This is a genomic window from Mycobacterium sp. NPDC051804 (genome assembly GCF_044452905.1).
Classification (GTDB): Bacteria; Actinomycetota; Actinomycetes; order Mycobacteriales; family Mycobacteriaceae; genus Mycobacterium.
In genome coordinates, this window is the sequence record NZ_JBITCD010000005.1 from 401338 (window position 1) to 456785 (window position 55448).

Genomic DNA, 55448 nt, shown 5'->3' on the forward strand with positions numbered 1-55448 from the left:
GAGCGCTACATCGCGTGCGCGCGCCAGCCCGGACTGCGCGATATCGAGCGCCGCATTTTGCAGCAGCGCACCGACGCCGTCGTCGAAGTCGTCGAACGGTCCGGGCGGGCGGTGCGGGTGGAACTGCTCACCGCGTTGGTGTGCGCGGTGGACGGTGCGGTGGTCGCGGCGCTGGTAGGCGACGGTGACGGCCCGCGGGCGACCGCCCGTGCAACGTTGGTCGACGTCATCGACGTATTGGCGCCGATCGACGAACAGGTCGCTCAGGTGTGACCGAAAGTTTGCAAGCTTCGCATCCTGGATAACTAGGTCTGGATGATGATCACCAGGGTTCTCGACAGCGCTCTGGACCGGTCGGTGGTGCTCGGCTACACCAAAATCGGTTCGCGACTGCGGCGGATGTGGTGGCCACCGGATCCGCCGCCAAAGGCTATGGCGGGGAAGCGGGTTGTCGTCACGGGTGCCACCGCGGGTATCGGGGAGGCGATCGCCCGCTCGTTCGCCGAACTCGATGCGACCGTCCATCTTCTCGGCCGCAATGCCGACAAGGTCAAGCAGTCCGCCGGTGCGATTCGGCGCGCCGTCTCCGGTGCGATGGTGGTAGAAGAGGTCTGCGACGTCTCCGACCTCGACGCGGTTCGCGCGTGGTGTGACGACCTCTCGGGTCGCATCGAAGAGCTCCATGGGCTGGTTCACAACGCGGGTGCGATACCTGATGATCGCGTGGAGACACCACAGGGGCATGAGACTCAACTGGCGTGTCACGTGCTCGGCCCGCACCTGATGACGGAACGATTGCTGCCGCTGCTTTGCGACGCAGACGGTGCTTCGGTGGTGTTCATGTCCTCAGGCGGCATGTACACGTCACCGTTGTCGGCCCACGACATGGAGTCGAAATCCGACGATTACGAAGGCATTCGGGTTTACGCGAGAACCAAACGAATGCAGGTGGTGCTCGCCAACGCGTGGGCGCACAGACTGGCGGGTGAGGACATCCGCGTCGAGAGCATGCACCCGGGATGGGTCGAGACGCCTGGTGTCGCCGGCGCGTTGCCAGTTTTCCGAGTGGTGACACGTCCATTGCTGCGCGATACTGCAGACGGCGCAGACACTGCGGTGTGGCTGGTCGCCACGCGACCCGAGTCCAGTGCGGGCCACTTCTGGCACGACAGGGCCCAGCGGCCAACGACGTTCGGGTGGCAGCGCTACGAGGATCCGGAACGGGTTGCGCGATTCCTCGACGCGGTTTCGTCGATGACCGGAACAATGCAGTTCACACAGAACTCGCAGGAGGCGCATCGTGACTAAGCCGGATACCGAGGAAAAACAGCCAGAACTGAAGCGGGTGATGGGCCCCGGACTGCTGCTGCTGTTCGTCGTGGGCGACATCCTCGGCACCGGGGTTTACGCGCTGACCGGGCAGGTCGCCGGTGAGGTCGGCGGCGCGGCATGGCTACCGTTCCTGCTCGCGTTCGTGATCGCGACCATCACCGCATTCTCGTACCTGGAACTGGTGACCAAGTATCCGCAGGCGGCGGGCGCAGCGCTCTACGCGCACAAAGCATTCGGCATCCACTTCTTCACCTTCATCGTTGCCTTCGTAGTGATGTGCTCTGGTATCACCTCAGCGTCCACCGCGTCGCAGGCCTTCGCGTCCAACCTGATCAAAGGATTCGGATTGGATTGGGGCAAGGTCGGAATCGCGGTCATCGCGTTGTCGTTCATGGCAGCCCTGGCCGCGATCAACTTCCGCGGTGTCAGCGAAAGTGTGAAGCTGAACGTCTTCCTGACGATCGTGGAGATCACGGGCCTGATGCTGGTAATCATGGTGGGGCTCTGGGCATTCACGCAGGGCGGTGACAACCTCGACTTCTCGCGGATCATCCTCTTCGAAAGTGAAAGTGATAGAAGTACTTTCGTAGCTGTCACAGCGGCAACCTCGTTGGCTTTCTTCGCGATGGTCGGCTTCGAGGACTCGGTCAACATGGCCGAGGAGACGAAGGATCCGGTGCGGATCTTCCCGAAGGTTCTGTTGAGCGGCTTGACCATTGCCGGCATCGTCTACGTGCTGGTGTCGATCATCGCGGTGGCGCTGGTGCCCATCGGTGACCTCAAGGAGAGCAAGACCCCGCTTGTCGACGTCGTCGAGGCTGCGGCCCCCGGGTTACCGATCGACGAGCTGTTCCCGTTCATCACGATGTTCGCGGTGTCCAATACGGCGCTGATCAACATGCTCATGGCCAGTCGGTTGATCTATGGCATGGCCCGTCAACACGTACTGCCTCCCGTGCTCGGTTCGGTGCACAAGACCCGGCGCACCCCGTGGGTCGCCATTCTGTTCACCACGACGATCGCCTTCGGGCTGATCTTCTACGTGTCCGCGTTCGCCAGCGACAAGGCGGTCTCGGTGCTCGGCGGCACGACTTCGCTACTGCTGCTTGCGGTCTTCGCGATGGTCAACGTCGCGGTGCTGGTGCTACGTCGCGACGTCAAGGAGGCAGGCGGGCATTTCAAGACGCCAACGGCACTGCCCGTGATCGGTTGTATTGCCTCGCTGTACCTTGTGACTCCGCTGTCCGGTCGGCCCTCGACGCAGTATCTACTGGCCGGGGCGTTGCTGCTGGTCGGAATCGTGCTGTTCTTGATCACCATGGCGATCAACAAGCAACTCGGAATCAAGCAGAAGGGCATCACCGATCCCACGCACTTGGCCGAGACGCCCGACTAACCCCCGAGCTGTCTGCGGATTGCGGTGAGCTCGCGCTGAGCCCGCTCGATCATCTGCTGCACCTGCTCCAGCCGAGCAACAATATCGTCCGAACCCGGTTGTCCCACAGACTTTTTCGGCGCTTTGATACGGTCACCGGGCAGCGTCGGGGTGACGATGTAGCCGGTTTCGGCGTCGCCGTAGATGGTGACGTCTTCAGGCCGGTCGTACCAGTAGAGGCATACGTAGGCGCAGATCACCGCGTCGACGGGATCCTCGTCGCGGTCCAGCTGTGACGGTCGGGTTGCCGCCTCGACCCGCTTGCGCAGCGCGACCCACGCGACGTTGCGATTGACGCGCAATCTCGGAGTGGCGGCGTCGAGACCCTCGATGTGGGTCATCAGGTTCAGCAACGCAGCCTTGCGCTCGTCGAACGGTCCCCGCTTGTACTTGAGGGTCTTGGCGAGATTGAACAGCACGATCGTCGCGGGATGGGGAAAGACCTCGATGGCCTGCCTGGCCGACTCTGACGACGGGTCCATATCGAGGGCCAGCGCTTCGGCGAGTCGGGCGCCGCGGGGATGCTTGAATTCGGGCTTGTCGGTGAACGCCGGGCGTGCGCCGGCCTCGAAACGCTGAAAGTCGCGGTTGTAGGCGGCCTCGGCCGGTCGGTGCCCCGTCGGATTCTTCACGATCAGGGGAGCGTCGATACCGACCAGGCACGCGTCGCCGGTATAGGGCTTGATCGCGGCGATGATGCTGTTGTCATCTCCGGCGGTGCCGACGTGCAGCAGCCTGCCGTCGGCGTCGATAGCGGCCACGCCGGTCTGGTTCTTCTCACCCCATGCGAGATCGAGCCCAACGAAGTACATACGGCAAGACTGCCTTACCCGGGCCGTAAGCTGTGTGTTTGTGTCGATCCCGAATGTGCTGGCCAATCGATACGCCAGCGATGAGATGGTGGCCATCTGGTCGCCGGAAGCCAAGGTCATGGCCGAGCGGCGGCTGTGGCTGGCGGTGCTGAGAGCGCAGGCCGAGTTGGGCGTCGGTGTACCTGCAGGCGTGGTCGAGGACTACGAGCGGGTGCTCGAGGACGTCGACTTGTCGTCGATCGCGGCGCGCGAACGGGTGACCCGCCACGATGTCAAGGCGCGCATCGAGGAATACAACGCGCTGGCGGGCCATGAGCACGTGCACAAGGGCATGACGTCTCGGGACCTCACGGAGAACGTCGAGCAGCTGCAGATTCGTCGCTCCCTGGAACTCGTTTTCTCACACGGAGTCGCGGTCGTGGCGCGGCTGGCAGAGCGCGCGGTGGTCTATCGCGACGTGGTGATGGCCGGACGTTCGCACAACGTGGCCGCACAGGCGACCACGCTGGGCAAGCGGTTCGCCTCGGCCGCCGAGGAACTTCTGGTCGCGTTGACGCGGCTGCGTGAGCTGATCGACCGGTATCCGCTGCGCGGTATCAAGGGCCCGATGGGCACAGCGCAGGACATGCTCGATCTGTTCTCCGGTGACACCTCGAAGCTGGCCGATCTGGAACGTCACGTCGCCGAATTCCTAGGTTTCACAGAGATTTTCACCAGCGTCGGCCAGGTGTATCCGCGGTCGCTGGACCACGACGTCGTCTCAGCTCTGGTGCAGGCGGGTGCGGGACCTTCGTCGATGGCGCACACGATCAGGCTGATGGCGGGCCACGAACTGGTGACCGAGGGGTTCGCGCCCGGCCAGGTCGGTTCGTCCGCGATGCCGCACAAGATGAACACCCGTTCGTGCGAGCGCGTCAACGGGCTGCAGGTGGTGCTGCGCGGCTATGCGTCGATGGCCGCCGAGCTCGCGGGCGCGCAGTGGAACGAAGGTGACGTGTTCTGCTCGGTGGTGCGGCGGGTGGCGTTGCCCGACGCGTTCTTCGCGATCGACGGGCAGACCGAGACGTTCCTGACCGTGCTCGACGAGTTCGGTGCCTATCCGGCGGTGATCCAGCGGGAATTGGACCGCTACCTGCCGTTCCTGGCGACGACCAGGATCCTGATTGCGGCCGTCCGAGCGGGCGTCGGTCGAGAGACCGCGCACGAGGTGATCAAGGAACATGCCGTCGCGGTGGCGTTGGCGATGCGGGAGAAGGGTCAGGAGCCCGACCTGCTGGACCGGTTGGCTGCCGATCCGCGGCTGCCGTTGGACCGGGTGGCGTTGGATGCGGCGCTGGCCGACAAGCAGGCGTTCACAGGTGCGGCGGGAGATCAGGTGGACCGGGTGGTCGAGGCCGTGGGCGAGCTGGTCAGCCGGTATCCGGAGGCGGCCAAGTACACGTCGGGCGCGATTCTGTGACGCTCGCGGGCGCGTTGGCCGGGATCGACTTCACCGATCTCGACAACTTCGCCGACGGTTTTCCGCATGCGCTGTTCGCGGTGCACCGTCGCGAGGCGCCCGTGTACTGGCATGAGCCGACCGCCAACACACCCGACAACGAAGGCTTCTGGTCCGTCGCGACACACGCGGAAACCCTTGCGGTCTTTCGTGATCCGGTGACGTACTCATCCGTTACCGGCGGTACACGGCCATTCGGCGGCACGCTTCTGCAGGATCTCGCGGTCGCCGGGCAGGTTCTCAACATGATGGACGATCCGCGACACTCGCACATCCGCCGGCTCGTCAGCTCGGGTTTGACGCCGCGGATGATCGCCCGCGTCGAGGACGATCTGCGGACCCGCACCCGTCGGCTACTCGATGAGGTGACGCCGGGGGAGCCGTTTGACTTCTTGGTTGACGTGGCCGCCGAACTGCCGATGCAGATGATCTGCATCCTTCTGGGAGTTCCTGAAACCGAACGGCATTGGCTGTTCGAGGCGATCGAGCCGCAGTTCGACTTCGGTGGTTCGCGTAAGGCGTCCGTCGGGCAGTTGACGGCTGAGGAGGCCGGCTCGCGGATGTTCACGTACGGCCAGGAGCTGATCGCGTCGAAGCGCGCCGCGCCGACCGACGACATGCTGTCCGTGGTGGCGAACGCGACCGTGGAGGACGAGAGCCTCTCGGACATGGAGCTGTACCTGTTCTTCAGCCTGCTGTTCAGCGCCGGGGCAGAGACGACGCGGAACTCCGTCGCGGGCGGCCTGTTGGCGCTCATCGAGAATCCCGGCCAATTCCAGGCGCTGCGTTCAGATCTGGAGCATCTGCCGACCGCGGTCGAGGAGATGGTGCGGTGGACGTCGCCGTCACCGTCGAAGCGGCGTACCGCGACGCGGGATGTGGAGCTGGCGGGCTGTGCGATCAAGGCCGGTGAGAAGGTGCAGATCTGGGAGGGCTCGGCGAATCGTGATCCGCTGGTGTTCGTCGACCCGGATACGTTCGACATCACGCGGAAACCGAATCCGCACTTGGGTTTCGGTCAGGGAGTGCACTACTGTCTCGGCGCGAATCTGGCGCGGCTCGAGCTGCGGGTGCTGTACGAGGAGTTGCTGACCCGGTTCGGGTCGGTGCGACTGGTCAAGCCGGTCGAGTGGACGCGAAGCAATCGGCATACCGGTATCCGTCACATGGTGGTCGAATTACGGCCGTGAGACCCGACGTATTCGCGGCGGTCATGGCGACCGGCATCGTGTCGATCGCTGCCGCGGATCACGGCTTCGGTGTCATCAGCGAGGTCTTGATTGTCATTGCGGCAGTGGCATTGCCGGTGCTGATGTACTTGGTGGCCAGGGCGTGGCGCGGGTTCGACATGCGCGACCACAACGTGACGCTGCCGCTGTTCACGTACGTCGCCGCGTGCGCGGTGGTGGGCGCGCGACTGGCCGAGCACCGGATCGTGCTGTGGGTTTTGGCGGGTATGGCATTACAGGGCTGGCTGTCGCTGGCGCCGCTGGCCGCGCGTTCGATGTGGCGGAACCGGTGGACCGGATTGCGCGACCGTGCCCGCGGAGGGTGGGAGCTGGCGGCGGTCGCGACGTCCGGATTGTCCATCGTCTTCTCCGAACTTCATGTTCTGTTCTGGGCGTTCATCTTCTGGGTGCTCGGCCTGCTGTTGTACCTGGTGATGACGTCGCTGGTGCTGTGGCGGGTGCGGCACGATGCGTCGTCGCCTGAGCTGGGGGAACCGGACGTCTGGATTTTGATGGGCGGCATAGCGATTGCCACACTGGCGGGCGATCATCTGCATCACATCATGTATCCCGGCCCGATCGCCGACGCTGTGCGAGCGGTGACGATCGGAACGTGGATCGTGGCGACGGCGTGGATCCCGGTGCTGTTCTACGTGGCCGTGCGGCGATCGGTGGGGCTTGGGTGGCCCGCGGTGTTCCCGCTCGGCATGTACTCGTCGGCGACGTATGCGATGGCGGTCGAGACAGGCTGGCGATGGTTCATCGGGATCTCGCTGGCGTTCTTCTGGGCTGCTTTCTCGGCGTGGCTCATCGTGGCTGTCGGAGAGCTGCTGCGATTTCAGCGATTACGCGCTGCGGGTACTCCGTCAGATCCAGCCACGTGAATCTGAGGATCTGCCAGCCACTGAGCGCTATGGCGTTCTGTCGCGTGCGGTCGCGCTGAAACGTTTTCTGGTCACTGTGGAATGCCCAGCCGTCGACCTCGATCGCGACTCGCTGACTCGGGAACGCGATGTCGACGACGTACCCGCCGACCGGATAGTTGGCTTTCCAGCCGGATATCTTGGCCCCTCGCAGCAGTCGGATGATGAGGCGTTCAGCTTCCGAGCGGGCGCCGTCGGATGCCGCTTGGAGTAGGCGGCGTGCTGATGGCGAACCGTGCCGACCCTTGTTGCGAAGATGAGCTCGCCACAGCTGGGTGAGGTCGAGGTCGCCCTGCAGTGCTCTGTCCATCAACTCGGCGCCGCCGCCTCTGCGGACGGACGCTTCGACGACGGTGAGTGCAGGTTCGGTGACGCGAAGTCCCCTCCGCTCAACGACATCCTTTGGCCCGAGGTCGCGCCTACGTAAGCGAGTCATTGTCCGGTGTTGCAAGCGCGCGTCGCGCCGAACGGTGACTTCGATGATGCCGGGAGCGAATCTAGTCATGCTGTGCCACCAAGCGGCTGCCAATCCACTCGCTGCTGCCCCATCGCCGTAGCTCCAAACTGCTGTCCGTATGCGTGCCGCGTCGGTGAAGGGCCGGTCGGCGGCGAAGTAGACGCTTCGGGAAGTCCGCTGCCAGCGGCCAGACTTAACGATCCGGTCGATTGCGTCTTGGCTCAGGCCGCATTGACGGGCTTGCGCGCGGGTGATTACGCCGTCGTGGCGACGGAGATAGTCATCGAGCACGTCCTATTGACGGCCGCCACCCCGTCGCCGGTTCCCTTCCCCGTGATTTGTGGAGCCGCAGCCGCGGTGAGCGCGGCTAAAACTCCACAAATCGCCTATTGGCGGACGCGTCGGACGCCGGCAGCCCGCAATTCCAATGCCGCGAGACCGCGGATCGCGACGGGATCGTAGTTGCGCCACGCCCCCACGGGATCGTCGTCGACCGCCAGCAGCTTGTTCAACGGCCGATTGGCCAGCGCCCGCATCGCCAACAGCTGCTCACCCGCCGGAGTTCGCGCCAGCGTGATCGCAATCCACTTGCGACGGAAGAACCGGATACGCAGGAACAGCCACGGCATCGCGACGAACAGAATCGGCGGCGCCGCCACGGCCAACGCCAGCACCCACGCCAGCCACGACGCCGTGGTGTCGAGGCTCTGGCCAGCGCCTGCGATGTCCAGGGCGGCCTCGCTGGCTGCTCGCAACGGTTTGGCCAGCGAGTCTCCGATGAGCGGAAAGTCGTCTGTGTTGTCGCCGGCCGAGCTGAGGTTGTCGGCGACACCGTTGGCGCCATCCTGCACCTGCCTGCCCACTTCGGCGATGGTCGATATGGCGGCATGGACGGCCATTCCGACCAGCACCCAGATCGTCGTCCAGGCGATCACGACGATGTCGCTGATCAATTGCGCCAGCAGCCGGGTCGGCGTGGTGGCATAGGGAAGAAACCGCGAACTCATGATCCAGATGCTGCCCGATAGGCTGACCCGATGCGCCCCGCTCTGTCCGACTACCAGCATCTGGCCAGCGGCAAGGTACGCGAGTTGTATCGGATCGACGACGGGCACCTGCTGTTTGTCGCCACCGATCGCATCTCGGCCTTCGACTACATCCTTGACAGCGCGATTCCCGACAAGGGCCGCATCCTGACCGCCATGAGCGTGTTCTTCTTCGACCTCGTCGAGGCACCCAACCATCTGGCAGGCCCGCCCGACGACGAGCGCATCCCTGAGGACGTCCTCGGCCGCGCACTCGTCGTCGAAGAACTCGAGATGCTGCCGGTCGAAGCGGTGGCCCGCGGCTATCTGACCGGCTCCGGGCTCATCGACTACGAGAAGACCGGCTCGGTCTGCGGCATCCCGCTGCCGTCGGGTCTCGTGGAGGCGAGCCGGTTCATCGAGCCGCTGTTCACCCCGGCGACCAAAGCCGAACTCGGCGCCCACGACGAGAACATCTCGTTCAACGATGTCATCGAGATGGTCGGCGCGGTACGGGCCAACCAATTGCGCGAGCGCACACTGCAGACCTACATCCAGGGTGCCGACCATGCATTGACCAAGGGCATCATCGTCGCCGACACCAAGTTCGAGTTCGGTGTCGACAAGGACGGCAACCTGCGGCTGGCCGACGAGATCTTCACGCCCGACTCATCACGCTACTGGCGCGCTGACGAGTACTCCGAAGGCGTCGTACAGAACAGCTTCGACAAGCAGTTCGTGCGCAATTGGTTGATCGGCCCGGACTCCGGCTGGGATCGCCACGGGGACAAACCGCCACCGCCCCTGCCCGCCGACATCGTCGATGCGACCCGTGCGCGTTATATCGAAGCCTACGAACGTATCTCGGGCCTGAAGTTCTCCTCCTGGATAGGGCCACAATCGTGAGGCCACCAATCGCGAAGCGCGTTGACCATCGGCGTGAATATCACGGCGACGTGTTCGTCGACCCCTACGAGTGGATGCGGGACAAGTCCAACGCTGAGGTGATCGACTACCTCAAGGCGGAGAACGACTTCACCGACAAGGCCACCGAGGGCCTCACGGACCTGCGGCAGAAGATCTTCGACGAAATCAAAGCCCGTACCAAGGAGACCGACCTCTCGGTACCGACTCGGCGCGGCGACTGGTGGTATTACGGCCGTAGCTTCGAGGGCAAGCAGTACAACGTGCACTGCCGTTGCCCCATCGGTGCTTTCGACGACTGGGTGCCCCCGGAACTCGACGAGCACACCGAGATTCCGGGCGAACAGGTGCTGATCGACGAGAACGTCCTAGCCGACGGGCACGAGTTCTTCGCGCTGGGCGCGGCCGGGGTAAGCCTTGACGGAAACGTCCTCGCGTTCTCGATCGACACCAAGGGCGACGAGCGATACACGTTGCGGTTCAAGGACTTGCGCACCGATTCGATGTACGACGACGAGATCGTCGGCATCGGCGCAGGCGTGACGTGGGCCGCCGACAACCGCACGGTGTACTACACGACGGTCGACGACGCCTGGCGTCCGGACACCGTATGGCGACACCGAATCGGATCCGGTCTGCCCGCCGAGCAGGTGTACCACGAACCCGACGAGAAATTCTGGCTCGGGGTCGGGCGTACGCGCAGCGACAAGTACGTGATGATCGCCGCGGGCAGCGCCGTCACGACCGAGGTCCGTTACGGTGACGCCGCCGACCCGCAGACGGAGTTCGCTCAGGTGTGGCCGCGCCGCGAACTCGTCGAGTATTCGGTGGAGCACGCCATCGTCGGCGGTGAGGACCGCTTCCTGATCCTGCACAACGACGGTGCGGAGAACTTCACGCTCGTCGAGGCGCCGGTGGCGGACCCGACGACGTTCCGCACGCTGATCGAGCACCGCGAGGACGTCCGCCTCGACTCGGTTGACGCGTTCGAGGGGCATCTGGTCGTCGGCTACCGTGCCGAGGCGCTGCCGAAAATCCAGCTCTGGCCGATCTACGCCAACGGCACCTACGGCCACCCCGAGGAACTCACCTTCGAATCGGAGCTGATGTCAGCGGGTCTGGGCGGAAACCCCAACTGGAGTTCACCCAAGCTGCGGATCGGCGCGACGTCGTTCGTCATCCCGGTGCGGATCTACGACATCGACCTGGCGTCGGGCGAGCGCACACTGCTGCGCGAGCAACCGGTGCTCGGCGACTACCGGCCCGAGGACTACGTGGAACGTCGCGACTGGGCTGTCGCTCCCGACGGCGCTCGGGTGCCCATCTCGATCGTCCACCGCATCGGGCTGCAGTACCCGGCGCCCACACTGCTGTACGGCTACGGGGCCTACGAGTCGTGCGAGGACCCGCGGTTCTCCATCGCCCGCCTTTCGTTGCTGGACCGCGGAATGGTGTTCGCGGTCGCCCACGTCCGCGGCGGCGGTGAGCTCGGCCGTCCCTGGTACGAACACGGCAAACTGCTCGAGAAGAAGAACACGTTCACCGACTTCATCACCGTCGGACAGCATCTCGTCGAAACCGACATCACCCGGGCCGACACCATGGTCGCCTACGGCGGAAGTGCGGGCGGTCTGCTGGTCGGGGCCGTCGCCAACATGGCCCCTGAGCTGTTCGCGGGAGTGCTCGCCCTGGTGCCGTTCGTCGACCCGCTGACGACGATCCTCGATCCGTCGCTTCCGCTGACTGTCACCGAGTGGGACGAATGGGGCAACCCGTTGCAGGACAACGACGTATACGACTACATGAAGTCCTACTCGCCATACGAGAACATCGAGGCCGCCAAGCGCTATCCACCCATTCTCGCCATGACGTCGTTGAACGACACCCGGGTGTTGTACGTCGAACCGGCGAAATGGGTGGCGGCCCTGCGGCATACCCAGCCCGAGGGTGCACCCGCGGTGCTGCTCAAGACCGAGATGAACGCGGGCCACGGTGGCATCAGCGGACGCTACGAGCGGTGGAAGGAAGCGGCGTTCCAGTACGCATGGCTGCTCGACGCGGCCAAGGCCAACCACGACGGTGGTGCGTACGAAGAAGAGCTGCTCGACCGCTAGCAGATATCTAGGCATTGTCAAGATCGGCGGTATGATCTCGGCATGCGCAGGGATTCCTATCACCATGGCGACCTGAAGGCCGTCATCCTCGCCGAGGCCGCCGACCTGGTGGCCGAGCGGGGAGCGGATGGGATCTCACTTCGGGAATTGGCCCGCGCCGCCGGAGTTTCCCACGCCGCACCGGCGCATCATTTCACCGATCGTCGCGGGCTGTTCACCGCGTTGGCCGCCGAAGGCTGGCGCAAGCTGGCAGCCGCTCTCGACGGCGCCCGGCCCGAGTTCATCGATGCTGCACGGGCATACGTCCGGTTCGCCCTTGACCACCCCGGGCATTACGCGGTGATGTTCGATCGTTCACTCGTCGACCCCGAGAACCAGGAGCTGATCGCGGCACAGGACGCAGCCGGCACCGAACTCGCCCGCGGTGTCGGCACTCTCGACGATGCGCGTGCTGACAAGGACCCGCAGGCGGCTGCGTTGGCGGCATGGTCTCTGGTGCATGGTTTTTCGTTGCTGTGGCTGAACAAAGCGATCGACTCCACCCTTGATGACAAAGCTGATCCGATGGAGACGGTGCACCGAGTCGCGGGGATGCTTTTCGGGAGCGAGTAGCGTTTCCAAGCATGACATCGCTCACCGACATCGCACTGACCACGATCGACGGCCAATCGACCACGCTGGGCCAACTCGCCGACGGCGCAGTGCTCGTGGTCAATGTCGCCTCGAAATGTGGCCTCACGCCGCAGTACACAGCCCTGGAGAGGCTGGCCAAGGACTATCGCGACCGTGGGCTCACCGTGATCGGTGTGCCGTGCAATCAGTTCATGGGTCAGGAGCCCGGAACGGCCGAGGAGATCTCGGAGTTCTGCTCGACCACCTACGGCGTGACGTTCCCGCTGCTGGAGAAGACCGACGTCAACGGCGACGGCCGGCACCCCCTGTTCGCCGAGCTGACCAAGACGCCCGACGATGCAGGTGAAGCGGGCGACATCCAGTGGAACTTCGAGAAGTTCCTGCTCGCGCCGGGCGGTGCCGTCGTCAAGAGGATCAGGCCCCGCACCGAGCCGGACGCGCCGGAGGTCATCGCGGCCATCGAAGAGGTGCTGCCCCGGTAGTCGCACCGGATGGACAACTTCACGCAGGGTGTCAGAAACCGTTGGGACACCTGAAGTTGCCACAATGAGCGCGTGGCTGGACAACTGATCGTCTCGGTTTCCGGGATCAGCGACCGCACAATGCCCGAGGTCGAAGCCTTCTGCGGTCAGCTCGATGCACGGAACGTACCGGTGTCGTTTCTGGTGGCCCCGCGAATCAAGGGTGGTTACCGGCTCGACGAGGACGCCCCCACCATCAGGTGGCTGAGCGCCAGGCGGGACGCGGGTGACGCCATCGTGCTGCACGGGTTCGACGAAGCGAGCACCAAGAAGCGACGTGGCGAGTTCGCAACCCTGCCCGCGCACGAGGCGAACCTGCGACTGATGGCCGCCGACCGGGTGATGGAACACGTCGGACTGCGCACGCGCCTGTTCGCCGCGCCCGGCTGGACGGTGTCGCCGGGAACGGTGACTGCGCTACCGCGCAACGGCTTTCGGATGCTTGCGGCACTCAACGAGATCACGGATCTGGTTCGTCACACGACGGTGCGCGCCCGGGTGCTCGGCATCGGTGAAGGCTTTCTCAGTGAACCGTGGTGGTGCCGCACGCTTGTGCTGTCCGCCGAGCGCACGGCCCGGCGCGACGGCATCGTGCGGGTTGCCGTCGCGGCCCGTCACCTGCGCAGGCCCGGACCACGCCAGGCGATGCTCGATGCCGTCGACCTCGCCCTCATGCACCAGTGCACGCCGGGCGTCTACGAGTGGACGCCGTACAGCGCATTGACAGACGCCGCATAGCCGTCTCCCGCTAACGTGGCGTCATGGCGGACGCTGATGTCATTGTCGTGGGTGCGGGTCTTGCTGGTCTGGTCGCCGCGTGTGAGCTCGTCGAGGCTGGCCGGCGGGTCGTGATCGTCGATCAGGAGAACGCCGACAACGTCGGTGGTCAGGCGTACTGGTCGTTCGGCGGGCTGTTCTTCGTCGACAGTCCCGAGCAGCGCAGGCTCGGCATCCGCGACAGCTTTGACCTGGCGCTACAGGACTGGCTCGGCGCGGCGGGATTCGACCGGCCCGAAGACCACTGGCCGCGGCAGTGGGCGCACGCCTATGTCGACTTCGCCGCCGGTGAGAAGCGCGGCTGGTTGCGCGAGCGCGGCTTGAAGACTTTCCCCGTGGTGGGATGGGCCGAGCGCGGTGGCTACGACGCTCGCGGACACGGCAATTCGGTGCCGAGATTCCACATCACGTGGGGGACCGGCCCGGCGATCGTGGAGGTATTCGCGCGCCGCCTGCAGGACAACCCGAATGTGACTTTCGCGCATCGCCGTCGAGTCGACGAACTCATCGTCGAGGACGGCGCCGTCGTCGGTGTGCGCGGCGCGGTGCTGGAGCCGTCGAACGCGGCCCGTGGTGAGGCGTCGTCCCGAAACACAGTCGGCGACTTCGAGTTGCGGGCACAGGCAGTCATCGTCGCCAGCGGCGGCATCGGCGGCAACCACGACCTCGTCCGCCAGAACTGGCCCAAGCGGATGGGGCGGGTGCCCGAACAGTTGTTGAGCGGTGTGCCCGCGCATGTCGACGGCAGGATGATCGGCATCAGCGAGACGGCTGGGGCGCGGGTGATCAACAGCGACAGGATGTGGCACTACACCGAAGGCATCACCAACTACGACCCGATCTGGCCGCTGCACGGTATCCGCATAATTCCCGGCCCGTCATCGCTGTGGCTCGATGCCACCGGCAAGCGTCTGCCGCCGCCGTTGTTCCCCGGCTTCGACACTCTCGGCACGCTGGAGTACATCGCCCAAACCGGCCACGACTACACGTGGTACGTGCTGAACGCCCGCATCATCGAGAAGGAGTTCGGGCTGTCGGGACAGGAACAGAACCCCGATCTGACCGGGCGTAGCGTGCGCCAGGTGCTGAGCCGCGTCAGGCCGGGCGCACCGCCGCCAGTGCAGGCGTTCGTCGACAAAGGTATCGACTTCGTGACAGCGGATTCGTTGCGGGAGTTGGTATCCAAGATGAACACCGTGCCCGACGTGGAGCCGCTCGACTACGACATCGTGGAGAAGGAAGTCACCGCCCGCGACCGCGAAACCGTCAACAAGTTCACCAAGGACAGCCAGATCACCGCGATCCACGGTGCGCGCGCGTTCATCTCCGACAAGATCAGTCGCGTCGTCGCCCCGCATCCGCTCACCGACCCCAAGGCCGGCCCGCTGATCGCGGTGAAGTTGCACATTCTGACGCGAAAGTCGTTGGGCGGCCTGGAAACCGACCTCGATTCCAGGGTATTGAAGTCGGACGGTTCCGCGTTCAGTGGCTTGTATGCGGCGGGCGAGGCAGCCGGATTCGGGGGCGGCGGCGTGCACGGTTACCGCTCGCTGGAGGGCACCTTCCTCGGCGGCTGCGTGTTCTCCGGGCGTGCGGCGGGCCGTGCGGCGGCGAGGGACGTCGGTTAGGGCAGGTCGATGGTGGTGGTCACCGAGACCCACTGGGGTGTCGACGGTGCGGACGAGAACCCGAACCGCACCGGCGGGTGCAGCGCCGCGAGGCCGCCGACGTCCTCACCATCGAATGTGCCGTCGACGGCTGTGATGAGCCTGGTGCGTTGGACCCCGTAATACTCGCGACGCCCGTTGCCGGCGCTACCCGCGGTACGCACACCCGGTACCAGCATCGTCGCGACGGGATTGATGAGGTGCAGCCAGGCCGGCGCCCTTGTCAGGGGCGGCGGGACCAACCGGAGTAGCCAGTCGAACGGCGCGGGACCTCCGAGGCTGGCGGAGACCGTGAGCCCGGGAGCGGTGACGCGGAAACCTGCGGCGGTGTACCGAACGTCGACGGCTCCCAGTTCAATCCGGTCGAAAGTATAAGTCTGCGAGACGAACTCGGCGACAGCAGATGTCGGCGCGAGCAAAACACGTTCGCCGTCCTGCGTTTCGATCATCACGTCGGCGAAACCGCCGAATGGAGATCTATCCCACGCGCCGACGACCATCCGGACACCGGCTTCGGTTCCGAATCCCGCGATATGGCCGCTGAATACCAGCCTGGTCAGAAGTCTGTGCCGTTCTCTTCATCGAGCACCTGGAAGTCGGTGTCGGTCATCTCTTCCAGCCGTCCGTAGAAGATGCCCCTGGCGCTGGGATCGACGATGCCCTGATGGATAGGGACGGCGTGCGTCGGCGCCACCGCGCGCAGGTAGTCGACCGCCTCGGAGATCTTCATCCACGGTGCGGCGGCCGGTGTCGCGAGCACATCCACCGGCTCACCGGGAACGTGCAACGCATCGCCGGGATGCATGAGTCGCGCAGCGTGACCGCCATCGCCGACGAGATACGAAATGTTGTCAATAACAGGGATTTCCGGGTGGATCACCGCGTGTCGCCCGCCCGTGCCGCGAACCGTGAGATGTCCGATGCTCAGTTCGTCGCCGACGTTCACCGCCTGCCACGAGCCACCGAGTTGTGCAGCCGTCTGCGGATCGGCGTACAGCGCGGCGTCCGGATTGGCGTCGATGAGTGCGGGCAACCGCGACGTGTCGGCATGGTCGGGATGCTGATGGGTGATCAGGATCGCAGACAGGCCGGTGATGCCCTCGAATCCGTGCGAGAACGTACCCGGATCGAACAGAATCGTGGTTTCGTTCGCCGAATCGTCGCGAAAGTTGGCGAGTAAGCACGAATGGCCGAAATGCGTCAATTGCATTCCTATATTGTGCGCGCAGGCATTCTCCAGGGGGTAGTGCAGACGTGCGATTGTTGTTGGCGCTGGCCGTCGCGACGTGCGGGTTGGCCATCGCCCCGGCCACCGCCTCGGCCGTGCCCGGCATCTGCCCGCCGATCTGCGACTCCATCCCGGATTCGGCGTGGATCGCGCCCACCGCCGTGCCGCTCGATGAGGTCTATCACTGGCCCGGCCTCGCGGGTCTCGCCGTCAGAGCGCCGGCGCCACGGTTCACGTTCGAGGAGATGTGCGCCTCGCCGCCGCTGATCGGTGATGCCAGGGACTATGCGGTGGCCGCGCAGGCGACGGTGACCAATCCGCCCGGCCAGTGGCAGCTGCGGGTGCAGGTCGTTCACTGGCGCGGCCCTACCGCGCAGTTCGGGCCGACGGCCACGCAAACCCTCGACCTGGCCAGGGCCCGGCTGCGGGACTGCCAGGTCACCGCCCCGCTGACGTCCCCGTCGTTCACCACGAGCGACCCGTTTCGGCTGGCCGCGATCATCAGCGTGCCCGGTCAGCGGGTCCTCCACCAGTACCTGTTCGCCCACGCGTCCAGCAGCACCGTCGTCGAACTGGCCATGTGGTCGACACTGCCGCCGCTCGTGCGCTGGCCAGCGGTGCCTGACGCGCAGGTTTTCGACGCGATGGCCGCCCCGCTGTGCGACGCGTACATCGGATCGTGCCGGTGAAGCGGCCCGGAAGAACCCGCAGGTAGAGTGAGCGCCGTGGCAAGGGTGGTAGTGCATGTGATGCCCAAGGCCGAGATCCTCGACCCCCAGGGGCAGGCGATCGTCGGCGCATTGGGACGTCTCGGTTTTGGTGCGGTCTCAGATGTCCGGCAAGGCAAGCGGTTTGAGCTCGAAGTCGACGACAGCATCGACGACGACACGCTCGCCGAGATCGCCGAGTCGCTGTTGGCGAACACTGTGATCGAGGACTGGTCGGTGAGTAGGGAACCGTCGTGACGGCCAGGGTGGGCGTGATCACCTTCCCCGGCACGCTGGACGACGTCGACGCCGCGCGGGCCGTCCGGTTGGCCGGTGCTGAGTCCGTCGACCTCTGGCACGCCGACGCCGACCTCAAGAAGGTGGACGCGGTAGTGGTGCCCGGCGGCTTCTCGTATGGCGATTATCTGCGGACCGGCGCGATCGCGAAGTTCGCTCCCGTCATGGGCGAGGTGGTGCGCGCGGCGGCGCAAGGTCTTCCAGTGTTGGGTATTTGCAACGGCTTTCAGATCCTGTGCGAGGCGGGGTTGCTTCCCGGTGCGCTGACGCGCAACGCCGGTCTGCACTTCGTCTGCCGCGACCTGTGGCTCGAGGTGGCATCGAACACGACGGCGTGGACCTCACGCTACGAATTGGGTGCCGACATACTCGTGCCACTGAAGTCAGGGGAGGGGCGGTACGTCGCCAGCGAGGACGTGCTCGACAAGCTCGAGGGTGAAGGTCGGGTCGTCTTCCGGTACCGCGAGAACCCGAACGGGTCGATGCGCAATATCGCCGGTATCGCGTCCGCCAACGGCCGGGTCGTCGGCCTGATGCCCCATCCAGAACACGCCACCGAGGCGCTGACCGGCCCGTCCGATGACGGGCTTGGCCTCTTCTACTCCGCCCTGGACCAGGTGCTCGCCGCCTAGGGCGGCGCTGAAACTGGTGCGCTGACGGCCCTGAGACCGGTGCTAATTTCGAGAATGTGTTAGTCGATCCAGAAGTCTTGCGCGCGTTTGCTGCACAGGTGGGTGCCGCCGCAGCGGCGATCGGCGCACTCGACGTCGGCAAGATGGCTACCAACGCAGGTGATGGGCTGGCTGGATCCTCCACTCAATGGGTGGCCAGCGAGGTTGGCCACCATCTGGGCCTGGCGGCCAACGACATCGTCAAAGACATTGGTGCCATGGGCTCGGCCGTGCGCGGTGCAGGCGATCGCTATGAAGTGGATGACGCCAGCCTGGCGGGCACGTTCAAGCAGTTGTTCTGACAGTGCTGCCATCACGTTCGCGGTTGCAGGGCTGGGACCCGGAGTCGCTGCTGTCGCGCGCGTCGACGATCAGGAACGCCAGCGAATCGATCTACAACGCTGTCGTCGGACTCGACGATCGCATTGATCGAATGCCCGAGGCGCGAGATTGGGCAGGCGAAGCCCAGACAGCGGCTCAGCAGATGTTCGGTCGGGCGACGGTCAGGTCATCTGCCTTCAAGGATTACGCCGATGCGTTCGCCACCGCTCTCGCCGACGGTTTCGCACGGATCGACAAGACCCGAGTCGAATTGCTCACCAAGGCAGACGAAATCGACAGCGGACCCCTCAACGTCACAGACCAGTGGGTCGTCATGATCGACCCAGCGGGCATGTCGGCCGAGAGAGCAGCCAAACTGCAAGGGGAAGCTGCCGCGGCACAAGCTGATGTCAACGAGCTTTTGTTGGCAGTCGGTGAAGCCGACGATTGGACCACGCAACAGCTGCTATTGGCGAGGATTGAAGGAGGCGTATTCGAGAATCTCGAATACGGGCCGCCCGGTCCCGTGCCGCCGCCCCCGGGTGACGATGTGTTTGATCCGTCGACCGAGGAAGGGAAGCAGTTTCAAGAGATCGCGAGAGCGCAGGATGTGGCGACTAGCGTTCGCGACGTCACCGAGACGTCAGACAAGGATGGGAACCGGGTCACGACTTACACCATGATCGATGGTAGTAAACACGTTGCGACCGAATATGTCGATCAAGGCTTGCCGAGTGAACAGGTCTATCCCGCTGGGACGATCTCGGTTCTGCACACCGACAAGAACGGCAATACCGTGTCGCTGACGTCGACGACCCCTCGCGAGGACGGAGGCAAGCTCACTGAGGTCTGGTGGGCCGACGGGACACAGATAATCATCTCGCAGAACGCCGACGGAACTCGATCCGGTAGTTGCATTACCGCCGACGGCGAACCTGCCGTTTTGCCCGATTCGTTTTTTCAGGACCCGATTCCGACGCTGGCCGGTGGTGCGCTGTCGGGACTTGAGGTGAAGGCAGGCAGAGGAATTCAAGGACTGAGTCCCGACGTGCTCGACGGACTGAAAGCCGGCGCGAAGTGGGGCGGCCCGGCGATGGGTGTTGCGCAAGCTGTTCTCGGTGTCTATACGGCGGACACGGTATATGAGCAGTGCGTTGCGACGTGGTCGGGGGGCGTCGGATTCGCCGGCGGCATCGCAACGTCTGTCGTCGTGGGGGCTATACCTGGAGTGGGCCCGATCGCTGCGATGGGCGGTAATGCGTTGGGCGGTTTCGTCTTCGGTTACGTGGGAAAATTGGTCGGCAATGTGATGTGTGGCCCGTGAGATTTCGAGTCGCCGCGGTCTATCTGTGCCTCTTGTTCGCACCATTCGGGATGTTCAGTCTGGTATGGGCTTTCATCTATTTCGCCCGCGCTGAGTACCTCTCCGGCCTCGTTGCACTCGGGTTCGGTTTATTCGCAGGGGGTTTCGTAGTCATGTTGTTGGTCGTCGCAGGAAAAAGAACGATCCCCAGGGCGACATCCGATGACGCCGGGACCACCTTCCGCCCCGACTTCAAGGTGGACGGCTTTCTGACGATCTCCAGCGTCGCAGTGTTTTTTGGGATGTTGGTCTATGCGATCTTCGCGCCTCAGGGCATGCTCGTTATCCCCGTGCCAAGTGGGAACCAGCGGCAGTACGTGTACGCATGCATCGCCGGGGTGCTCGTGGGTCTGCCGAGCATGTGGCAGATCGTCAAACAGCGTGGGATGAGTCGTCTCCGGATGACGACGAAAGGCATTGAGGTGGGTGGTGCGGTTTCGACGAAACGTCACACCTGGGATGAACTCACCGACATAGCGGACAGACCGCGAAATGGGCATCGATCCACTGGGACGACGTACATCATGACGGCTAACGGGCACACCCGAACGTTGCCATCCGACTGGTACACACCGGGCGGTCGAGTACTGCGGGAATTGGTGCAGTTCTATTGGGAACATCCCGAGGCTCGCGCCGAACTCGTCGACGGTCGAGCGGAGAGCCGTTTCAAAGCGGAATGCCGAGGTACGACATGAGGTTGAAGCGGCGTTCATTGTTGTTGGTCGTCGCGCTGCTCGTACTGGTCGGTTGTTCGGGCAACATCACCCAGGGAGGGCCGACGACCGACACGACGCGCGAGTCGCCCGAGTTGCCAGTTCAATCACTCTTGAGATCCTCGATGCGGCAGCAGCCGGTGCCGGGATGGACAGCCACCGTCGAGGACCTTGATCTGCCGCCCAGCACCGTCGTGCGCCCGATCGGAAACATCGACGAGCTAGGTGTCTTTCTCGGGATTACCGACGAGGGCTGGTGGCTGCTCGGAATTGATGTCACAAGCGGGGAGCGCGAATTCGGTCCGACGCGACTCGGAGCGGCAAATGATGCAACGGATTTCAACTGCTTCATCAACGGACCGCCCATGGTTCTCTGCGTTCGGCAAGGGCCTGACCTCAGCGTGCCTTCGACAGCGTGGGTGGTCGATACAGGCTCGGGCAAGGTGACCTACGACGGGCCAACGGATCTGCGCGTAGCCTTCGCGAAAGGTCAACCCCGTCTTGAACAGATCGGCGACTACGCAATTGCGGCGTCGCAAGGCACGGGCATGCACGGTGTCGGCCCTCGTGCCGACTTGACCTGGTTCGTGCCGGGCGACGGAATACTGCCATCGCAATTCGATCGGTTCCCTCGTGACACCGCGCCTTCGACGTTCGCAGCCCAAAATGGAGGTACTCAAGCCGACGTGGTGTTCTCTGTCGTCGATGGGAAGATCGTGAAACCTATGTTGCCGCAGGATGTTCAATTGGGGCGAGCATTCGTCTATCCCGGAGGCTTCGGATACGAGTACTCGCCCGCGGACGACTACACATCGGAGAGAGTGGCTCTTTTCGACAACACAGGTAAGAAGCTCGGTGAACCGAAACCAGATGGCAAACTTGAAACCCGTTCAGTCGATCTACCCATCGTCGGATCGAAGTCAAACGATCGAGTGTTCACCATCTATGGTCAGGAGCTTCTCGAGCTTCCGCGTTCGACTGCTCCGCCCAACGCTCGCCTGATCGGATCGCGCTTCTACATCGCCACCGACGCGGACCACCGTGTATGGAAGCAGTTCGATTTGAACACGGGCGAACAGGGCAAGACGTGTGAGGGTGACAGCCTGGGTGTGTACTACATCGCCTCTGACGGCGAAGTAGTTGTAGCGCATGCCGAGGACGGGCTGATGCATGGCGTCGACCTCGCGACATGCGACGTCCTATGGACCATTCCCGGTTCCGGGCCGAACGAAGCGAAAGAAGTGTGGAAGGTTCACACGACGCTGATCCAACGCACCAACGACCAACTGTTCTCTCTGGTGGCACCAGGCTAGGAGCGCTACTTCGTCAGCGCGACAGAGGCTTCCGCGGTGTAGCAGAGGAACGTCATGGTCTCCTGCAGATACAGCTCAACAGATTCGGCGTTGTGCGAAAGGTAGCCGATGCACACATCGGTGCCCAGCTGCAGATCGAAATCGCCGCCACGGGTGGACAATACGAACGCCCCATCGATCGCGGGCGCCCAGATGATATCGCCGTCCACGAGTCGGTTGAGGTGATCGCGGATTGGATAGCCGTGCTCGGTCGTCTCGCTCACCTCGGTGTAGACATCGGCCGACAGCAGCACCGAATACGGTCCGTCGACGCCGGCCAGCCGCAGCTCGGACAGCGCTTGGCTGATGACATCGGGAATTCCACGAACATCGCTCGGCAGGGCCAGCGCGGGATTGTTGCTGCAGGCCCGAATACCCTCGATCGACGCCGCCTCATAGCCCTCGAAGATCGCCCGGTCCTCGACGAACGCCAACTTCTTGGCCGCCTCCTTGACCGGATCCCAATCCGAGTCCTGCGAGCCCCGCTCTACATCGTCGATCGCGTCGCGGCTCACCGTGAACGGCACCCGCAGCCGCACCAGCGGCTTGCTCTCGCGCAGGTGAGCCACCACGCCCTCCCCGGGCGGGGGCACGTCACGCAGGTGACCGCTGCTGACCGCAGCTGTCACCGGCCCACTGGGATCGCTCACGTCGACGACGCGACGCCCGGCGATATGCCGTTTGAACGTCCGCGTCGCCTCCAGTTCGATCTCGTCCCAAGCGGCTTCGGTGATCGGAGCGAGCTCGCGATAGAGATTGTTCATCAACGAATTCCTTTCAGGCTGCCGATGCCCAACGAGCCGTCCCTGACGGGCGCAGGGGTAACTGCTGGCTGATCCTCTGTCTCTGAGTCCGGAAGTGGCGGTGGACTATTGAGGAAATCGACGAGTGGGGTGAAAAACTTTCCTCCGGTGATGGCGGTGGAGAACTCGAGGATGTGATCGGTGTTGCCCGGCGGGTCGCCGATGAACATGTTGGACAGCATCTGCTCGGTCACCGCGGCTGTCCGCGAGTAGCCGATGAAATACGTTCCGTACTCGTCTTTTCCGATCTCTCCGAACGGCATGTTGTGCCGCACGATCTTGAGCTCGTTGCCGTCCTCGTCCTCGATGACGTTCAGCGCGATGTGCGAATTCGCAGGCTTGACGTCATCGGCCATCTCGATGTCCTCGAGCTTGCTCCGTCCGATCACCATTTCCTGTTCGGTGACCGACAACGCATCCCACGACGACATGTCGTGCACGTACTTCTGCACATGCACATAGCAGCCACCGGCGAAATCGGGATCCTCGTCGCCGATCTCCGTGGCGGACACCGCGAGTGGGCCCTCGGGGTTCTCAGTGCCGTCGACGAAGCCGAGCAGGTCACGGTTGTCGAAGAAGCGGAATCCGTGCGTCTCGTCGACGACGGTGACGGCACCCAGCGCCTTGACGATCCGGCCCGCCAACTCGAAGCACATATCCAGCGACATCGCCTTGATGTGCAGCAGCAGGTCTCCCGGCGTCGACGGCGCATGGTGGCGCGGTCCGGACAACTCGAGGAAAGGCGTCAACTCCGCGGGCCGCGGACCCGAAAACAGTCGATCCCAGGCATGCGAGCCGATCGACGTCACCACCGACAGGAGCTTGTCGGGGTCGCGGAAACCTACCGCGCGCACCAGACCGGAAATATCGCCGAGCCCGTCGTGGACGGCCGCCTCGCCGCCCTCGTCGATGGTCACCACCAGGAAGATCGCTGCAGGTGTCAGCGGCGCCGTAACCGGCTGCGGCAGTGGTGCGGGCACCATGTGACCCTAATTCAAGATCGGCGGCGATGATCGGAGAAGATGTAGAACCATGTCGGCAAGTCCACAGGGGCTGTGTGAGTTCATCGACGCGTCGCCGTCGCCGTTCCATGTCTGCCAGACGGCGGCCGAGCGGCTTCGTGCCGCGGGCTACACCGAGCTGTCCGAGCGGGACGCGTGGCCTTCCGCGGCGAGCCGCGAATCCAGGTCGGAGGGCCGTTTCTTCACCGTGCGGGCCGGCTCCCTGGTCGCCTGGCACGCGGCCGACCCGTCAGCACCGTTTCGCATCGTCGGGGGCCACACCGACAGCCCGAATCTGCGCGTCAAACAGCATCCGGACCGCTTCGTATCCGGTTGGCAGGTCGTTGCGCTGCAGCCCTATGGCGGGGCGTGGCTCAACTCTTGGCTGGACCGCGACCTCGGCATCAGCGGGCGGCTGTCCACCCGGAACGGCGACGCGATCGAGCACCAGCTGATCCGCATCGATGAGCCGATCCTGCGGGTACCGCAGCTGGCAATCCATCTGGCCGAGGACCGCAAAGCGGTGACGCTGGACCCGCAGCGTCACGTCAACGCCGTGTGGGGCGTCGGTGGTGGGACCCGGTCCTTCCTCGCCTACGTCGCCGATCGCGCCGATGTCGACCTCGCCGACGTGCTCGGTGCGGACCTGATGACGCACGACCTCACCCCGTCGACGATCGCGGGTGCCGGAAACGAACTGCTCAGCGCCCCGAGGCTGGACAACCAGGCGACCTGTTACGCCGGCCTGGAGGGGTTTCTTGCGGCCGAGCCCCGCGGCCATGTGCCCGTCTTGGCGCTGTTCGACCACGAGGAGGTCGGCTCGCAGTCCGATCATGGCGCCCAGTCCGAACTGCTGCTCACGGTGCTCGAGCGCATCACGCTGGCCGCGGGCGGCGGTCGCGAGGAATTCCTGCGGCGGCTGCCGGGCTCGATGGTCGCGTCCGGCGACATGGCCCACGCGACGCACCCCAACTACCCCGAGCGCCATGAACCCGGCCACCTCATCGAGGTCAACGCCGGACCGGTGCTCAAGGTGCAGCCGAACCTGCGCTACGCCACCGACGGCCGCACCGCGGCGGCGTTCGCGTTGGCGTGCGCCCAGGCCGGTGTGCCGTTGCAGCGTTACGAGCATCGGGCCGATCTGCCATGCGGATCGACGATCGGACCGATGACGTCGGCGCGTACCGGCATCCCGACGGTCGACGTGGGTGCGGCCCAGTTGGCCATGCATTCCGCACGTGAAGTGATGGGTGCCGACGACGTCGCGGCGTACGCCGCTGCGCTCGGGGCGTTCCTGTCGCCGGCCTGAGCGGACCGATCGCAATGTCGCCCTGACAGTCGCTCCGTGCATATATATCCATGCCGGCGCCGTCAGACTGACATTGCGTTGCGCGAGCGGGCCTCAGGACGGGTCGACCTCGTCGTAGCGGATGACGTTCTCCACCACGACGCCGTCGCGGGCCCGGACCCGATCCAGACCACGGATCGCGATCGGCCCGGCGGGCCCGGTGCCGCCGCCGACGTAGTGCAGGTACACCAGCTGTTCGCCGTGGGCGTCCCCGTCGACAGTCGCGCTGTCGATGAGCTCCAGTCGTAAATCGGGCACTTGAGCGATGAGTTCGGCGATCTTGGCGGTGTACGCCTCGCGGCCGTGCACCGGCTTCGGCTCGCCCTGCCAGTAGCCGACGATGTCGTCGGCCAGGATGTCGCCGATCCGCGACGCGTCGGGTGCGGCCCAGAACGCGGCCCACATCTCGGCGCTGAACTTCATCGGGGTTTGGGTTTCAGTCATGCCGCAAGCCTGCTGGCGGTTGCGCCGTCGCTCAATTACGCCGGACGTAAGCGCCCTTGACCGGGAATTGTCGCCGGGCTGCTCTAGGGTCAGCCCCATGGCACTCAAGGTGGAGATGATCACGTTCGATTGCGCCGACCCTGACGCCCTTGCCGACTGGTGGGCGCGCGCCGCGGGAGGCGACGTAAATGCCGTCGCACCAGGTGAATTCGTCATGGTCACCAGTGAAGGACGGCCGGCTCTCGGCTTTCAGCGCGTACCGGATCCGACACCCGGCAAGAACAAGGTCCATCTGGACTTCCACGCCGCCGACAAGGAGGCCGAGGTGGCTCGGCTGGTCGAACTCGGCGCACGGGAGACCGCGCGGAACAGCTTCGGCCCGGAGTTCGATTGGGTCGTCATGGCCGACCCCGAGGGCAACGCCTTCTGTGTCGCGGGCGGCTGACGGCGCTGTGCGCGGCGTGCGAACTAGACTGGCGGGGTGACGTCGGAGCTAACCCACGCCCTCGACACCGTCGAACACGCCACCGCCACACCTGACCAGCCTCAGCCGCACCGCGAGCTGGGTCTCAAGGACGACGAGTACCAGCGGATCCGCGAGATCCTCGGCCGTCGGCCCACTGATGCCGAGCTGGCGATGTACTCGGTGATGTGGAGCGAACACTGCTCCTACAAGTCCTCGAAGGTGCACCTGCGCTACTTCGGTGAGACCACCACCGAAGCGATGCGCGCCGGATTGCTAGCCGGTATCGGCGAGAACGCCGGCGTCGTGGACATCGGCGACGGGTGGGCAGCCACGTTCAAGGTGGAGTCCCACAACCACCCGTCCTACATCGAGCCCTATCAGGGCGCGGCCACCGGCGTCGGCGGCATCGTGCGCGACATCATGGCCATGGGCGCTCGCCCGGTGGCGGTGATGGACCAGCTGCGATTCGGCGCGGCCGACGCGGTCGATACACGCCGCGTCGTCGACGGCGTCGTGCGCGGCATCGGCGGATACGGCAACTCGCTGGGCCTGCCGAACATCGGCGGTGAAACAGTGTTCGACGCCTCCTACGCGGGCAACCCCTTGGTGAACGCACTGTGCGTGGGGGTGCTGCGTAAAGAGGACCTGCACCTGGCGTTTGCATCGGGGACCGGAAACAAAATCATCCTGTTCGGTGCGCGCACCGGGCTCGACGGCATCGGCGGCGTGTCCGTGCTGGCGTCGGACACGTTCGGCGGTGACGAAGGCGGAGCCGCCGGGCGCAAGAAGCTGCCCTCGGTTCAGGTGGGCGATCCATTCATGGAGAAGGTCCTCATCGAGTGCTGTCTCGAGCTGTACGCCGCCGATCTGGTAGTCGGTATTCAGGACCTCGGTGGCGCCGGATTGTCATGCGCCACATCAGAACTCGCATCGGCTGGCGACGGCGGTATGCGGATCGAACTGGACACCGTCCCGCTGCGTGCGGCGAACATGACGCCCGCGGAGGTCCTCTCCAGCGAGTCCCAGGAGCGCATGTGCGCGGTCGTCACACCGGCCAACGTCGACGCGTTCATGTCTGTCTGCCGCAAGTGGGACGTGCTGGCGACCGTCATCGGTGAAGTCACCGACGGGGACCGCCTCGAAATCACCTGGCACGGCGAGACCGTCGTCGACGTGCCACCGCGCACCGTCGCTCATGAGGGACCCGTCTACGAGCGCCCCGTGGAACGCCCCGGCACCCAGGACGCGCTGAACGCCGACACCTCGGCGAATCTGCCGAGGCCCACGACCGGCGATGAACTGCGCGCGACTTTGTTTGCGATGCTTGGCAGCCCGCATCTGTGCAGTCGGGCGTTCATCACCGAGCAGTACGACCGCTACGTCCGCGGCAACACCGTCCTCGCCGAAAACGCCGACGGCGGAGTGCTGCGTGTCGACGAGGCTTCCGGTCGGGGCATCGCGATCTCGACCGACGCGTCGGGCCGCTACACCGCGCTCGACCCGTACACGGGCGCCCAACTCGCTTTGGCCGAGGCGTACCGCAACGTCGCGGTCACCGGCGCCACACCGGTCGCGGTTACCAACTGCCTCAACTTCGGCTCGCCGGAGGATCCGGGGGTCATGTGGCAGTTCAGCCAGGCTGTCCGCGGACTCGCCGATGGTGCTGCGAAGCTCGGGATTCCGGTCACCGGTGGCAACGTCAGTTTCTACAATCAGACCGGGACCACCGCAATCCTGCCCACACCGGTGGTCGGTGTGCTCGGCGTCATCGACGACGTGAAGCGCCGCATCCCGACCGGGCTGGGCACCGAAGCCGGCGAGACGCTGATTCTGCTCGGCGACACCCGCGACGAGTTCGACGGCTCGATTTGGGCGCAGGTCACCGGCGACCATCTGGGTGGGCTGCCGCCGAAGGTCGACCTTGACCGGGAGATGCTGTTGGCCGACGTGTTGGCGGCGGCATCGCGTGACGGGCTGGTGTCAGCCGCCCACGATCTGTCCGAGGGCGGACTCATCCAAGCCGTCGTCGAGGCTGCGCTGACCGGCGAAACCGGTTGCCGCATCGTCGTTCCCGAAAATTTCAAAGAAGGCACAGGTCCGTTTACCTTTCTCTTCTCGGAGTCGACGGGCCGGGTACTGGTGGCGGTGCCGCGGACCGAGGAGAGCCGCTTCGTGGCCATGTGTGAGGCCCGCGGGCTTCCGGCGACCCGCGTCGGTGTGGTCGACCCGGGACCGCATGCAGGAGAGCCAACTGTCGAGGTGCAGGGCCTGTTCACCGCCACTCTGGAGGACCTGCGAAGCACGTCGGAGGGCGTGCTTCCCGGGTTGTTCGGGTGATTGCGCAGACCCGCGAACGACACCCTCTTTATGTCTGGGCATGGAGCCTGGTCCGACTCGACTTCGTCGGAATCGCTTTCGGCGCACTGTTTTTCTGCCTCTCGCTGACACCGTCGCTGCTGCCGCGGGACTGGCTCTTCCAGGGACTCATCGGCGGGCTCAATGCGGCCATCGGCTACGGCATCGGCGTATTCGGCTGGCGGCTGTTCCGCCGCTTCGTCATTCGCAGGCGCAAGGGCTGGCCGCCGCCGAAGCGGGTGCAGTACGTATTCAAGACCGCGACCGTGGTGCTGGCCATCTCGGCATGCGTGCTGATGCTGTTCCCGGCCGCGGCGTGGCAGCGCCAGGTCTCCGCGGTGGTCGGTATCGAAGGCCCCACCACGCTGGGCTACCTGCGGACGTTGATCATCGCGGTGCTCGCGGGTGGCGCGTGCGTCGGCGCCGCCCGGGTCCTGATCGACCTGATCAAAACTATGGCGCGGGTATTCATCCGGCGCTGGCGGCTCAACGACGAGGTGGCCCTGTTCATCGGCACCGCGATCGTCGTGGTGCTGGTAATCACGCTCATCAACGGCGTGCTGCTCCGCGGCTTCCTCGCCGGCGCCAACCGGGTGTTCCAGCCGCAGGACTTCACAACGCGGGCCGGGATCGTCCAGCCGCTTGAGCCCGAAAAGTCAGGCAGCCCAGATTCTTTCGCCCCGTGGGACACGCTGGGATACCAGGGCCGGAACTTCGTCGCGACCGGGCCCGACGCCGAGGAGCTGACCCAGATCAACGGCAGCCCCGCCAAGGAGCCCATCCGCGCTTACGTCGGCCTGCAGACGGCCGACACCGACGAACAGCGAATGGCGGTGCTGCTCAGCGAACTCGAGCGCACCGGAGCGTTCGAACGCAAGCTGCTGGTCATCATCCCGACGACCGGCACGGGGTGGATCAACCCGGTCGCGGCGCGGTCCCTGGAAATGATGTACAACGGCGACACCGCGCTGGTCGGCTCGCAGTATTCGTATCTGCCGAGCTGGATCTCGTTTCTCGGCGACCAGCAGAAGTCAATGGAATCCGGCCGGATGATGATCAACGCGATCCATGAACGCTGGGCGAAGTTGCCACCGGACCGGCGACCGAAGCTGGTGCTCTATGGCGAAAGCCTCGGTTCGATGGCCGGCCAGGGTGCGTTCGCGTGGCTGCCCGACATCGACGACATGGGCTTCTCGTCGGTGCTGTGGGTGGGTCCGCCGAACGCGAGCCCGCTGTGGCGCGCCATCACCGAACGCCGCGATCCGGGTACCCCTGAGGTCAGGCCGCGTTACGACAACGGCAGGACCGTGCGGTTCTCCGAGGCCACCGACGCCCAGGAGATCGACTCGGAAGGAGAAAAGCCCTGGGAGGGCACTCGCGTGCTGTTCATGCAGCACCCGTCGGACCCGGTCGTGTGGTGGTCAGAGGACCTGCTTTTCAGCAGACCCGACTGGCTGCGAGAGCCCCCTGGGCGTGACCGCACGGCGTCGATGCGGTGGTACCCGATCATCACGTTCTGGCAGGTTGCCGCGGACATGACAAATGCCGGTTCGGTGCCGGGCGGGCACGGGCACAACTACGGCGACTACATCCTCGACGGCTGGGCCGCGGTCGCGCCGCCCGACGGTTGGACGCGCGAGGACACTCACCGGATCCGGGCTGCGCTCCAGAAGACCGAAGCTGAAGACGGTCCCGAATACTAGTGCGCACCAACAGAATCAAGGCTGTCGGCCTGGCGGCTCTGCTGGTCACGTGGAGCCTGGTGGCGCCACGGCTGCCGTCGCGGTGGCATCCCGTTCCGCACGCGATCGTCGGCGCCGGACTTGCCGCCCTCACGCGTGCTCCGGTCGGATTCCGGCATCCCGGTCCGGGTCTGCGGTTCGGCCTCGGATCTACCGTCCCGGTCGTGTTCGGTGTCGCCGCGGCGACGGCGGTGCCGCGGGTGCGCGAAGACATGGCCGGGCGCGAGCTGCCCGACGGCGCACTGCGATGGCTTCTGGTTGGAATTCCGCTGGGCACAGTGTGGTCCGAAGAGGCCGCCTTCCGCGGTGCGCTGGGCACCCTCGCCGCTGAGGCGTTCGGACCGACCGGCGGTCGGTTCCTGCAAGCAGCGGCGTTCGGGTTCTCGCACGTTGCCGACGCCCGCAGCACCGGTGAGCCTGTGGTGCCCACCGTGCTGATCACCGGCCTCGCCGGATGGGTATTCGGCTGGCTGTACGAACGCTCGGGAAGCCTCATCGCCCCGATGCTGGCCCATCTGGCGATCAATGAGGCCGGCGCCGTCGCGGCATTGACAGTGCAAAACACCCGTGCACGTGCGATTTCTCTGTGATAGTGGCCTATGACCATCGCGCGGGCCGCCAGCCCCGTAAGCCTCGTGGCCGCGGTCGGCATTGTCGCCGGCTCGGCTTTCGCGGTTTGCTCGTCGCCGGTTGCAGCGGCGAGGCCAGTGCCCGATGGCCTCTATCGATTGAGCTTCGCGGGCACCGAGCCCAGTGACTTCGACTATTCCGAGCCGCGTGGTCCGTACACCTGGCTGTTGGCGATCCGCTCGGCGTGTCCACCGTCCGGATGCGTCGCGACGGCGACGAACGTCGGCGGTGTATCGACGACCTACGTCTTCCGCCAAAGCGGGGGCCGGTACATCTCCAGCCAGGCACAAGGCTTCACGTGCGAGGGCAAGAAGACTGCGGGCATCTCCACGATGTCCTTCACCGCATCGGATACCACGTTGACCGGAGAGCTTGTCGAGTCGGCGTCGCCGTGTCAGCCGATCTCGCGGTCGTTCACCGCGCTCCGCGAGGGCGATCTGCCGTCGGGAGTGACCGTGGCGGACCCCAATACCGTCTGACACAAATGAAATTGCGTATGGTCTGCGCATGACCGACAGATCCGCATCCCGCACGTTCGTCGTCACCGGCGCGGCCTCAGGCATCGGCCTGGCCACCGCACGGCGACTGTTGGCCGAGGGCGGCACCGTCGTCGGCACCGACCTGGCCGCACCGTCCGAGGACCTCGGCGAGCGTTTCGCGTTCGTCGCGGCCGACATCACCGACGAGTCGGCGGTTGCCGAGGTATTCGCTGCGGTCCGCGGCCGCGTCGACGGGGTGGTCCACTCGGGAGGCGTCGCGGGTGGCGGACCGGTGCACCTGCTGCCCAAAGACGAATGGGAGCGTGTCATCTCCATCAACCTCACCGGCACGTTCCTCGTGGCGAAGGCGGCGCTGGCCAAGATGATCGAGCAGCCGAGGGTCGACGGCGAGCGAGGCTCACTCGTGACCCTCGCCAGCGTCGAGGGACTGGAAGGGACGGCGGGTGGCAGCGCGTACAACGCGTCCAAGGGCGGCGTCGTACTGCTGACGAAGAACATCGCCTTGGACTACGGCCCAAGCGGTATCCGCGCCAACGCCATCTGCCCCGGCTTCATCGACACCCCGATGCTCAACAGTGTGATGGGACTCGAGGGCATGGAGGGTCCGCTGCAGTCCATCACTTCCGAACACGCGCTTGCCCGCAGAGGCCGGCCCGAGGAGATCGCCGCGATGGCTGCGTTTCTCGTGTCCACCGATGCGTCGTTCGTCACCGGGCAGGCGATCGCGGTCGACGGCGGCTATACCGCGGGCCGCGACCACGGCGTCGTCAAGATGTTCGGTTTTCCCGCCTGAGACGCTCGGACTTTCCCGACTGAACTGCCCAAGCCGCCGCGGCCGCGACGACGAGGACGGCGACCCCGACGGGCCACCAACCCTCGCTCGCACCAGTCAGGAACGCGATGACCGCCACCATGATGGCCATCGTCGCGAACCACGCCCATGAGATAGTGCTTGAGTCGTCCAGTCGCGAATTCGCGTGCGCGGCAGCCAGGTAGACGACGAACAGGAGAAGGGCGCCGACGCCCCACAGCGTTGGTGCGCCCCAACTCGTGCAGACGGCAACCGCCAGCACACCCATGCTGACCGCCGTGGACACGAGCGGAAGAAGACTCTCGGTCCCAGGTCTGCGTACGACGCGCGTCGCGCCCCAGATCAGCACGAGCAGAGCGGCGACCGCCTGGGCGATAGTCGCGGCCGCCAGGAACCAGACGCCACCCAGGTCACGAAGCATCTCCGTGGCGACAACCACGAGGTCGCCTGCGTCGTAACGGAATTCGCCCGCAGTGCCCATGTTGGTGGCCACCCAAGCCAGGACCGAGCACAACGTCACGAGGCCTATCGCTGCTCCGAGCGGACTGCGCACGGAGCCAAGCCGGTCGCTGACGGTCGTCGGGACTTCGAAAGCCACGTACGCGAGTGCGAGTGATACCAGCAGCGCCGCGGTACCCCATTCGGTCTGCGCCGGGGAAGTACTCAGCCGCATGAGCGGGTCGACAGGCATGGTGCCCGATGCCACCTTGGCGATGACGGCCAGTGCCACATAGAAGTACACCAGCAGACCGAATCCCGCCAGCACGGTCGCGACAGGTGCCAGCAGTCTCGTCGGCAACGCGCCTGCCAGGATTGCCGTCACCGCGACGGCGGCGACGGCCAGCGCGGGCCCCCACCAGTCGGCGCCCGCGTCATTCGGGCCGGACAGCCAAGGCAGCATCATGGACGCGATGCTCTTAGCGGCGTACGCGCCGATGACGAGGTATGCGACGAATTGAAGGATGCTGACGGTCCGGGCGGGCGCCGCGCCGGGTGCCGACGCGATAAGCGCTGCCGTCGACCGCGACTCGGGTGCGTGCGCGTGTAGGCGGTACAACGTCCAAATCACGCCGACCGCCACCACGCCGAACACCACCGCGCCGGACCCGTTGAAGACATGCCCGACGAGCACCGCGAGCGACAGACCCGCGATCTGCCATGCGGGAAGCAGTGGCGCACCTAATTCGGCACTCGCCTCTGCCGATTCGGATATCCGCTTCTTCGGCATGCCAACAAGTGTGAACCTTGTCGGGGTTAAACGTCCCGGATATCTGCGCTCAGTTGATGCGGCTCGGTTTCCTGGTCGTCGATGCCGAAACTGATGATGCGCGTTGGGGTGACGCGGATGATCGCGGTGTCCAAGTGGTCGCCCGCGGCACCTTGCGGCGGCGCGATCTCAGCATGTTGGGCGATGCCGCGGATCTCGAGGCAACGCACGCGCCACGGGTCACGCGACGCGATGTCGTCGACGACGAACGCGACCCGGTCGTTGTGCGAAATATTGCGATACTTCTGGCTCTTCGACATCTGATAGCCGGCGATGTCGATGGTGCCGAATTGCTCGTTGAAGGTGAACCCGACAGGACTGTTCTGCGGTGTCCCATTGCGCTGGATGGTGGCCAGCCGGCCGAGGTCGGCGCGGCGCAGATATTCGATCTCGTGCGGTTTGAACGTCATGCCGAAACCGTAGAACCTCAACAATTGTTGATGTCAACGCTCACGGGTTGATCGTCAGCTCGCCGAACTGGCGGCCCCACACGTATTCGATCAGCATCGGCTGGCCGATCTCGGCGTGGTTGTACGGCGCGATGCTGGCTCCGGTGTCCATCACAAGGTAGGGCGCGGGCCACAACTCGCGGGAGATCTTCTGCCAGCAGCCGGGACGACCTCCAGGACCGCCCCTGGCGTTCACCCGAGGCAGATTGTCGGGATAGATGTACGGGTTGCCCGCACCCGCGAACGCGCCCGAGGACGTCGCCAGCGAGTAGCCGTTGCCACCCAGCGTCTGCGCGACCTTCTTCTCGATCTCGTCGAAGTTGCGCAGCGTGCAGAAGAGCTGGGGGCTGTATGTGTCGAACAGTTTCGACGTCGGCAACAGGTCTTCGGCACCTCTCACCAAGTACGGTCCGCCGCGGTTCAGACTGTCGGCCGCGGTGTCGGCGAAGCCCAGCGCGGCCATCAGTGCCGTGTCGATGTCGTCCCACTGCGCATTGAACGTGCGCGCGGTTGTGACCGCGTTCTCGAGACCGTCGAACAGATCCGGTGACGCGTCGGCGTACACGTCGACCAGTCCCGCGACCAGGCGGGTGTCTTCGCGGATCTGCGGCATCTGCGCATTGAGGTCGTCGAGGATGGTGTTGCCGTTCGACAGCGACTCACCGAACCGATCGCCCAGTCCCGTCAACGCCTCGGCCGTGGCGGTCAGCGTCTGGTTCAGCTTGACCGGGTCGACCTGTTCGGCCAACGAGAGCACCGTCTCGAACAGGGTGTTGAACTCCGTGCTGACCGAGGACACCTCGATCACATCCCTGCTCGAAATTCGTTGTGACGACGGATCTTCCGGTGAATTCAACGATACGTACTTGTTGCCGAAGACGGTGGTGGCCTGCACGTCTGCAACCACATTGGCCGGAATGAGCTTGATGTAGTCGGGGTCGACGTCGAGGGACAGCTCTGCCTTGGCGGTGCCATCCACGTCGACGGTGCCGATGCGCGCGACCCGGCCGATCTCCACGCCGTTGTAGGTGACCTTCGCACCGGGTTCGACGACCAGGCCGGAGCGCGAGGAGACCAGCGTGAGTTCGGTGGACCGGATGAAGTCACCCCGGAACTGCATGTAGATCAGGCTCGCCACGACCGTGGCGATGACCAACAAGACCGCGCCCGCCATCCGATAGGGCGGATTGTGGCGGTCGACAAACACTTTGAGAATCTAAAGTATGCCCACCCCTCGTAGGGCCGATCCGGCAATGACGCGGGCCGCCGTTTCCGTCATCGCCGAGTGGCTGCGCGATGAAACCGAACGCGCTCCCGCGCGCGCCGAACTCGCCGAGGCGGTGCGATTGACGGCTCGCACACTCGCCGCGCTCGCGCCGGGCAACAGTGTCGAGGTCCGCATCCCGCCATTTGTTGCGGTGCAATGTATTTCAGGACCCGCACACCGGCGGGGGAATCCGCCCAACGTGGTGGAGGCCGATCCACGGACCTGGCTGCTGCTCGCGACCGGCCTGCTGGACACTGCGGACGCCGCTGCCGGCGGCGGGCTGACGTTGTCGGGTGCGCGCGCCGGTGAGATCGCGGGGTGGCTGCCGCTGGTGCGCCTCGACGGTTAACTTCGCCACACCTGTGCACGAGCAGATGCTCAGGCCCGGCCCTCAGTGACACTCGGTTGACCTGGCGATTCACCGCCCGGTCCTCGACACGCCAGGAATTTTCCGACACGCCGAGGTCGTTGTTTTTCTCGACGACATCGCCGGTGTTTTCCGTGATTAACCGGTGATGACCGTAGACTGAACGCGTCTACCCACACCGCCCTGGGAGCAGCCCTATCGTGACCGGCCAGCAGACCGATCAAGAACCCCGCGAAGAATGTGGCGTATTCGGCGTCTGGGCGCCGGGTGAAGAAGTCGCCAAACTCACCTACTACGGCCTCTACGCGCTGCAGCACCGCGGCCAAGAGGCCGCCGGCATCGCCGTCGCCGACGGTTCCCAGGTGCTGGTGTTCAAGGATTTGGGCCTGGTCAGCCAGGTCTTCGATGAGCAGACGCTGGCTGCGATGGAAGGCCACGTCGCCGTCGGGCACTGCCGGTATTCGACCAGCGGATCCACCACCTGGGAGAACGCGCAGCCGGTGTTCCGCAACACCGCAGCTGGCACTGGCGTCGCCCTCGGTCACAACGGCAACCTCGTCAACGCCGCCGATCTGGCCACCCGGGCTCGCGAGGCAGGCCTGCTGGGCACCCGCGGCGCCCCGGCGGCCACCACTGACTCCGACATCCTCGGCGCACTGCTGGCCCACGGCGCCGCTGACGCAACGCTGGAGCAGGCCGCACTCGAACTGCTGCCGACCGTGCGCGGCGCGTTCTGCCTGACCTTCATGGACGAGAACACCCTCTATGCGGCCCGCGACCCTTATGGCGTGCGGCCGTTGTCGTTGGGGCGTCTGGACCGCGGCTGGGTCGTGGCCTCGGAGACGGCGGCGCTCGACATCGTCGGCGCCTCGTTCGTCCGCGACATCGAGCCCGGTGAGCTGCTGGCCATCGACGCCGACGGCGTGCGTTCGACCCGCTTCGCCAACCCGGAGCCCAAGGGATGCGTCTTCGAGTACGTGTACCTGGCCCGGCCCGACAGCACCATCGCCGGCCGCTCGGTGCACGCCGCCCGCGTGGACATCGGCCGCCGGCTGGCCCGCGAGATGCCTGTCGACGCCGACCTCGTGATCGGTGTGCCGGAATCGGGCACCCCGGCCGCCGTCGGTTACGCGCAGGAGTCCGGCATCCCCTACGGGCAGGGCTTGATGAAGAACGCCTACGTCGGGCGCACGTTCATCCAGCCGTCGCAGACCATCCGTCAGCTCGGTATCCGCCTCAAGCTCAACCCGCTCAAGGAAGTGATCCGCGGTAAGCGGCTCATCGTTGTCGACGATTCCATCGTCCGTGGCAACACGCAGCGGGCGCTGATCCGGATGCTGCGCGAGGCCGGTGCCGTCGAGGTACACGTGCGCATCGCGTCGCCGCCGGTGAAGTGGCCGTGCTTCTACGGCATCGACTTCGCCACCCCGGCAGAGCTGATCGCCAACGCCGCCAGCACCGAAGGCGATGCGGGCGAGATGCTCGAGGGTGTGCGGCACGCCATCGGAGCTGATTCGCTAGGCTACATCTCGCAGCGCGGCATGATCGCGGCCACCGAGCAGCCAGCATCGCGGCTGTGCTCGGCGTGCTTCGACGGCAACTACCCGATCGAGTTGCCGGGCGAAACGGCGTTGGGCAAGAACGTCATTGAGCACATGCTCGCCACCGCGGCCCGTACCGGTATCCCGCTGCAGTCCGACAACGACAACGTCTCTGCGCTCAGGCGTCCCTGACGGCTCGGCCGTCGTAGCGTCCTTAGCCTTTACGGCCGGCCCTTGCCCACTGCGGATCGCTCGGCAGCGGGCCATGATTCAGCGCGTAGGCGATCGCATCGCGGTATCCGGTGAGACCGCCCGGCGGCGGTCCGATGACGGCGTCGATGTCGTGTTCGTCCATCACCGCGTCCACCTCGAGCGATTCGATCAACGGTCGCGCTAGGCCTGGCGGCATGGGTGTGACGAGACCGATCCAGAGGCTGGCGATCGTCGGCGTCAGGAACGGAATCGCGATGATGATCCGCCGCCTCAACCCGGCCACCTGCGCATAGACCTGCATCGCTTCGCCGTACTCGAGTGCGTCCGGTCCGCCGATATCCCAGGTGCGCGACTCGGGAACGTCGGCTGTGGCGGCTTCGGCGAGGTAGTGCAGGACATCGTCGATCGCGATGGGCTGAATCCTGTTGTGCACCCACTTCGGAGTCGTCATCGCCGGCAGGCGGTTGGTGAGGTGGCGCATCATCTCGAATGACGCCGAGCCGGAACCGATCACGATCCCCGCCTCGAACACGACGGTCTCGATGCCGGACTCCAGCAGGATCTCACCGACCGCGACCCGTGAGCGCAGATGCGGCGACAGCTCAACCCCCGATGGGTGCAGCCCACCCAGGTACACCAGCCGCTTCACGCCGGCACTTCGCGCCGCCTCGACGACGTTACGAGCCGACTCCGCCTCCGCCGCGACGAAATCCTTCGAGGTGCCCATCGAATGCACCAGGTAGTAGACGACGTCGACGCCGTCGAAGGCCTGTTTCAGCGAGTCCGGATCACTCAGGTCGCCTCGTGCGACGTCGACCCGGTCCCGCCACGGAACGTCGGCGAGCTTGTCGGGGTTTCGCGCCAGCGCCCGGACAGGGTGGCCGCGACCGACCAGTCGCGGCACCAACCGGCCACCGATGTAGCCGGTCGCACCGGTCACGAGGCAATGGGACTTGTCAGCAGACACCCACGCGTAATGGCCGTTCTGTGCGCTCGGCAAACCTAGATGGGGCAGCCAGGCGGCGGCGGGACGTCGAATGTGGTGGGAGTTCCCGCCGGGAGGATGTAGTCGACCCACAGCACCACCGGAACCGGCCCCAGGTTGCGGCCGTTGTGCGCATGGTCCGGCCCGGATCCTTCGGTGACCGCAGCGCCCGTCGGGTCGACGACGTCCTTGCAGTCGGCCAGCGTGCGGGTCAGGGTGCCCTCCCTGACGACGCCGAACACCCGGCCATCGTGATAGTGCCAACCCGTGCTGCCGCCGGGCTGGATCGTGATCCGCTTGGTGATGTAGTCGATGCCGTCAACCGTCGATTGGTTGATGACGACCGAATCGACCATGACGGGTGGGGTCGCGACGGCGGCCGCCGGAGCCACCATGGCGGCTGCGGCAGTCAGGACCACGGGCAGGACAGGCGTGCACCAGCGAACAAGTTTCATGGTCGGACACATTCTCATACCCTGCGTGCCGTTCGTGATGGTTCGGACTGAATGCCATTCCGGGAGGACGATCAACCTCGCGACGTCATCACCGGTAGCCTTGTGGCCGATGACCGAACGCGCCGAACCTGCCGGCATCTCCTACGCGTCGGCCGGGGTCGATATCGAAGCCGGTGACCGCGCCGTCGAACTTCTGAAACCGCTGGCCAAGAAGGCCACCAGACCTGAAGTGCGGGGCGGTCTCGGCGGCTTCGCCGGGCTGTTCGCACTGCGCAGTTACCGGGAACCCGTGCTGGCGTCATCCACCGACGGCGTCGGGACCAAGCTTGCCGTTGCCCAGGCGATGGACAAGCACGACACCGTGGGCATCGACCTCGTCGCGATGGTCGTTGACGACCTGGTGGTATGCGGCGCCGAACCGCTGTTCCTGCAGGACTACATCGCGGTCGGGCGCACGGTTCCCGAGCGGATCTCCGAACTTGTGGCGGGCATTGCCAACGGATGTGTGATGGCGGGTTGTGCCCTGCTGGGCGGGGAGACTGCCGAACACCCCGGCCTGATGGCTCCCGATCATTACGACATCTCCGCGACCGGGGTCGGCGTCGTGGAGGCCGACGACGTGCTGGGTCCCGACCGGGTCAAGCCCGGCGACGTGCTCATCGGGATGTCGTCGACCGGTCTGCACTCCAACGGCTACTCACTGGCCCGCAAGGTCTTGCTGGAGATCGACCGGATGAACCTTGCCGGACATGTCGAGGAGTTCGGGCGCACGCTGGGCGAAGAGTTGCTGGAGCCGACCCGTATCTACGCGAAGGACTGTCTCGCGCTGATCGCGGAAACGCAGGTCCGCACCTTCTGCCATGTGACCGGCGGCGGGCTGGCCGGCAACCTCGAACGGGTTGTCCCGCCCGGACTCACGGCTGAAATCGACCGTGGCACATGGACTCCCGCGCCGGTGTTCACGATGATCGCGCAACGCGGCCGTGTCGAGCGTGTCGAGATGGAAAAGACATTCAACCTAGGCGTCGGCATGGTTGCCGTCGTCGCGCCGGAGGACACCGATCGCGCGCTGGCCGTCCTGACGGCACGCCATCTCAACTGCTGGACTCTGGGGACCGTCACCAAGGGCGGTAAGGACAGCCCACGAGCCAAGCTCGTGGGCCAGCACCCGCGCTTCTAGGGTTCAGCGACGCCAGTCGTCGTCGTCGAGCGAATCGTCGTCGGACAACCTGTCGGTGCCGTTGAGATCGTCAGCGCCTGCAAGTTCGCGCTGTAGTTGTCCGAAATCGGTCTGCGGTGAGCTGTACTTGAGCTCACGAGCGACCTTGGTCTGCTTTGCCTTTGCTCGGCCGCGGCCCATGGGGGACCCCCTCGCGCAATAACGGAGCGGCCCAAATTTCAGGCGGCTCCGATCTGAGTGTGTTTTATCGTCCTGCCAACACTTTACCGTGCCGCGGAGCGGTGTGCTGGCAGGCCCGTCCGGACGGGCTCGAGCACGCGACCCAGCGAATATCGCCACTCAGCGTGGGCCACCCCGCAGCTGCTCGACCGCGACGCGCCCGGCACCCGTCACGTCGGGCGGCGGTATCGAGTCGGCGTCGATGACGGCGGCCACCTGCGATTGCCCGCCGGTGATCAGCTCCGTGTCAGCCGGCAGGCCCCGCTTGAGCAGTGCCAGGGCGATAGGCCCCTCGTCGATGTGGTCGATCACGGTGCCGATCCGGCCGACGGTCCGTCCGCCGGCAAGGACAGGGTCGCCGGTCGCCGGCCGGTCGCCGGACCCGTCGAGGTGCAGCAGCACCAGCATTCGTGGTGGTTTACCCAGGTTATGGACACGCGCGACGGTCTCCTGGCCGCGATAGCAGCCCTTGTCCAGGTGTACCGCAGAACCTATCCAGCCGACCTCGTGCGGAATCGTGCGCTCGTCGGTGTCGACCCCAAGCCGTGGCCGCAGCGCGGTGACCCGGTGCGCCTCGTAGGCCCAGACGCCCGCAGCGCGTACTCCGGCCGCGACGAGACGATCGCGCCATGAGTCAGCCTGATCGCGGGGGATGACCAGGTCGAGCTCCACGTCCGGACCGGCCATGCTGCGAAGGAAGCCACCGCCGGGGAGCGCCACGGCCGTCATTTCGGCGGGCAGCGTCGCGATACCGATCGCCTCGAGCACGGACGGGTCGGCCAGTCGTGGGCCGAGCAGCGACAGTACAGCCAGATCGGCGGGTTCGACGACGACGTCAGACCAGAACACCATCTTGCGCAGGTAGGCCGTCAGGGGTTCGCCGCGCCACGACTCGGTGTCGAGATAAGTGACGCCGTTGAGCTCCGTCTGGACCCAGTGATCCTCGACACGACCCTGACCATCGAGGCTCAGATTCTCGGTCACGGTGCCGTCGACGGGATCGCTGACGTGCTGGGTGGAGATGCTGTGCAGCCATGAATTGCGATCCCCGCCGGTGAGGGTGATCACGGCTCGCTGCGATCGGTCCACGAGGACCGCATCATCGGCCGCTGCCCGTTGTTCTCCGAGCGGATCGCCGTGATGCCAGACGGCTCCGGCGTCGGGCCCAGGGTCCGGGGCTGGCACAGCTGACATACCTCAACTTTACGGCGCTACGCTTGCTCCCCATGGCGAGCCAACTTGCGGTCGTGGTCACACTCGACGGTGAACTGCACGACCCGGCCGCCCCGCTGCTGTACGCCGACGACCTCGCCGCCGTCCGCGGCGACGGCATTTTCGAAACATTGCTGATCCGCGATGGCAGCCCCTGTCTGCTGGAAGCTCATCTGGAGCGGCTCACCCAGTCGGCACAGCTGATGGATCTGCCTGCGCCCGACCTGCCGCGGTGGCGTGCGGCTGTGGAGGTCGCGGTGCAACGCTGGCTCACCGACTCCGCGGGCGAGGGTGTGCTGCGCCTGGTGTACAGCCGTGGGCGCGAGAGCGGTTCGCCGTGTACGGCGTTCGCGACCGTCGGGGCGGTGCCGGCCCGGGTGGCCGACGCGCGCAGAGACGGGGTCGCGGCGGTGACGCTGGCACGTGGGCTCTCTGCCGAGGGCACCACCGAGATGCCGTGGCTGCTCGCTGGTGCCAAGACGCTGTCCTATGCGATCAACATGGCCGCGCTGCGGCACGCGGAGCGGTTCGGCGCCGGTGACGTCGTGTTCGTCGGCTCCGACGGTCTGATCCTGGAGGGGCCGCGGTCGACGGTGGTGATCGCCACCGAGGTCGACGGCGCCGCTGCGCTGCTGACCCCGCCGCCCTGGTTCCCGATCCTGCGTGGGACCACGCAGCAGGCGCTGTTCGAGGTGGCGCGTGACAAAGGGTACAAGTGCGACTACCAGCCGCTACGGCCTGCTGATTTGGTTGCGGCACAAGGGGTTTGGCTTGTCTCGAGCATCACGCTCGCCGCTCGGGTGCACACGCTGGACGGGAAGGCATTGCCTTCGTCGCCCCAAGCCGATATTTCTGAGCTCGTCGACGCCGCGATCGTCAGCGATCGCTGAGCGCGTAACCGGCGAAAATCGGTTGTCGCCCTATGCATCCGCGGGTACCGTCGCTCGTACACAGGGAAGGAGGTGGTCCGACAAATTGATTGACTTATGGACATGTGAGGTGGCTGCGAGCTAGCAGCGTCAGGGGATCAGTCCGCCTACGCGCCGGCGAATTCCCCGCAGCCACCCGGCCCCCGAGCCCTCGGTTTTGTCCAACCAGGAACAACGGCTCGGGGGCCGACCCATATCTGGGGAACTCCAGTGGGGGCGCCTGCACCATCCGCGCGCGATGATGCCGCACATGGGCAAGAGGTGGTGATTGGCCGACGCCGGGAGCGCGCCTGTACTGCGCTAGCCGGCCGGCCCAGGGGCCAGCGACGCGCAGGTCTGCATGGCCTCGTTCCACTTGTCGGGATCCACGCCCGGCGGGGGTCCAGCGGGGCCGGGAGCCGAGGGCACTCCGTGCTCACTGAGGCACTGCGCCAGTGAGCCGTGACCGGTCGGTGCGACCGATGACTCTTCGGTGGTGGACTGCTCAGCCGGAGGATTCGACGAGCACCCCGCCAGGATGCCTGCGGCGACCAAGGTGTGCGCCGCGGCCAACCATGTCAACCGCATCAGCCCACGTACCTCGACAACCGCGCGGACAGGTGCGGCACCAGGCCGCCGTCGGCGTCTACACGTTCCTCGACATAGGCCAGATCACCGCCCTCGATGATCCCGTAGAGCCGCTTGGCTCCGCCGACGAGCATGCCGGACTTGGTGCGTGCCAGGGCGTCGGTGGCCAATTCCCACGATGCCTGGTTCAGCGGCCGGCCGTAGAACAGTTCGACGAAGCCGACCGAGTGGGCCAGCAGCAGCTCGATGGCCTGGGATTCGGATGGGTCACCCGGGTCGTCGACGAACCGCCAGAATCCGGACTCACGCAGTGACGCGCTGTCGAACTCGCCCTCCTCTGTGATGCGCCACGACCTGGCCTCCCAGATCAGATAGTCGCCGCCGTCGTGCGAGACCACGATCTGCTGGCCGAAGCGGTAGTCACCTTCGGGGCCGCGGCCCTCTCCCTCGCCGCGCCACACACCGACGAGCGGCAGCAGCGCGAGCAGCGCATCGTTGAGGTTCGCGCCCTCGCGAAGATTGGCGGTATCAGCCGGTGCCGGGAGATCGTCAAAGCCGGGAATGTTCCGGGCTGCGGTCGTTTTCGCGCGCTCGGCCGCGGCCGCTACGGCGTCGTCGCCTGACGTCACGACTCGTCGGTGATGAGGCGGTAGAGCGTGTAGAGCGCGAACCAGGTGATGACCACCACCGCGGCGATCAACAGGATCTCGAAAAGCAGCACCACGGCAGGAAGTCTAGTCCGTCGCAGTAGCTGGTTCCGAACTGAGGTCGTACGCGAGCGTGCGTGATTGCTCACTTTTCGGCGGCATGTCGCCTGCCGACACGCACGCTCGCGTCAGGAACCTCAGGCGACCTTGACGTCGACCTCGTGGATCCCCGCGCCGGACGGTGCGATGCTGGCATCGCCGTTGCCGGCGGGCGACAGCGCACGCAGGGTCCAGGTGCCGGGGGCGGCGAAGAACCGGAAATCGCCGGTAGCCGACGCGACGACCTCCGCGGTGAACTCGTCAGAGCTGTCCAGCAGCCGGACGAACGCGCCGCCGACCGCCTGGCCCGCGTCGTCGACGACACGTCCGGTGATCACGGTCTCCCGCTCGAGGTCGACGCTCGAGGGCAACGTCAGACCTTGCTTCGGTGCAGAGCACATATCAACTTCCCAACTCGATCGGGGCTCCCACGAGAGAGCCGTATTCCGTCCAACTTCCGTCGTAGTTCTTGACGTTCTGGTGTCCCAACAGCTCCTGCAGCACGAACCAGGTGTGCGACGAACGCTCACCGATTCGGCAGTAGGCGATGGTCTCTTTCTGACCGTCGAGCCCGGCCTCGGCGTACAGCTTGGCCAGGTCGTCGTCAGACTTGAAGGTGCCGTCCTCGTTGGCCGCCTTGCTCCACGGCACATTGATCGCGGAGGGGATGTGGCCGGCCCGCTGGCTCTGCTCCTGCGGCAGGTGTGCGGGCGCGAGGATCTTGCCGGAGAACTCGTCGGGTGAGCGCACGTCGACCAGGTTCTTCTCGCCGATCGCGGCGATGACCTCGTCGCGGAAGGCGCGGATCGCGTTGTTCGGCGCCGCGGCACTGTACGAAGTAGTGGGACGGTCGGCGACTTCCGTCACCAGCGGGCGACCGTCGAGCTCCCACTTCTTGCGTCCGCCGTCGAGCAGTTTGACGTCGTTGTGGCCGTACAGCTTGAAGTACCAGTACGCGTACGCGGCGAACCAGTTGTTGTTGCCGCCGTACAGGATCACGGTGTCGTCGTTGCTGATGCCCTTGTCGGACAACAGCTTCGAGAACTGCTGCTGGTCGACGAAGTCACGCTTGACCTGGTCTTGCAGCTCAGTTTTCCAGTCGAGCCTGACAGCGCCGGCGATGTGGCCGCCCTCGTAGGCGGTGGTGTCCTCGTCGACCTCGACGAAGACGGTGTTCGGCGCATCGAGATTGCTCTCGGCCCAGTCAGTCGTGACCAGGACGTCGGAGCGTGCCATGTAGGAGATCCCTTCGGTTGCTTGCTATTTGAAGTTATGCGGGGTGGGGGCGGAAACGTGCGACGAGCGGATAGATCTGGCAGCCAAGGCAAATGCCGAAGGCTGCGTTGAGGAAGGCCGCCACGAGTGCGAAACCGGTGGCGACCAGTCCGAGCAGCGGAACTCCGGCGGCGAAACCGGCGACGCCCACAGCTGCGAACACGAAACCGACGAGCTGGGCGAACTTGAGCGGGGGTACCGGCTCCCTCTCGGTGGCCGGTCCGAGCCGGGGGGCCACCAACGACCGGAACACCAGGCCGTACGGGTGCTGCCGTGGCCCGCGCCACGCGCCGATCGCGAACACCACGGTCTGCACCCCGAGAATCACAGCGGCGGCTTCCGGGCTGACAGCCGACACGAGCAGTGTCGCGATGAGGACGGCGGTGGTAGCCCATGCCGCGAAGCGCGGACCCCGCACGTCCACCTGGTCAGGCGGGGCGCTGACGTTCGTGCTGATTGACATGAATGTGCTCCTGTTGCATGGATGGGCTGGCTGGAATGGGAGGGCAGGCCACAAGGGGCCGCTCCCGAGTGCGGCGCGAAAGAAAAGCGCGGCTACTCAGCAGCTACAACAACAACAGCAACAACCCGCGACGCGGCACAGATCGACTGCGCGGCGCTTGGTGAGCATCGGCTCAAGGCGGGCGGACACGAGCGACAGCTTACCCAATGACATGGTGATCAAGCCAACAGTGGTTCCAGCGCGGACCGCAGGTCAGCGGGCTTGGGAACGCCGTGGGTGCGAAAGCGCGGCCGCCCGTCGGCATCGAAGACGATCGTGGTGGGCAGGGATAGCACCGAAAGCCGCCTGGCCGCTTCCGGATTGGCGTCCATGTCGATCTCCACGTGCGCGACCCCGGGCAGCTCGTCGCATACCTGCTCGACGACCTTCCGCACGCCTGCGCATGGCCCGCACCACTCTGCGCTGAAATGCAGCACAGTCGGCCCCGTTTCGGATAATCCAAGGTCACTGGTGTCGACGTTGGCGGCGTCCTCGCTCGCCTTGATGAGCCCGGCCCGCAGCGTGAGCAGCCTGCCGATCACATAGGCCAGCCCGAGCGCGCCGACTAGCACGACGATCGCCACGACCCATGAAGAGCTCATGACAGATTGAACCCGCTCAGCGGCACGGTTACTCCCTCGGCGATGCCTTCGATGATGAGATCGGAGCCGCGGGCGCCCTCAGCGGTGGGCGCGAGCCCGAACGGGAGCTTCTGCCCGGGCAGGCTCGTGGAGAACGCGGCAAGCACGTCGTCCTTCTTGTCGTCGGGAACGGCCTGGTCAGCGGTGCCCGCACCAGTCAGCACGTCGGTGGCGGTCAAAACGAGGGTGGTCTGACTTGGCCCGACGATCGACAGGTCCACCGCGATGCTGACCCTCTTGTCGAAGCCCGCGGACTTCGGGGTCCCCGTGAACACCACTCCGCGATTGCTGGATATGCCTGATTCGGTGGTGCCGCCCGTGGAGTCGTTACTTTCCCGCGTCGGCGCCTCGACCAGCAGGTCCGGAATGTCCATGAATCGGCCGACGTGGGTGGAATCGATGATGATGCGGCTCTCCGCCTTGCCCACCCTCAGCTTGGCTTCCGGGTTGACCAGCCACGACGAGTCCAGGAGGTCGATCGAATGCAACGTGACCTCCAGCGAGGCCTTACCGACCACGGGGTGGCTGACACCGGCGGCGCGAATCTCCACCTCGTCGTAATGGCGGTCGGCCGCCTGGGGAATGAACGGAAAACCCAGAATCCCCACCGATGGGTCCCAGGCCAGGTCAGCGGCGCTTCGCACGCTCCTGGCCAGGCGATACTCGGCGTAGATGGCGGCGCCGAAATCGGCTCCGAGGGCGCCCACCACCACGGCGGTCGCGGTCGCCACAACACCGATCAGCAGCTTTCGCACCCGCACATTCTTGCCCACTCGCGCCCGCTGGGCCGCATTGAGTCAGCTGACCAGGAGGTGTCGCGCTATCGTTAGGTGACCATCGGCCGGGTAACGGCTGTATGTCAGGCATGAATCTGGGAAGTCACCGACCGACATTGTTGTCCAGGCGAGGTCCCCATGGCTGCTGGAGGGCCAGTTGGATCTACTGCTACTGACCGTCGATCCCCATCCGGAATCCGTCCTGCCCTCGTTGTCGCTACTCGCGCACAACGTGCGGACGGCGCCGACCGAGGTTTCCTCTCTGTTAGAGGCCGGCAATGCGGACGTGGCCATCGTCGACGCGCGTACTGATCTGGCCGCCGCGCGCGGCCTGTGTCGTCTGCTCGGCACCACCGGTACGTCGGTGCCGGTGGTGGCGGTCGTCAACGAGGGCGGCCTGGTGGCCGTCAACGTGGAGTGGGGTCTCGACGAAATTCTGCTTCCGAGCACCGGGCCCGCCGAGATCGATGCGCGGTTGCGCCTACTGGTCGGGCGCCGCGGAGGCGCGGCCAACCAGGAGAACGTCGGCAAGATCAGCTTGGGCGAGCTAGTCATCGACGAGGGCACCTACACCGCGCGGTTGCGCGGCCGGCCGCTGGACCTCACCTACAAGGAATTCGAACTCCTGAAATACCTCGCGCAGCACGCGGGCCGGGTGTTCACGCGCGCGCAGTTGCTTCAGGAGGTCTGGGGCTACGACTTCTTCGGCGGCACCCGCACGGTCGATGTGCACGTACGGCGTCTACGGGCCAAGCTCGGCACCGAGTACGAGTCGCTGATCGGCACCGTGCGCAACGTGGGATACAAGGCGGTTCGGCCCGCGCGAGGCCGGGCACCGGCGCCGGCCGCCGATGCGTCCGAGGAACCAGGCGACCCCGACGAATTCGACGCGATACCCGAGCCACTTGCCGACCCGCTGCACAGTCAGTGACCCGTCCGGCCATCGACTGGCGGACGAGCCTGTCCCCCGACGATCAGGTGCACGTTCGCGAGCTCATCGACGCCGCCACGGCGGTCGACGGTGTCGCCCCGGTCGGCGACCAGGTGCTGCGTGAGCTGAGCCACGACCGCACCCGGCACCTACTCGCCGTCGACGGTGAGGATCGCGGGAACATCGTGGGATACCTCAACTTGGCGCCTGCCGACGAACAGACTTCGGCGATGGCCGAACTCGTGGTGCACCCGTCGGCGCGACGTCGCGGAATCGGTTCGACGATGGCGCGGCAGGGGCTAGCCGAGGGCGGTGCCGACGCCAGGATCTGGGCGCACGGCAACATCGAGGCCGCGCGTGCGACCGCTGCGGCACTGGACCTGGTCACCGTGCGGGAGCTGCTACAGATGCGCCGGCCGCTCGTGGACCTGCCCGCGACGACCGTCCCCGACGGCGTGCGCATCACCACGTATTCCGGGCCCGGTGATGACGCAGAACTGTTGCGCGTCAACAACTCCGCATTTGCCTGGCATCCCGAGCAGGGCGGCTGGACCGATGTCGACATCGAAGAGCGTCGCGGCGAATCGTGGTTTGACCCGAACGGACTCTTCTTGGCGTTTGACGAGACGACCGAGAAGCTGTTGGGCTTCCATTGGACGAAAATCCATTCCGCGTCCCGCGGCGAAGTCGATACTCCCGATCTCGGCGAGGTCTACGTCGTCGGCGTCGACCCCGAGGCGCAGGGTCGTGGAATCGGCGCTGCGTTGACCCTCATCGGGCTGCATCACTTGGCCGAGGCTCTAACAGCGAGTTCACAGTCAACAGTGATGCTTTACGTCGAAGCAGATAACTCCGCGGCGGTGAAGACCTACCGACGGCTTGGGTTCGATGTGAAATCCGTCGATGCCGCTTATGCGTATTCACCTGTGAACTAGCTGGACCTGTTCACCGGCCGTTCATTTTCCATGCCCGCACTGTCCACCGCGGCCGCATACGTTGCCGGGGAGTTCAAAGCCGTCAACCGAAAGTGGGATAAGTGAAGCTCAACAGCATTGGCAAGAACGTCGGCATGACGTTGTCTGTGGCGGCGATCGCTGCGCTGACGCTGTCCGCGTGCGGTAGCGACAACAACGCCGGCAACACCGGCAGCGGCGGTGGCGAGGGATCATCCTCTTCCGCCGATTGCGGCGGCAAGAACTCCGTCACCGCTGAGGGTTCGACGGCCCAGCAGAACGCGATCGCAGAGTTCAATAAGGTGTGGGGCCAGAGCTGCTCGGGCAAGAACCTCTCCTACAACCCGACCGGTTCGGGTGCAGGTCGCGAGCAGTTCATCGCGGGCAACGTCGATTTCGCCGGTTCTGACTCCGCGCTGAAGGAGGAGCAGATCGCTGCGGCCGCCGAGCGCTGCGGTGGCAACCCGGCGTGGAACCTGCCGCTGGTGTTCGGTCCGATCGCGATGGCCTACAACGTCCCAGGCGTCGACAAGCTGGTGCTCAACGGCGACACGCTCGCCAAGATCTTCCAGGGTCAGATCAAGAAGTGGAACGACCCCGCAATCGCCGCGCTCAACGGGGGCGCCACGCTGCCCGACACCGACATCACCCCGATCTTCCGGTCGGACTCCTCGGGCACCACCGACAACTTCCAGAAGTACCTCGAGGCCGCCTCCGGCGGCGCGTGGACCAAGGGCGACGGCAGCGAGTTCCAGGGCGGTGCCGGTGAAGGTGCGCAGAAGTCCGCCGGTGTCGCGCAGGCCGTGCAGGCGACCCCCGGTGCCATCGGCTACGTGGAGAAGGGCTTCGCCGATCAGGCTGGCATTTCTTACGCGCAGATCGACAACGGTAGCGGCGCAGTCGAATTGACCGACGAGTCGGCAGGTAAGGCCATCGATGCGGCCAAGTTCGCCGCTGAGGGCAATGACCTGACGTTGGACCTCGCGTCGCTGTACGGCACGCAGGAGGCTGGTGCCTATCCACTGGTGCTGGCCACCTACGAGATCGTCTGCTCGAAGGGTTATGACGCGGAGACCGCAGCAGCGGTGAAGTCGTTCCTCACGGTGGCTGCTAACGATGGCCAGGCGAACCTGTCCGCCGCTGGCTACGTTCCGCTGCCTGACGCCTTTAAGGAGCGCTTGGTGACGTCCATCGACGCCATCAGCTCGACATCCTGATCTGTGGCGCGGCAGCACCAAAACGGCGAAGATGGGTGCCTGAGAAATGACCGATAGGGTCGAAGTGACAACACCGAATCCATTGGACGCAGGTTCAGGCGAGGCACTAGCGATGCCTTTCGGCGAGCCCGAGCCCATCTCCACCGATCCGTCGAAGAACGCCAAAGTGCGGATGGGGGACCGGATCTTCCGCTGGCTTGCGGAAGGTTCGGGAATCCTGATCGTCGTCATCATCGCGGCGATCGGCTTCTTCCTCCTATGGCGTGCGATCCCGGCGCTGGCCCGCAACGACGCGAACTTCTTCCTCTACAGCGGTAACTGGGTCACCACGAACACGTCCGCGATGAAGTTCGGCATCCTCGACCTGCTGCAGGTGACGGTGTTCGTCTCGGTGTTCGCGTTGCTCCTCGCCATGCCGGTGGCGTTGGGCATCGCGATCTACCTGACTCAGTACGCGCCGCGCCGGGTATCGGGTCCGCTCGCCTATATGGTCGATCTCCTGGCCGCCGTGCCGTCGATCATCTATGGCGTGTGGGGTCTGTATGTCCTTGCGCCGGTGATCAAACCGCTGGCGGTGTGGTTGAACGAGAACCTCAGCTGGTTCTTCTTGTTCCAGACCGGCAACGCGTCGGTGGCTGGCGGTGGAACGATCTTCACCGCCGGCATCGTGCTGGCGGTGATGATCCTGCCGATCATCACCGCGGTCGCGCGCGAGGTGTTCATCCAGACTCCGCGCGGGCACATCGAGGCGGCGCTCGCGTTGGGTGCCACGCGGTGGGAGGTGGTCCGTACGACAGTGCTGCCGTTCGGTCTCTCCGGTTACATCAGCGGTGCGATGCTCGGCCTGGGCCGCGCCCTCGGTGAAACGATCGCGCTGCTGATCATCCTGCGCGGTACGCAGCAGGCGTTCGGATGGTCGCTGTTCGACGCGGGCTACACATTCGCGAGCAAGATCGCTTCGGCCGCTTCTGAATTCAACGACCAGTACAAGGCGGGCGCCTACATTGCCGCCGGCCTGGTGCTGTTCATCCTGACCTTCGTGGTGAACTCACTGGCCCGCGCCGCGGTGTCCGGAAAGGACCGGTCCGCATCATGACCTCGACATTGGACAAGCCGGTCAAGGCGCCCACCTTCCAAGGTGTCAGCCTGCGCCGCAAGGTCACCAACAACGTTGCGACCGTGCTCGTGACGGCCTCGGTGGTCGTCGCGGTGATCCCTTTGGTGTGGGTGCTGCTCACGGTCATCGTGAAGGGCTTCGGCGTGGTGACGTCGAGCACCTGGTGGTACAACTCGCAGGCGGGTATGACGGCGTTCCAGGCGGGCGGCGGTGCGTATCACGCGATCGTGGGCACCCTGCTGCAGGGTCTGGTGTGCGCCATCATCTCCATTCCGGTCGGCGTGTTCGTCGGCATCTATCTGGTGGAGTACGGCGGCGGCACCCGGCTGGGCAAGGTGACGACCTTCATGGTCGACATCCTCACTGGTGTGCCGTCGATCGTCGCCGCGCTGTTCATCTACGCGCTCTGGGTCGCCACACTCGGCTTCCAGAGGTCGGGCTTCGCGGTGTCGCTGGCACTGGTCTTGCTCATGATCCCCGTCATCGTGCGTTCCACCGAGGAGATGCTGCGCATCGTCCCGATGGATCTGCGCGAAGCCAGCTACGCGCTGGGTGTGCCGAAGTGGAAAACCATCTCCGCCATCGTGATTCCGACAGCGCTGTCGGGCATCGTCACCGGCATCCTGCTCGCGCTGGCTCGGGTCATGGGCGAGACGGCACCGCTGCTGATTCTGGTCGGCTACGCCCAGGCAATGAACTTCGACATGTTCAGCGGCTTCATGGGTTCACTGCCAGGCATGATGTACGACCAGACGTCAGCGGGTGCCGGCGCCAACCCGGTGCCCACCGACCGGCTCTGGGGTGCGGCCTTCACGCTGATCGTGTTGATCGCGCTGCTGAACGTCGGTGCCCGGTTCATCGCCAAATTCTTTGCCCCTAAAAAGGTCTGAGCAGGTTTAGGAGAAATTCGAAATGGCCAAGAGGCTGGATCTCAAAGACGTCAACATCTACTACGGCTCTTTCAAGGCGGTCGCGGACGTGGCGCTGTCCGTTCAGCCCCGCAGCGTGACCGCGTTCATCGGCCCGTCCGGCTGTGGCAAGTCGACGGTGCTGCGGACGCTGAACCGCATGCACGAGGTCATCCCCGGCGCCCGCGTCGAGGGCTCGGTGTTGCTCGACGGCGAGGACATCTACGGCGCCGGCGTCGACCCGGTGGGCGTGCGCAAGACCATCGGCATGGTGTTCCAGCGCCCGAACCCGTTCCCCACCATGTCGATTCGCGACAACGTGGTGGCCGGTCTGAAGCTGCAGGGTGTGCGTAATAAGAAGACGCTCGAAGAGGTCGCCGAACGCTCACTCAAGGGTGCCAACCTTTGGAACGAGGTCAAGGACCGGCTCGACAAGCCCGGCGGCGGCCTGTCCGGCGGTCAGCAGCAGCGGCTGTGCATCGCCCGCGCCATCGCGGTGCAGCCCGATGTGCTGTTGATGGACGAGCCGTGCTCGGCGCTCGACCCCATCTCGACGCTGGCCATCGAGGATCTCATCGCGGAACTCAAGCAGGACTTCACGATCGTGATCGTCACCCACAACATGCAGCAGGCCGCCCGCGTCAGTGACCAGACGGCATTCTTCAACCTCGAGGCGACCGGCAAGCCCGGCATGCTCGTCGAGATCGACGACACCGAGAAGATCTTCTCCAACCCGTCCCAGAAGGCGACCGAGGATTACATCTCCGGCCGCTTTGGTTAACGCTACGGCGACAAGCGAAAGCCCCCGATTTCTCGGGGGCTTTTTGCTTTTTCGATTGAGGCGGAAAAGCTAGCGCGAGGCCAGCTGGTCCCCTTCCGGAAGGTTTCCAGTGGCCTGGAAGATGACCCGCCGCGCGATCTCGACCGCGTGGTCGGCGAAGCGCTCGTAGAACCGGGACAGCAGGGTCACATCGACCGCAGCGGTGACGCCGTGTTTCCACTCCCGGTCCATCAGCACGGTGAAAAGGTGCTTGTGCAGATCGTCCATCGCATCGTCTTCTTCGCTGATGCGTGCGGCCTTCTCGGGGTCGCGGGTGAGCAGCACCTCTTGTGCGCTATTGCCCAATTCGACTGCCACCCGGCCCATTTCGGCGAAGTAGCCGTTGACCTCTTCGGGCAGCGCGTGCTGGGGATGGCGGCGCCGGGCGATCTTGGCGACGTGCAGGGCCAGGGCCCCCATCCGATCGACATCGGCGACGATCTGGATAGCGGTGACGATCGAGCGCAGATCGCCTGCCACCGGCGCCTGGAGCGCCAGGAGCACGAACGCGGCTTCCTCGGCCCGTGCGCTGCTGGCGATGATTTGCTCGTGGTCGCTGATGACCTGCTCGGCCAGGACGAGATCGGCCTGCAGCAGAGCTTGGGTTGCGCGCTCCATTGCCGCACCGGCCAGCCCGCACATATCGCCGAGCTGTTCGGATAGCTGATCCAACTGGTCGTGGTACGCGGTTCGCATACGTTCACCCTACGGTCTGAGCAGGTCGGACGTCACGGCGTGCAGGGTGAACGCCAAGTGAATGGCACATGCCCAAAAGCTGACGTGGCTACGCGGACAGCACTATTCGCAGGTCGTGTCCGCGGCATTGGTGACGGTGAGATCCTCGGGCAGGTTGGTCGGAGTGCTGCTGGAGCCGTGAACGACGTGCACCTGCACCGGAGACCCACTCATGGGAGGCGAACTCACCGCGTAGAAGTCGCTGCCGAGCACCACCTGCACGACGTCGCCGAGGTTGGTGGCCCGTTCGATGGTCGAGTTGGGGAATGACGCGGCGACGGTCGCGGCTGCCTGCTCGTTGCCCGGCGAGAAGAACACCGTCGTGGTGTCCAGCGGACCCGGGTAGTCGTCGGGCGTAATGACATTGAACCCGTGCGTCTGGAGTTCGCCGGCCGCCGTCGCACCGAGGCCGTCCTCACCGGTCGAATTCGACACCTGCACGGTGATGTCGTTCGGGTTGGTCGTGATCGTGTCGACGAGTTCGGTCGGGGTTGCGGCGTCCTGGCTCGGCGCCTGGGTCTGGCTTTCAGGCGTGCCGGGCACCGGGGTGTTGTCGGCGTTCTTCTCCTCGGGCAGTGGATCATCGTTGATGATCGCGTCGAAGATGGCCCGGTTGTCTTCCTCGCGGAGATGCTCGTTGCCGTACTCGTCCATGTATCCGGTAGTCGGCACCGTGAGGAAAGTGATTCGGCCCGCAGCGATGCCTTGGATCGATTGGCCAAGCGTGACGAGGTCTTTGGTGTCCATGTTGTCGACGTAGCTGTCGTTGATGAACATGTTGACGACGTTGTTGAGCTTGGACAGCGAGAAGAACACTTCCCTGGAGATCATCGAGCGCAACAGCGAGGACAGGAACAGCTGCTGACGTTTGATGCGGCCATAGTCGCCGTTTGTCTCCGTCGTGACCTGGCGGGCCCGCACGTACTGCAGTGCGGTGTGGCCGTCGATTGTCTGGCGGCCGGCGTTGGGCAGCACGGTGCCCAACTCGTAGTCCTCCAGCGGGGTGGTGCTGCACACCTCGACACCGCCGAGTGCGTCGACCATCTTCGAAAAGCCTGCGAAATCCACTGCCATGAAACGGTTTACGTACAGGCCTGACAACTTCTGGACGACCTTTACCAGGCACTTCGGGCCACCGACCGCATATGCGGAGTTCAGCTTGTACTCGGTGTAGACCTTGTCGGCCCCGTACATGGGGGATTCGGGGTCGGTGATCGGGCCGTATTCCCCGGTTTGGGGATCCCACGGCTCGCACTGCATCGGCTCGATCGCCAGATCGCGCGGAAACGACACTGCGACAACGCGTTCACGGTTCGCGGGGATATTCACCAGCATCACCGTGTCGGATCTCGCGCCAGCGGCCTCGTCGGTGGTCCCCGCACCCATGTCGACGTTTTCGCCCATGCGGCTGTCCACGCCGACGATCAAGAAGTTCTCGTCACCGAACTGTGCGTTGGGGTCGAGGATGTCGCGGGAATCGGGATCGAGTGCGGAGATCCGGTTGAGCATGTTGTTCTTCGCCGACTGCCACTGCCACGCCCCACCAGTGAGGGCAAGGGCGAGCACGGCGATCAGGGCGGTGACCACGCGGCCAACGACCATCGACCTGCGATGCCCTCGTCGTGGGTGATGCTCATCGGTCCGGCGCCGGCCCGAGCCGATGTGTGACGGCGGTACGCGCCCCGGCCGGTGGGCCGAGGTCAGGTCCGGTAGCTCGGCGTCGACCGCGGGGATGATCTCGGTGTCGAAGTAGTCCTCGACCTCGGGCGCTTCGATGGGCGCTTCGAGGTGCGGTTCGTCGGGTCGTTCGTGCCGGCCGTATGCGGGCACGGCGTCGATGATTTCGGTCGGCGGAGCCGGCGGTGGTGCGGACGTCGGCGGAGCCGGCGGTTGTGCGGTGACTTCGGGCCGGTGCCGCTTGAGTTCTGAGGGGACTGCCTGGGCGCCGTTGAGCTTGGCGATCAGGTCGGCAACCGTGACCCCGTCGGTGTGGTTCCCGGGCGTCGATTCAGCTGCCGATTCGTCGTCGCCGGAAACGCGTGCGCGCTCCCACGGCGCGGCGCCTGGCGATGGCTGG

At 65.3% G+C, this 55448-nt stretch carries 61 protein-coding genes (2 of these 61 only partly in view); 36 read left to right on the forward strand and 25 right to left on the reverse strand.

Annotation, left to right across the window (positions count from 1 at the left end; translation table 11 throughout):
- The 3 genes in view from ACIA48_RS21650 to ACIA48_RS21660 are tightly spaced (at most 42 nt apart) and all read left to right on the forward strand, a layout consistent with a single transcriptional unit that may run on beyond the window.
- Positions 1-273: the end of a TetR/AcrR family transcriptional regulator gene (locus tag ACIA48_RS21650; RefSeq protein WP_396736127.1), read on the forward strand. It extends 357 nt beyond the left edge of the window; the window shows 273 of its 630 coding nt (coding positions 358-630); the start codon falls outside the window, past its left edge; it ends in the stop codon at positions 271-273.
- 42 nt (positions 274-315) lie between these two features.
- Complete coding sequence (locus ACIA48_RS21655; RefSeq protein WP_396736130.1) at positions 316-1308, forward strand: SDR family NAD(P)-dependent oxidoreductase; 993 nt, start codon at positions 316-318, stop codon at positions 1306-1308.
- Positions 1301-2728 carry an APC family permease gene (locus ACIA48_RS21660; RefSeq protein ID WP_396736133.1) on the forward strand — a complete coding sequence of 476 codons (1428 nt, stop codon included), beginning with the start codon at positions 1301-1303 and terminating at the stop codon, positions 2726-2728. The genes ACIA48_RS21655 and ACIA48_RS21660 overlap by 8 nt, the downstream gene beginning before the upstream one ends.
- On the opposite strand, the gene ACIA48_RS21665 is transcribed toward ACIA48_RS21660, so the two are convergent.
- Positions 2725-3579, reverse strand: coding sequence for a DUF429 domain-containing protein (locus tag ACIA48_RS21665; RefSeq protein ID WP_396736135.1), 855 nt, complete (start codon positions 3577-3579; stop codon positions 2725-2727). The two genes, ACIA48_RS21660 and ACIA48_RS21665, sit on opposite strands and share 4 nt — an antisense overlap.
- Before the next feature lie 40 nt (positions 3580-3619).
- Here ACIA48_RS21665 and purB point away from each other — a divergent pair, with 40 nt between their 5' ends.
- From purB to ACIA48_RS21680, 3 genes are read left to right on the forward strand one after another with little or no spacing between them, the layout of a single operon-like run.
- On the forward strand, positions 3620-5038 hold the full coding sequence (gene purB, locus ACIA48_RS21670; RefSeq protein WP_396736138.1) for an adenylosuccinate lyase: 1419 nt from the start codon (positions 3620-3622) through the stop codon (positions 5036-5038).
- A complete protein-coding gene (locus ACIA48_RS21675; protein WP_396736141.1) occupies positions 5035-6267 on the forward strand; it encodes a cytochrome P450 in 1233 nt (410 codons plus the stop codon). The genes purB and ACIA48_RS21675 overlap by 4 nt, the downstream gene beginning before the upstream one ends.
- Positions 6264-7190 (forward strand): tellurite resistance/C4-dicarboxylate transporter family protein, encoded by a 927-nt coding sequence (locus tag ACIA48_RS21680; protein WP_396736144.1) that lies wholly within the window; start codon positions 6264-6266, stop codon positions 7188-7190. The genes ACIA48_RS21675 and ACIA48_RS21680 overlap by 4 nt, the downstream gene beginning before the upstream one ends.
- Here the strand turns inward: ACIA48_RS21680 and ACIA48_RS21685 are convergent.
- Together ACIA48_RS21685 and ACIA48_RS21690 are read right to left on the reverse strand one after the other, a co-directional pair.
- Positions 7114-7977 (reverse strand): DUF559 domain-containing protein, encoded by an 864-nt coding sequence (locus tag ACIA48_RS21685; protein WP_396736146.1) that lies wholly within the window; start codon positions 7975-7977, stop codon positions 7114-7116. The genes ACIA48_RS21680 and ACIA48_RS21685 overlap by 77 nt on opposite strands.
- Positions 7978-8072: 95 nt before the next feature.
- Positions 8073-8693, reverse strand: coding sequence for a hypothetical protein (locus ACIA48_RS21690; protein WP_396736149.1), 621 nt, complete (start codon positions 8691-8693; stop codon positions 8073-8075).
- Positions 8694-8723: 30 nt separating this feature from the next.
- Between ACIA48_RS21690 and ACIA48_RS21695 the strand changes: the two genes are divergently transcribed.
- From ACIA48_RS21695 to ACIA48_RS21720, 6 genes are all read left to right on the forward strand, one after another.
- On the forward strand, positions 8724-9617 hold the full coding sequence (locus ACIA48_RS21695) for a phosphoribosylaminoimidazolesuccinocarboxamide synthase (protein ID WP_396736152.1): 894 nt from the start codon (positions 8724-8726) through the stop codon (positions 9615-9617).
- Positions 9614-11749: a S9 family peptidase gene (locus ACIA48_RS21700; RefSeq protein ID WP_396736155.1), complete on the forward strand. Its 2136-nt coding sequence runs from the start codon at positions 9614-9616 to the stop codon at positions 11747-11749. The genes ACIA48_RS21695 and ACIA48_RS21700 overlap by 4 nt, the downstream gene beginning before the upstream one ends.
- 42 nt (positions 11750-11791) lie before the next feature.
- Positions 11792-12361, forward strand: a complete 570-nt coding sequence (locus tag ACIA48_RS21705; protein WP_396736158.1) for a TetR/AcrR family transcriptional regulator — start codon at positions 11792-11794, stop codon at positions 12359-12361.
- Positions 12362-12372: 11 nt separating this feature from the next.
- Positions 12373-12864, forward strand: a complete 492-nt coding sequence (locus ACIA48_RS21710; protein WP_396736161.1) for a glutathione peroxidase — start codon at positions 12373-12375, stop codon at positions 12862-12864.
- Between the two features lie 72 nt (positions 12865-12936).
- The gene (locus tag ACIA48_RS21715; RefSeq protein ID WP_396736163.1) at positions 12937-13641 is read left to right on the forward strand and encodes a DUF2334 domain-containing protein; all 705 of its coding nucleotides are present in this window, start codon (positions 12937-12939) and stop codon (positions 13639-13641) included.
- Between the two features lie 23 nt (positions 13642-13664).
- Positions 13665-15308, forward strand: a complete 1644-nt coding sequence (locus tag ACIA48_RS21720) for an FAD-binding dehydrogenase (protein ID WP_396736166.1) — start codon at positions 13665-13667, stop codon at positions 15306-15308.
- Here the strand turns inward: ACIA48_RS21720 and ACIA48_RS21725 are convergent.
- Both ACIA48_RS21725 and ACIA48_RS21730 read right to left on the reverse strand, forming a co-directional pair.
- A complete protein-coding gene (locus ACIA48_RS21725; RefSeq protein WP_396736169.1) occupies positions 15305-15847 on the reverse strand; it encodes a hypothetical protein in 543 nt (180 codons plus the stop codon). The genes ACIA48_RS21720 and ACIA48_RS21725 overlap by 4 nt on opposite strands.
- A 56-nt stretch (positions 15848-15903) precedes the next feature.
- A complete protein-coding gene (locus tag ACIA48_RS21730; RefSeq protein ID WP_396736171.1) occupies positions 15904-16557 on the reverse strand; it encodes an MBL fold metallo-hydrolase in 654 nt (217 codons plus the stop codon).
- A gap of 44 nt (positions 16558-16601) precedes the next feature.
- Between ACIA48_RS21730 and ACIA48_RS21735 the strand changes: the two genes are divergently transcribed.
- The 7 genes from ACIA48_RS21735 to ACIA48_RS21765 are packed head-to-tail and all read left to right on the forward strand — an operon-like array spanning position 16602 to position 21960.
- Positions 16602-17264 carry an ATPase gene (locus ACIA48_RS21735; RefSeq protein ID WP_396736174.1) on the forward strand — a complete coding sequence of 221 codons (663 nt, stop codon included), beginning with the start codon at positions 16602-16604 and terminating at the stop codon, positions 17262-17264.
- A gap of 36 nt (positions 17265-17300) precedes the next feature.
- Complete coding sequence (purS, locus tag ACIA48_RS21740; RefSeq protein ID WP_014210905.1) at positions 17301-17540, forward strand: phosphoribosylformylglycinamidine synthase subunit PurS; 240 nt, start codon at positions 17301-17303, stop codon at positions 17538-17540.
- The gene (gene purQ / locus ACIA48_RS21745) at positions 17537-18211 is read left to right on the forward strand and encodes a phosphoribosylformylglycinamidine synthase subunit PurQ (protein ID WP_396736177.1); all 675 of its coding nucleotides are present in this window, start codon (positions 17537-17539) and stop codon (positions 18209-18211) included. Before purS ends, purQ begins: the two co-directional genes overlap by 4 nt.
- A 56-nt stretch (positions 18212-18267) precedes the next feature.
- Entirely contained in the window at positions 18268-18552 is a 285-nt protein-coding gene (locus ACIA48_RS21750) for a hypothetical protein (RefSeq protein ID WP_396736179.1), read from the forward strand.
- 2 nt (positions 18553-18554) lie between these two features.
- On the forward strand, positions 18555-19895 hold the full coding sequence (locus ACIA48_RS21755) for a hypothetical protein (RefSeq protein ID WP_396736182.1): 1341 nt from the start codon (positions 18555-18557) through the stop codon (positions 19893-19895).
- On the forward strand, positions 19892-20629 hold the full coding sequence (locus tag ACIA48_RS21760; protein ID WP_396736184.1) for a hypothetical protein: 738 nt from the start codon (positions 19892-19894) through the stop codon (positions 20627-20629). Before ACIA48_RS21755 ends, ACIA48_RS21760 begins: the two co-directional genes overlap by 4 nt.
- A gap of 20 nt (positions 20630-20649) precedes the next feature.
- Positions 20650-21960 carry a hypothetical protein gene (locus ACIA48_RS21765; protein WP_396736186.1) on the forward strand — a complete coding sequence of 437 codons (1311 nt, stop codon included), beginning with the start codon at positions 20650-20652 and terminating at the stop codon, positions 21958-21960.
- Between the two features lie 5 nt (positions 21961-21965).
- Here the strand turns inward: ACIA48_RS21765 and ACIA48_RS21770 are convergent, their stop codons facing one another.
- Together ACIA48_RS21770 and ACIA48_RS21775 are read right to left on the reverse strand one after the other, a co-directional pair.
- Positions 21966-22763 carry a family 1 encapsulin nanocompartment shell protein gene (locus tag ACIA48_RS21770; protein ID WP_396736189.1) on the reverse strand — a complete coding sequence of 266 codons (798 nt, stop codon included), beginning with the start codon at positions 22761-22763 and terminating at the stop codon, positions 21966-21968.
- Positions 22763-23782, reverse strand: a complete 1020-nt coding sequence (locus ACIA48_RS21775) for a Dyp-type peroxidase (RefSeq protein ID WP_396736192.1) — start codon at positions 23780-23782, stop codon at positions 22763-22765. Before ACIA48_RS21775 ends, ACIA48_RS21770 begins: the two co-directional genes overlap by 1 nt.
- A gap of 52 nt (positions 23783-23834) precedes the next feature.
- Here ACIA48_RS21775 and ACIA48_RS21780 point away from each other — a divergent pair, with 52 nt between their 5' ends.
- Positions 23835-25112: a M18 family aminopeptidase gene (locus tag ACIA48_RS21780; protein WP_396736195.1), complete on the forward strand. Its 1278-nt coding sequence runs from the start codon at positions 23835-23837 to the stop codon at positions 25110-25112.
- 93 nt (positions 25113-25205) lie between these two features.
- On the opposite strand, the gene ACIA48_RS21785 is transcribed toward ACIA48_RS21780, so the two are convergent.
- A complete protein-coding gene (locus ACIA48_RS21785) occupies positions 25206-25595 on the reverse strand; it encodes a nuclear transport factor 2 family protein (protein ID WP_396736198.1) in 390 nt (129 codons plus the stop codon).
- A gap of 97 nt (positions 25596-25692) precedes the next feature.
- Between ACIA48_RS21785 and ACIA48_RS21790 the strand changes: the two genes are divergently transcribed.
- From ACIA48_RS21790 to ACIA48_RS21815, 6 genes are read left to right on the forward strand one after another with little or no spacing between them, the layout of a single operon-like run.
- Complete coding sequence (locus ACIA48_RS21790; protein ID WP_396736201.1) at positions 25693-26040, forward strand: VOC family protein; 348 nt, start codon at positions 25693-25695, stop codon at positions 26038-26040.
- Between the two features lie 36 nt (positions 26041-26076).
- Positions 26077-28398, forward strand: a complete 2322-nt coding sequence (gene purL / locus ACIA48_RS21795) for a phosphoribosylformylglycinamidine synthase subunit PurL (protein WP_396736204.1) — start codon at positions 26077-26079, stop codon at positions 28396-28398.
- Positions 28395-30119 (forward strand): alpha/beta hydrolase, encoded by a 1725-nt coding sequence (locus tag ACIA48_RS21800; RefSeq protein WP_396736206.1) that lies wholly within the window; start codon positions 28395-28397, stop codon positions 30117-30119. Before purL ends, ACIA48_RS21800 begins: the two co-directional genes overlap by 4 nt.
- The gene (locus ACIA48_RS21805) at positions 30119-30748 is read left to right on the forward strand and encodes a lysostaphin resistance A-like protein (RefSeq protein WP_396736209.1); all 630 of its coding nucleotides are present in this window, start codon (positions 30119-30121) and stop codon (positions 30746-30748) included. Before ACIA48_RS21800 ends, ACIA48_RS21805 begins: the two co-directional genes overlap by 1 nt.
- A 9-nt stretch (positions 30749-30757) precedes the next feature.
- Positions 30758-31267, forward strand: a complete 510-nt coding sequence (locus ACIA48_RS21810; RefSeq protein WP_396736212.1) for a hypothetical protein — start codon at positions 30758-30760, stop codon at positions 31265-31267.
- A 28-nt stretch (positions 31268-31295) separates the two neighbouring features.
- Positions 31296-32081, forward strand: coding sequence for an SDR family NAD(P)-dependent oxidoreductase (locus ACIA48_RS21815; protein WP_396736215.1), 786 nt, complete (start codon positions 31296-31298; stop codon positions 32079-32081).
- Here the strand turns inward: ACIA48_RS21815 and ACIA48_RS21820 are convergent.
- Genes ACIA48_RS21820 through ACIA48_RS21830 form a run of 3 tightly spaced genes read right to left on the reverse strand, consistent with a single transcriptional unit; the run spans position 32056 to position 34989 of the window.
- Positions 32056-33327 carry a hypothetical protein gene (locus ACIA48_RS21820; protein WP_396736218.1) on the reverse strand — a complete coding sequence of 424 codons (1272 nt, stop codon included), beginning with the start codon at positions 33325-33327 and terminating at the stop codon, positions 32056-32058. The genes ACIA48_RS21815 and ACIA48_RS21820 overlap by 26 nt on opposite strands.
- Before the next feature lie 26 nt (positions 33328-33353).
- Entirely contained in the window at positions 33354-33776 is a 423-nt protein-coding gene (locus ACIA48_RS21825; RefSeq protein ID WP_396736220.1) for a PPOX class F420-dependent oxidoreductase, read from the reverse strand.
- A gap of 40 nt (positions 33777-33816) precedes the next feature.
- Positions 33817-34989 carry an MCE family protein gene (locus ACIA48_RS21830; RefSeq protein WP_396736854.1) on the reverse strand — a complete coding sequence of 391 codons (1173 nt, stop codon included), beginning with the start codon at positions 34987-34989 and terminating at the stop codon, positions 33817-33819.
- 49 nt (positions 34990-35038) lie between these two features.
- On the opposite strand from ACIA48_RS21830, the gene ACIA48_RS21835 reads away from it, so the two are divergent.
- Positions 35039-35431, forward strand: coding sequence for a sterol carrier family protein (locus tag ACIA48_RS21835; protein ID WP_396736223.1), 393 nt, complete (start codon positions 35039-35041; stop codon positions 35429-35431).
- A 218-nt stretch (positions 35432-35649) separates the two neighbouring features.
- Positions 35650-37182: an amidophosphoribosyltransferase gene (gene purF, locus ACIA48_RS21840; RefSeq protein ID WP_396736226.1), complete on the forward strand. Its 1533-nt coding sequence runs from the start codon at positions 35650-35652 to the stop codon at positions 37180-37182.
- Positions 37183-37204: 22 nt separating this feature from the next.
- Here purF and ACIA48_RS21845 read toward each other — a convergent pair whose 3' ends face one another.
- A complete protein-coding gene (locus ACIA48_RS21845) occupies positions 37205-38143 on the reverse strand; it encodes an NAD(P)H-binding protein (RefSeq protein WP_396736229.1) in 939 nt (312 codons plus the stop codon).
- A 62-nt stretch (positions 38144-38205) separates the two neighbouring features.
- Positions 38206-38643: a cupin domain-containing protein gene (locus tag ACIA48_RS21850; protein ID WP_396736232.1), complete on the reverse strand. Its 438-nt coding sequence runs from the start codon at positions 38641-38643 to the stop codon at positions 38206-38208.
- A gap of 109 nt (positions 38644-38752) precedes the next feature.
- Between ACIA48_RS21850 and purM the strand changes: the two genes are divergently transcribed.
- The gene (gene purM / locus ACIA48_RS21855) at positions 38753-39823 is read left to right on the forward strand and encodes a phosphoribosylformylglycinamidine cyclo-ligase (protein WP_396736235.1); all 1071 of its coding nucleotides are present in this window, start codon (positions 38753-38755) and stop codon (positions 39821-39823) included.
- Between the two features lie 3 nt (positions 39824-39826).
- On the opposite strand, the gene ACIA48_RS21860 is transcribed toward purM, so the two are convergent.
- Both ACIA48_RS21860 and ACIA48_RS21865 read right to left on the reverse strand, forming a co-directional pair.
- On the reverse strand, positions 39827-40003 hold the full coding sequence (locus ACIA48_RS21860; protein ID WP_396736237.1) for a DUF3073 domain-containing protein: 177 nt from the start codon (positions 40001-40003) through the stop codon (positions 39827-39829).
- A 159-nt stretch (positions 40004-40162) separates the two neighbouring features.
- Positions 40163-41236 (reverse strand): YgfZ/GcvT domain-containing protein, encoded by a 1074-nt coding sequence (locus tag ACIA48_RS21865; RefSeq protein WP_396736239.1) that lies wholly within the window; start codon positions 41234-41236, stop codon positions 40163-40165.
- Positions 41237-41268: 32 nt separating this feature from the next.
- Between ACIA48_RS21865 and ACIA48_RS21870 the strand changes: the two genes are divergently transcribed.
- Positions 41269-42144, forward strand: a complete 876-nt coding sequence (locus ACIA48_RS21870) for an aminodeoxychorismate lyase (protein WP_396736242.1) — start codon at positions 41269-41271, stop codon at positions 42142-42144.
- A gap of 339 nt (positions 42145-42483) precedes the next feature.
- Here the strand turns inward: ACIA48_RS21870 and ACIA48_RS21875 are convergent, their stop codons facing one another.
- From ACIA48_RS21875 to lmeA, 8 genes are all read right to left on the reverse strand, one after another.
- Positions 42484-42750 (reverse strand): hypothetical protein, encoded by a 267-nt coding sequence (locus ACIA48_RS21875; protein ID WP_396736244.1) that lies wholly within the window; start codon positions 42748-42750, stop codon positions 42484-42486.
- Positions 42750-43379, reverse strand: a complete 630-nt coding sequence (locus ACIA48_RS21880) for an FABP family protein (protein ID WP_396736247.1) — start codon at positions 43377-43379, stop codon at positions 42750-42752. Before ACIA48_RS21880 ends, ACIA48_RS21875 begins: the two co-directional genes overlap by 1 nt.
- Positions 43380-43594: 215 nt before the next feature.
- Entirely contained in the window at positions 43595-43897 is a 303-nt protein-coding gene (locus ACIA48_RS21885; protein WP_163730960.1) for a DUF1416 domain-containing protein, read from the reverse strand.
- Between the two features lies 1 nt (position 43898).
- Complete coding sequence (locus ACIA48_RS21890) at positions 43899-44732, reverse strand: sulfurtransferase (protein WP_396736249.1); 834 nt, start codon at positions 44730-44732, stop codon at positions 43899-43901.
- 34 nt (positions 44733-44766) lie between these two features.
- Positions 44767-45234, reverse strand: a complete 468-nt coding sequence (locus ACIA48_RS21895; RefSeq protein WP_396736252.1) for a DUF4395 domain-containing protein — start codon at positions 45232-45234, stop codon at positions 44767-44769.
- Positions 45235-45330: 96 nt separating this feature from the next.
- A complete protein-coding gene (locus ACIA48_RS21900; protein WP_350310128.1) occupies positions 45331-45447 on the reverse strand; it encodes an Ms5788A family Cys-rich leader peptide in 117 nt (38 codons plus the stop codon).
- Positions 45448-45452: 5 nt separating this feature from the next.
- Complete coding sequence (locus ACIA48_RS21905) at positions 45453-45875, reverse strand: thioredoxin family protein (protein WP_396736255.1); 423 nt, start codon at positions 45873-45875, stop codon at positions 45453-45455.
- Complete coding sequence (gene lmeA, locus ACIA48_RS21910; protein WP_396736258.1) at positions 45872-46687, reverse strand: mannan chain length control protein LmeA; 816 nt, start codon at positions 46685-46687, stop codon at positions 45872-45874. The genes ACIA48_RS21905 and lmeA overlap by 4 nt, the downstream gene beginning before the upstream one ends.
- A 160-nt stretch (positions 46688-46847) precedes the next feature.
- Between lmeA and ACIA48_RS21915 the strand changes: the two genes are divergently transcribed.
- From ACIA48_RS21915 to pstB, 6 genes are all read left to right on the forward strand, one after another.
- Positions 46848-47621: a winged-helix domain-containing protein gene (locus tag ACIA48_RS21915; protein ID WP_396736261.1), complete on the forward strand. Its 774-nt coding sequence runs from the start codon at positions 46848-46850 to the stop codon at positions 47619-47621.
- A complete protein-coding gene (gene mshD, locus ACIA48_RS21920; protein ID WP_396736264.1) occupies positions 47618-48556 on the forward strand; it encodes a mycothiol synthase in 939 nt (312 codons plus the stop codon). The genes ACIA48_RS21915 and mshD overlap by 4 nt, the downstream gene beginning before the upstream one ends.
- A gap of 101 nt (positions 48557-48657) precedes the next feature.
- Positions 48658-49791, forward strand: coding sequence for a phosphate ABC transporter substrate-binding protein PstS (pstS, locus tag ACIA48_RS21925; protein WP_396736267.1), 1134 nt, complete (start codon positions 48658-48660; stop codon positions 49789-49791).
- Positions 49792-49837: 46 nt separating this feature from the next.
- Positions 49838-50887: a phosphate ABC transporter permease subunit PstC gene (gene pstC / locus ACIA48_RS21930; protein ID WP_396736270.1), complete on the forward strand. Its 1050-nt coding sequence runs from the start codon at positions 49838-49840 to the stop codon at positions 50885-50887.
- Positions 50884-51798 carry a phosphate ABC transporter permease PstA gene (gene pstA, locus ACIA48_RS21935; RefSeq protein ID WP_396736272.1) on the forward strand — a complete coding sequence of 305 codons (915 nt, stop codon included), beginning with the start codon at positions 50884-50886 and terminating at the stop codon, positions 51796-51798. The genes pstC and pstA overlap by 4 nt, the downstream gene beginning before the upstream one ends.
- A 22-nt stretch (positions 51799-51820) precedes the next feature.
- Complete coding sequence (gene pstB / locus ACIA48_RS21940; protein ID WP_396736275.1) at positions 51821-52597, forward strand: phosphate ABC transporter ATP-binding protein PstB; 777 nt, start codon at positions 51821-51823, stop codon at positions 52595-52597.
- 69 nt (positions 52598-52666) lie between these two features.
- Here the strand turns inward: pstB and phoU are convergent, their stop codons facing one another.
- A complete protein-coding gene (gene phoU / locus ACIA48_RS21945) occupies positions 52667-53332 on the reverse strand; it encodes a phosphate signaling complex protein PhoU (RefSeq protein WP_396736278.1) in 666 nt (221 codons plus the stop codon).
- 102 nt (positions 53333-53434) lie between these two features.
- Positions 53435-55448, reverse strand: partial view of an LCP family protein gene (locus ACIA48_RS21950; RefSeq protein WP_396736281.1) — the 3' portion only. The gene runs 101 nt beyond the window's last position; 2014 of the gene's 2115 nt are visible here — the last part of the coding sequence; its start codon lies beyond the right edge, outside the window; it ends in the stop codon at positions 53435-53437.

What these genes read in the sequence shown, in the direction of transcription:
- ACIA48_RS21655 (WP_396736130.1), top strand. Translation starts at nt 316, where the DNA reads ATGATGATCACCAGGGTTCTCGACAGCGCTCTGGACCGGTCGGTGGTG.
- ACIA48_RS21665 (WP_396736135.1), bottom strand. Translation starts at nt 3,579, where the DNA reads ATGTACTTCGTTGGGCTCGATCTCGCATGGGGTGAGAAGAACCAGACC.
- ACIA48_RS21690 (WP_396736149.1), bottom strand. Translation starts at nt 8,693, where the DNA reads ATGAGTTCGCGGTTTCTTCCCTATGCCACCACGCCGACCCGGCTGCTG.
- ACIA48_RS21695 (WP_396736152.1), top strand. Translation starts at nt 8,724, where the DNA reads ATGCGCCCCGCTCTGTCCGACTACCAGCATCTGGCCAGCGGCAAGGTA.
- ACIA48_RS21705 (WP_396736158.1), top strand. Translation starts at nt 11,792, where the DNA reads ATGCGCAGGGATTCCTATCACCATGGCGACCTGAAGGCCGTCATCCTC.
- ACIA48_RS21710 (WP_396736161.1), top strand. Translation starts at nt 12,373, where the DNA reads ATGACATCGCTCACCGACATCGCACTGACCACGATCGACGGCCAATCG.
- ACIA48_RS21720 (WP_396736166.1), top strand. Translation starts at nt 13,665, where the DNA reads ATGGCGGACGCTGATGTCATTGTCGTGGGTGCGGGTCTTGCTGGTCTG.
- ACIA48_RS21725 (WP_396736169.1), bottom strand. Translation starts at nt 15,847, where the DNA reads ATGGTCGTCGGCGCGTGGGATAGATCTCCATTCGGCGGTTTCGCCGAC.
- ACIA48_RS21730 (WP_396736171.1), bottom strand. Translation starts at nt 16,557, where the DNA reads ATGCAATTGACGCATTTCGGCCATTCGTGCTTACTCGCCAACTTTCGC.
- ACIA48_RS21770 (WP_396736189.1), bottom strand. Translation starts at nt 22,763, where the DNA reads ATGAACAATCTCTATCGCGAGCTCGCTCCGATCACCGAAGCCGCTTGG.
- ACIA48_RS21780 (WP_396736195.1), top strand. Translation starts at nt 23,835, where the DNA reads ATGTCGGCAAGTCCACAGGGGCTGTGTGAGTTCATCGACGCGTCGCCG.
- ACIA48_RS21785 (WP_396736198.1), bottom strand. Translation starts at nt 25,595, where the DNA reads ATGACTGAAACCCAAACCCCGATGAAGTTCAGCGCCGAGATGTGGGCC.
- ACIA48_RS21790 (WP_396736201.1), top strand. Translation starts at nt 25,693, where the DNA reads ATGGCACTCAAGGTGGAGATGATCACGTTCGATTGCGCCGACCCTGAC.
- ACIA48_RS21810 (WP_396736212.1), top strand. Translation starts at nt 30,758, where the DNA reads ATGACCATCGCGCGGGCCGCCAGCCCCGTAAGCCTCGTGGCCGCGGTC.
- ACIA48_RS21815 (WP_396736215.1), top strand. Translation starts at nt 31,296, where the DNA reads ATGACCGACAGATCCGCATCCCGCACGTTCGTCGTCACCGGCGCGGCC.
- ACIA48_RS21820 (WP_396736218.1), bottom strand. Translation starts at nt 33,327, where the DNA reads ATGCCGAAGAAGCGGATATCCGAATCGGCAGAGGCGAGTGCCGAATTA.
- ACIA48_RS21825 (WP_396736220.1), bottom strand. Translation starts at nt 33,776, where the DNA reads ATGACGTTCAAACCGCACGAGATCGAATATCTGCGCCGCGCCGACCTC.
- ACIA48_RS21830 (WP_396736854.1), bottom strand. Translation starts at nt 34,989, where the DNA reads ATGGCGGGCGCGGTCTTGTTGGTCATCGCCACGGTCGTGGCGAGCCTG.
- ACIA48_RS21835 (WP_396736223.1), top strand. Translation starts at nt 35,039, where the DNA reads ATGCCCACCCCTCGTAGGGCCGATCCGGCAATGACGCGGGCCGCCGTT.
- ACIA48_RS21850 (WP_396736232.1), bottom strand. Translation starts at nt 38,643, where the DNA reads ATGAAACTTGTTCGCTGGTGCACGCCTGTCCTGCCCGTGGTCCTGACT.
- purM (WP_396736235.1), top strand. Translation starts at nt 38,753, where the DNA reads ATGACCGAACGCGCCGAACCTGCCGGCATCTCCTACGCGTCGGCCGGG.
- ACIA48_RS21860 (WP_396736237.1), bottom strand. Translation starts at nt 40,003, where the DNA reads ATGGGCCGCGGCCGAGCAAAGGCAAAGCAGACCAAGGTCGCTCGTGAG.
- ACIA48_RS21865 (WP_396736239.1), bottom strand. Translation starts at nt 41,236, where the DNA reads ATGTCAGCTGTGCCAGCCCCGGACCCTGGGCCCGACGCCGGAGCCGTC.
- ACIA48_RS21870 (WP_396736242.1), top strand. Translation starts at nt 41,269, where the DNA reads ATGGCGAGCCAACTTGCGGTCGTGGTCACACTCGACGGTGAACTGCAC.
- ACIA48_RS21875 (WP_396736244.1), bottom strand. Translation starts at nt 42,750, where the DNA reads ATGCGGTTGACATGGTTGGCCGCGGCGCACACCTTGGTCGCCGCAGGC.
- ACIA48_RS21885 (WP_163730960.1), bottom strand. Translation starts at nt 43,897, where the DNA reads ATGTGCTCTGCACCGAAGCAAGGTCTGACGTTGCCCTCGAGCGTCGAC.
- ACIA48_RS21890 (WP_396736249.1), bottom strand. Translation starts at nt 44,732, where the DNA reads ATGGCACGCTCCGACGTCCTGGTCACGACTGACTGGGCCGAGAGCAAT.
- ACIA48_RS21895 (WP_396736252.1), bottom strand. Translation starts at nt 45,234, where the DNA reads ATGTCAATCAGCACGAACGTCAGCGCCCCGCCTGACCAGGTGGACGTG.
- ACIA48_RS21900 (WP_350310128.1), bottom strand. Translation starts at nt 45,447, where the DNA reads ATGTCATTGGGTAAGCTGTCGCTCGTGTCCGCCCGCCTTGAGCCGATG.
- ACIA48_RS21905 (WP_396736255.1), bottom strand. Translation starts at nt 45,875, where the DNA reads ATGAGCTCTTCATGGGTCGTGGCGATCGTCGTGCTAGTCGGCGCGCTC.
- pstC (WP_396736270.1), top strand. Translation starts at nt 49,838, where the DNA reads ATGACCGATAGGGTCGAAGTGACAACACCGAATCCATTGGACGCAGGT.
- pstA (WP_396736272.1), top strand. Translation starts at nt 50,884, where the DNA reads ATGACCTCGACATTGGACAAGCCGGTCAAGGCGCCCACCTTCCAAGGT.
- pstB (WP_396736275.1), top strand. Translation starts at nt 51,821, where the DNA reads ATGGCCAAGAGGCTGGATCTCAAAGACGTCAACATCTACTACGGCTCT.
- phoU (WP_396736278.1), bottom strand. Translation starts at nt 53,332, where the DNA reads ATGCGAACCGCGTACCACGACCAGTTGGATCAGCTATCCGAACAGCTC.